The sequence below is a fragment of the Paenibacillus sp. WG02 genome (assembly GCF_055396115.1).
This window is the reverse complement of the sequence record NZ_AP036016.1, coordinates 5,505,573-5,563,243: the sequence shown is the minus strand read 5'-3', so window position 1 is coordinate 5,563,243 and position 57,671 is coordinate 5,505,573. Positions and strand designations below refer to the sequence as shown.

Here is a 57,671-nt window from a genome sequence, read left to right as displayed (position 1 = left end):
GGGTATGGTACTTGGAATTCCGATAACAACCTATCTCGTAGATCAATTCTCATTCGAGGCCGCATTTATATTTTGTGCCGTTGTAAACACCGCTGCTAGTGTGGGGATCGCCATCATGCTTCCGAAATCGTCCAAAGCTGAGAAAGTCTCTTACGGGGAACAGCTCGGTATATTGCGTAAAGTCCCCCTTTGGATCAATATAGGTGCTGCAACATTCATATTTGCCGCTATGTTTTCGGTCTATAGCTATGCTGCCGAATACTTGGAACAAGTGATGGGGTTGAGCGGGAAAATCGTTAGTGTCATGCTTGTCATTTTCGGTGTTGGGGGAGTGGCAGGTAACTTATTGGCAGGGAGACTGATTGGAAAAAATAGGGTCAGAACGACTGTTTTCCATCCGATCGTCTTAGCCATTTCTTTCTTATTTCTTTATATGGGAGAAAAATCCATTGTGCCTATCATTGTCATCATGGTTTTGTGGGGAGCCGCTCATACCAGTGGACTCATCGTAACCCAGATATGGTTAACTTCTGAAGCTCCGGAAGCTCCTGAATTTGCCACGGGGTTGTATATTTCCTTCATCAATCTGGGTGTGTCCATCGGTTCCTTAGTAGGTGGGTGGTTTATTACCACTACAGGAATGAAAGGGACTATATGGAGTGGCTTATTGTTTATTATGTTGGCACTTGTATGTATTGCAATAAAAATAGTTTACTTTAACCGAAAAGGCTTGGAGGTAAATCGGGTTTCAAACGGGGCCTAACTGAACAGCAAGGAATATGAGAATACGGGCGTCGAATAAGAAAAATATGCTATAATTCAGTGAGATTTATTTCCAAATTTATGATAATAAATAAAAAGCTATATTGGATCGGGGAGGAACTGGATCAAGATGAAACGAACATTTATGAAATGGGCACTTGCTAGACTAATGCTCGCAACAGTCGTGTTAGTTTCCAGTGGATACGCGTTATTGGGCAAAGAGAATCATGCTAATGCCAGCGTACCTACACCGTCTATACTAATCTCACCTATACGAACGGTTATAGTGGACACTACACCTGAAGTTATTATGAGAGCTCCAATAGGCTCAACGATCGAGATTTTTGAAGGCATAACGAAGCTTGCTTATAAAGACGGGAATGGAAATTCGAATGTAATTCTTGAATTGCCTCCACTTCGTAAAGGAGTGCACATGCTTACAGCAAAAGTCGTATCGAACAGTGAAACGAATACTTTTTCTTTGCCTCCTATCGTTGTCGATGATAACGAAGCCTTCAATATTGAAGACATCGTACCGATTGCTTCAGACATGGCAGACCACGAGTGGGATATGAATGGAGATGGTGTGTTTGGCCTCAAAGGGGAGATTGAATATTTACTTTCTCGAATTGAACCAATCACGATAGCATATCCAATCGATGATTTCACCGTTGTACCAACTGCTACGTCAGCCACATACGCGACCTTTACTTTTAGCAAGCCATTTGGGGCGACAAGTGTGAAGTTGTTAAAGAAGACTGCTGCGGAATCAACATTTATGGACGCAGGGACTCTCAGCGTCAGCGAAGCAACCTATACCGTAACCGGACTTATACCGAACACATCCTATGAATTTAAATTGATGGTAACAGGAGGACCCAAGGCAGGGGAATCGAATAGAGTCTCTATTATGACCCCACCTATTCTAGTTGTCGTCCAACCGTATCAAGCTTTGGATTTCAACGGTGCCGGCGATTATGTAGAAATCGCGAATGACATGGTCTATAATTCATCGTCATTCACGATCGAAGCATGGGTTAAACCGAAGGATTTCAAATGGAAGACAGGAATTGTGTCCAAATATCAGGCGCACGGTGAAGATTCCTTCACACTTCGTTTGAGTGACGGTCCGCCGACTTATCCTGACTACAATAAGATAAACTTCCAGATAGGGGATGGAATGGAGGTTAATTCAGTTACCAACCTTGAATTAAATAAATGGTATCATTTAGCAGCTTTATACGACGGTACGACTCAAACTATGAAACTATACCTTAATGGAGTACTCGATTCCATGAGTTCGGGAGTCACTTACAAGATCAATTCGTCCCCGATTACGATTGGCGCCGATTTTTTGGAGGATCCTCGATATTTCAATGGTCAGATCGGAGAGATTAGATTCTGGACGACGGTAAGAACAGAAGCTGAAATCCATGAGGATATGAACAACCATGCTGAATCCGAAAACCATACGGGCCTTGCAGGCTATTGGACGTTCAACATAGGGGCCCAGGATCAGTCCGGCAACAGCCGAAACGGAACGATTCATGGCAGTCCCGCAAAGATTAAGTGAAGACTGGTGGAGAATAAAGACGTACCAATAAAGCAGGCGCTGAGCGCGACCTGCTTTTTCCTTTGGAGAGGACAGGTTAATAGGTAAAGTTTGTTTTCATGGAATTTCACTTTATGTTAGTATTTTTGAGCGGAATGAATTTCTACTAAACCTGGAGGAAACGTTTATGAACCTATTTCAAGAGCCAGCAGGAACATCAACATAGGCTGAGGGGCTATGAGCTCGCGATTAACTATTTGGTAAAGAAATGTATTTATTTATTTATTTATTTATTTATTGTTGCGTCATGACAAAAATGTACTGTTAAGGTCAAATGATGTTATCAAAGATAGTAAATATATGATCTATCGAACTGGAAAAAACAATCGTCGAACCATAAAGGATTCATCTAAAATATGGATCGATAGCTATAAAACAATCATATATAAATTGTCCAATTAGAAAGGATTTATCAAGTTTGTTAAACATCAGATTTCTTTAAGACGGGTGCAGTAAGCTTATACCACAGGAGCATGCCTAGTGAGCTCAGACCTACCAGTAATAAAAGGCCATAAACATGTTTGAAGGAATGGGTTATTGGCGTAGTCTTTTGAATTTCGAGTAGTATTCCACAAATCGCAACCGAGATTGAACCGCCAAAGAATTGAATGAGCTGCATAAGTCCCATACCGGATCCTATTAATGATTTTGGAAGAATACGTGAGGTCTCATTGTTCAAAGAAGCAATCGTTGCTGAAAAAGCAGGCGAAAAACAAAGATATCCAAGTAATATAACAAGCGGCGAAGCTCCCAGAGTTACATAAAACATAATCATCACCAAAGCTAACATACAATGCCCGATAAACATAAAGCGTAGATTACCGTAACGATCTATCCATCTTCCAACGAAGCGGGTCAAGAAGGCCGACAAAAGCGCCCCCGGCGCAATAGTTAACCCAATCATCATAGGCGATTGATCGAACACCTTAGCTAACACCAATGGCATTAGAAATAAATTACCCAAGTTTAATACTAAGATGCAAAACCCGATTGTAACCAGTTTACGATAAGCTGGATTGCTTAGCAGTTCAGGGTTAATGAACGTATTGTTCGCTCGTTTCAAATGCCAAGCATGTATAAGGAACGAAAGACAACTGGCGACAAGCCAGCCGACAGAAAGTTGTGTCACAGCCAACAGCAGCGTAGTTGCATTGACGATCGTTAAGAGAGCACCTAAAATGTCGAATCGGAAGGCTACCACGTTTTCTTTGGGGAGTAAGCGTACAAGAATAGGAAGTATGACCAGAACCAGACAAGTAATGGCGAACAATCCATTCCAACCAAAGTATTCGCTAATCAAACCGCCAACGATCGGACCGAGCCCGAAAGCCATCGCACTTCCTGCGGATATCATGGCGATCGCTGACCCTCGTCTTTCAATTGGAATATATCGGCTTGCCAGAACCAAACCAAGGCCTGCCATCACCCCTGCGCCAGCGGACTGAAGAATACGAGCTATGAGCAACGCAGTGAATTCACGGGCAAATAATCCGAAAATCGATGAAAGCCCAAGCACTAAGAGCCCCACGATCAGCAGTTTACGAATCGGTAATACATCAGAGAGCCTGCTGTAAATGACTGTCGATAAGGCATATCCGATGGAGTAGCTTGAGATTACCCATGATCCGAGATCAGCAGTAATCCCAAGATCTTGAATAATACTAGGGATAGACACATTAAACATCGTCGTATTCATAACAACGATGAACAAGCCAATTGTCCATACCGGCATTACAATTTTATCGTTCATCCATTACCATCCTGTCTAACTAGAGATGTATTATATATATCCCCTATTATACAAATGTCACTCCAACATAAAAAGGGCTGCCCGCGGCAGCTCTTTTATGTTTTTTTTTAGGTTCGCTGGCTATTCCTCTTATGAATAATAGATTGTTCTTTTATCCACACTAAAGGTCAGGAAGAAAGCAAATTAAGGGGGAAATAACGGTATGGAGAAGATATTATTGCGGATTTTATTTGTCTCATCATTAGCAGCAGCCCCATTCGTATTGAAACGTAATAACCTGCTCATGAATCTGACCATATTTTTCGCGAAATGCGTTTTATCAAGTACCATAGATTCTTACTTTATTAAAAAAGGAAACATCTCGTACCCTGTTCGTCCTTTCGCCAAAGTATTTGATACCAATATTTTGTACGATTTGTTACTTTATCCGCTTTTAAGTGTAGTTTGGGTAAGATGGTCTTATCAAAGCAAACCACTTGAGCTCCTCACGAGAAGTCTATTTTTTACTGTACCGATGACTTTGCTTCAATGGTTTCTAGAGAGGAAAACCGATTTGTTTAGATGGAAATCCTGGTCTGTTTTTCATACATTTGCATCCCTTAACTTTACTTTGTTTGCGATTAGAGGGTTTGTGGGCTTATTAAAAAGGATCACACCTGATATAAATGTAAGAGGAGGAAATTTTGTAGAAGAGCGATCCCATAGCAAGAAGTCGACACCTGAGTTCATAGCAAGTTCAGTAAATCACCGACTGCCGAATGACAACTATGCACAAATCCAATAAAATTGAGAAATTATTATGGTCCATCGCACTCCCTGGGTTTGGTCAGTTTTTAAACGGGAAATATGTTAAAGCAATCACATTGATTATTTTGGAATTTATCGTGAATTACATGTCTGATCTCAATCAAATTATTATCGACAGCTTCAAAGGAAACATTCAAGAGGCTATCCAGCAAACCGATTATCATTGGCTAATGTTTTACCCTTGTCTCTACATGTTTAGTATTTGGGATGCTTATAAAGATGGGGGAGATACGGCAGAGTACGCGTATTTTCCTTTTGTATTAGGCGCTTTTCTCGGGACGGTAGGTATCATCTATTCGGATGAGTTTCAACCTTTCGGTATTCTATTGGGCCCCGTATGGCTGCCTATGCTGTTTTCATTCGTTGGAATTGCAATTGGCGTTGTTAGCTTTCTTTTTTTAAAACGACGTCAATCGATATTATAAAGGGTATCCCTGTCGGATATATAAGACAGTTGGAGATCCCTTTTTCTTTTTTTTACCTATTGTTTGAGCGCATATGGTTTCTTCAACTAATAGGATTTATATCATGTGTGTTGGTATATACCCAATCGTCATTTCTCTCATAAGCATAAGATAAAGTACGGGGGAATATGGGGGTGAATGTAATGGCGATAATTGTAGCAGCGAAAAAAGAGCCAGCGAAGAATGCGCCAGTGAAGAAAGAGCCGGCGAAGAATGCGCCAGTGAAGAAAGAAGCAGCGAAGAAAGAGCCAGTGAAGAAAGAAGCAGCGAAGAAAGAGCCAGTGAAGAAAGAAGCAGTGAAGAATGCGCCAGTGAAGAAAGAAGCAGTGAAGAATGCGCCAGTGAAAAAAGAAGCAGCGAAGAATGCGCCAGTGAAAAAAGAAAAAGTGATTAAAGAAACGACGAAAAGAGAAGTCGTGAACCCAAGGAATTTATTTGAAATGCAGGAAACAGAAACTGAGAATAGATATACAATGAGAAGCCCCAGTTCAAGGGAGGGAAGAAATGGTGTGACGCGAGTCTCAAGAGAAGAAATTAATGACAAAATTAATGAGGCGATAGATGTACTGGGCACATCGAAGCGAAATGTCTCTTCAGACAAATTGAGACGGGCAGATGAAGAAATTGATCGAGCCTTACGTATTCTTATCAAAGCGCAACGAGAGATAAATTCAAGAAGAAATTGGTATATATCAGAATAAAAACATAGTTGATTGGTGCGAAGCAAAGGTGAAAATCCTTGCTTTTTTTATTTATCGGTGTTAATATCACACAAACGAAAATAAGATTTGAACCTTCGGGGCAGGGTGAAATTCCCTACCGGCGGTGAGGATACATACGTGTATGTATCTAAGCCCGCGACTCCCAGTCTGTACAGTCTGGGACTGACTTGGTGAAATTCCAAGGCCGACGGTATAGTCCGGATGAGAGAAGGTGAAGGACAACTTGTTAAAAATTCCATTTTTAATAGGTCTGTTTGTCGATGCCCCTGTTGCTTGTAAACAGGGGCATTGTCTCTTTCAGGAGGTTCAATTCAAAACATCATCTAGGGATCTTTGAGCGTATCTCTCAAAGTCTCTCCTATTGGGAGGTTTTTGAATTGGAAAATGTATTTAAGCTGGGAAGTAAGCGCGCAAGTTTGTACTCATCAAGCAGCAGGGGCATCAATGGGATCTGGTATGTGGCACTCGGTGCTACTCTTTGGGGGTTGGACCCTCTCTTTCGAATCTTATTGTTGAAGAGTTTTACCTCTGCACAAATTGTGTTTATTGAACATCTGCTGCTGGCTTGCTATGCGCTTCCGGTGCTGATAACGTACCGCAAGTCCTTAGCCGGCAAACTAACTCTAGCAGTTATTGGCGCTCTACTATTTATTTCATGGGGCGGATCGGCTATAGCCACCATACTCTTCACTTCCGCTTTCGCTCACGGCAGTGCAAACTCCGTCTTGCTTTTGCAGAAGCTGCAGCCCTTATTCGCCATTGTATTGGCTCGTGCATTGCTTAAAGAGGAATTGCCTTCTAAATTTTTTGTTTATATCGTAATGGCGTTGCTAGGTACGTATTTGCTGACGTTTGGTTTTGATTCTCCGAAGTTGGGCTTGAAGGATTTAGGCACGTTAAGCTGCTTATTTTCAATTCTGGCTGCTGTTTTATGGGGTGGATCAACCGTGATGGGGAAGTTCCTGCTTCAAAAAAACTTGGATTTCCCTGTTGTCACATCACTGCGCTTCCTGATGGCGATCCCGCTGCTAACGCTTGTCCTTCTGGCAAGTGGTGATGCGTGGCACTTAGGGGGTTCTAGCGGTGATCTAACGCTTATCGCAGTCAATCTGCTGTTCCAGGCCTTTTTCCCAGGGTTGATCAGCATGCTCCTTTATTATAAGGGTTTGTCATCGACAAAGGCATTGTTTGCAACGCTTGCCGAGCTTGCCTTCCCAGCTGTTGGTGTAGGCATAAACTGGGTTGTGTTTGGTCAAAAGCTGACCTTAGGACAACTAGCTGGTTTTGTATTTATTTGGTTAACCCTATGGTTAATGAGCCGCAGTAAAGGAAATGTTTAAGTCATCTCAAACAAGAATTTTCGATTATATATGGCAACCAGATTTGCTAAGAGAACGTCGATGCGCTATTTTGATGAAAAGCACCAGATTTCATGAGGAAGAGGAACGACGATGCGCTATTTTGCTGTTTTTGCCTCCAGATCGTTCATTTTGATCAAATAACGCCCTCTCGTTCCTCTCATTTGATTATTAGTGCAAATTTCCCGAAATAACGAATCGACGTTCCGCGAACTTGAGGTCAGTTGACTTTGACCTCGGCAATCGACAGAAAACAAAAAATGAGATGGCAAGGATAATCCTTGCCATCTCATTTTTTTTGTTTTCTGTGCCCCTAAGTGAGTATTTACCCTTATGGGACAACCCTTGCAATTTTTTTAGAAACGAGCTGCAACTTCTTTTGCTTGTGCAATTGCTTTTTCTTTGATGGATTGCGCTTGATCCGGCGCTAAAGCCATGCCTTCAACAAAAATGCCTTCGAAAGATGGGATACCGTAGAATTGCGAGATTTTTTTCAGGTAGCTGAAGCCACTTTCAAATGCTGCAGCAGGGCCTTCGGAATAAATGCCGCCGCTCGCTTGAATATGTAGCCCTTTTTTGTTTGTCAACAAACCAACTGGACCATTTTCTGTATATTTGAAAGTTTTACCTGCAACGGAAACTGCATCAATGTAAGCTTTCAATACTGGAGGGAATGAGAAGTTCCACATTGGAGAAACGAAAACATATTTATCTGCAGCTACGAATTGGTCAACAAGAGCGCCTAAACGTGCAACTTTTGCTTTTTCTGCATCAGACAACTGGTCAAAAGCTGTTCCGGATTGAAGTTTTCCCCAACCGCTGAATACATCAGCATCAATTTGAGGAATATCTTGTTTGAACAAATCCACAGAAATAACCTCATCGGATGGATTCGCTTCACGGTATGCTTCGATGAATTCTTTACCTACCGCTAGGCTGAAAGATGTTTGGTGATCGTGCGGGTGTGCCGTGATATAAAGTACTGTTGCCATAATTAATAACTTCCCTTCTATACTTAAAATAATTACAGTTGTTATTATAACTTATTTTGAGTAAATTTCAAACAATAAATTAGTAACTTATAATATGTGCAAAAAAAGGATCGCTCAGGGAGCATGTTTAGCTCGCATTGAGGCGGTCTTTTTTTATGAAAAGCAGCATAAGAAAGTAATCAAGGTATTTGATTGTTTTGAGGTTTACAAATTATTATCTTGCGGTTAACACAGGAAAAACAAAAATACGTTATTTTTGATATGTGGGAACGGTCTCACAAGAAGAAATGGGGTTGCAGCATGGAGCTTACGATTAAGGAAATTGCCCAACGTGCCGGTGTATCCAAATCAACCGTGTCGCGGGTGATATCTGGCAAGGGCTATACCAGCATGGAGGTACGCGATAAGGTGCTCCAGCTGATTGAAGAATTACAATATAAGCCCAATGCCGTGGCAAGGGCTATGGTTTCACAGAGAACGCATAACATTGGTGTTCTGATTTATCGCCAGCACCATCCCATTGCGTCTCATCCGTTTTACGGCAAAATTCTTGATGCTATTTTGATGACAGCCGCAAGCTTGAATTATTCCGTTTTCGTTACAACCGACCATGATATGTCGCTGCGTTCTGCTGATTTTATGATGGAAAAAAGGGTGGACGGACTGATCCTGATCAGTCGCTTGCAACAGAACGTCATTGATTACATCACGAACTTCGGAGTTCCCTATGTGATGGTCAATGGCTCCACGGATGTCGACGGGGTCATGCATATTGTCAATCAAGATGAAGAAGGCGGCCGGATGGTCGCTGAGTATCTTACCGATTTAGGGCATCGTCAGATTTTTGTTATTGCAGGGCCGCAGACGCACCGCAGCCACAATTTGAGGCTGAAAGGATTTAAAAATTACTTAGCAGGAATCGGGGTTCCGATCCCATCCTCATCGATCTTACAGGCATCGACTTCCACCTTCGGGGAAGGGTATGAGCTCATGCGCAGCCATTGGGAGCAGTTTGGTGCAGGCGGATTTACATCGCTTTTTGCTACCAACGATATGATCGCGCTGGGGGCCATGAAGTTTATGTTGGAGAAATCCATACGCATTCCTGAACAGGTTGCAGTAGTAGGCTTTGATGATATTGATTTTGCCGCTATGTTCTCACCCTCTTTAACAACGATCAGGGTCAATACAGAGGAGATGGGGATTCAAGCCTTTAGCCTGCTAGACAAGCTTATCCGTCAAGAAAAGAATATCGAGAATCCGAAGCAGCTAGTACCCAAATTGATAGTCCGGCAATCAACCCAATAATTGACATACGAGAGGAGTGGTTAGTCCGCATGCGTTGGTATTTAAAAGCGATAGGTCCACGGAAAATCGTTGAATTTCTCATACTTGTTGTGTTCGTCATCTTTTTCTTGGGCCCGCTGCTCAACCTAGCCATATTGGCTTTTACCGGAAAATGGACCTACCCAGATATCTTGCCGCACGAATGGTCACTGAAATGGTGGACGTTTGTGCTACAGCAGGAGGATATCGCGAAATCGATCAGTTTGTCGTTTTTAATCGCAACGATCGTGACCGCGCTGTCTATTGTGCTTTGTATTCCAGCAGCCTATGCGTTTGCTCGCATTCGTTTTCCGCTTAGCCGTTTTTTCTTGTTTTCGTTTCTACTGACACACGCTTTTCCGAAAATGGGGCTTTATGTTTCGATCGCTGTGCTCTTTTACAAACTTGGACTGATGAACACGTTGATAGGCGTTGTTTTGATCCATATGATCAATGTGCTCATGTTCATGACCTGGATTCCAACGGCTGCTTTCCGCAATGTGCATACAGCTCAGGAGGAGTCAGCTAGGGATGTGGGGGCGAGCCCGTTCCGCGTATTCCGCAGTATTACACTGCCGATGGCGATGCCAGGTATTATCGTGGCTTCGATCTTTACGTTCCTAAACTCGCTTGATGAAGCGCAGGGTACTTTTCTGGTGGGCATCCCTAATTACAAAACGATGCCGATCGTCATGTACTCTATCATCAGTGATTATCCAGCCTACGCTGGCGCTGTGTTTTCTATCATTCTGACGGCGCCTACGATCATCTTGCTGCTGGCCGCGCAGCGCTTTGTGAGTGCAGATATTATGTCCAGCGGCTTCCAACTCAAATAACGATAAACCAATTAGCTAAGGCGTATGCTTCCGATGCGAGTTTTGTTTCGAAGTATCACTTAGAGGCAACGCTCAACAAAACTTTTAGGAGGCACCTATGGATATTCAGCTTTCCGTTCAACAACTGACGAAGCGCTATAAAACAGGAGAAGGTGTAACAGGAATCTCCCTCGATGTTCGCAAAGGCGAGCTAATCACACTGCTTGGCCCTTCAGGCTGCGGTAAGACTACGGTGCTTCGCAGCATCGGCGGGTTTCTCGACGCAGATTCAGGCGATATTCTCATTGAGGGTAAAAGTGTTCTCAAATTACCACCGGAAAAACGTCCGACTTCCATGGTGTTTCAAGGTTACAATCTATGGCCGCATATGACGGTGTTTGACAACCTGGCATTCGGTCTCAAAATACGCAAGATGAAAAAGGCTGACATCGATAAGGCTGTAAACGAAGTGCTTCAGCTGGTTCGTTTACCTGGTGCAGAGCTCAAATATCCGGGTGAACTTTCCGGTGGTCAGCAGCAGCGGATAGCGGTTGCCAGATCACTGCTCCTTAACCCTGCTGTTCTTTTGCTGGATGAACCTTTCTCCGCACTTGATGCGAAGCTTCGTCACGAGATGAGAGAAGAGCTGCGAGAAATTCAATCCAAGACAGGTCTTACGATGGTATTCGTCACTCATGATCAAGAAGAAGCGCTGTCGATTTCTGATCGCATTGTCGTTATGAACCAAGGCAATATTGAGCAAATTGCTACTCCGCAAGAAATTTACGATGAACCGAGTACATTGTTTGTTTCCCAATTTATCGGCAAAATGAACTTTTTGAAAGGGGTGATCACAGCCGGCGGGTTGACCGTAGGACATCTAAGTTTTCCAAATACAAAAAATCTGTCCGGGCAAGTAAATCTGGCAGTTCGACCTGAAGATGTGATTATACAAGGTGAAGAGGGACAAGGCCTTTCCGGAGTGATCAAACAGGTTATGGTACTTGGGCATTATGCCGAAGTGTCCATTGATTTGCCAGAGTACGGCACAATTCGGGCGTTTCAACCACGGGATTTCGTTAAGGATCTTCATACAGGGCAACAAGTCAAAGCAAACTTTGCGAAAGTTTTAGCCTATCCAGAAAATTAGACCCATATCCCAAGGAGGAATTATCTATGTTTCGCAAGAAATCCGCTGTTATGTTAGTGACATTAATGACTGCTACCGCTGCTTTTGTATCCGGGTGCGGCAGCTCTTCAACGAATGCAGGTTCCGCAGCTCAAAGCACTAGTCCGGCCAAAGAAACGGCTGGCGCTAAACAGCCTGTCGAGTTTAACTTCTATTTTACCGGCTCACAAAATGTAAAAGATCTGTGGGATACGCTGATTCCTATGTTCGAGAAACAAAATGCGGATGTTAAAGTGAAACCCGTTTACATTCCTTCAGGAACAGGCGCACAACCGACTTATGACCGCATTACGGCTGCAAAGCAAGCTAACAAAGGCTCAGGCGATATCGATTTATATGAAGATGGCTTGTCTTATGTAACTCGTGGGCAAAAAGATGGCCTGTGGGACACTTTACCAAATGACAAAATTAAAAACTTGGCAAATGTCGATGAGAAAACGTTAAAAGATATTTCCAATCTTGCTATTCCTTATCGTTCCTCTGCTGTCGTATTGGCTTATAATAGTGATAAAGTTAAAACACCTCCAACGAATTTAGACGAGCTGTATGATTGGATCAAGAAAAATCCAGCCAAATTCGCTTACAATGATCCATCCACAGGAGGTTCCGGTAATTCTTTTGTAGCGACAACGCTATATAAATTCTTGCCAGAAGAAGCTATCCATAATTCCGATCCAAGTGTTGAAAAAGGGTGGGATCCAGGCTTTGCGCTGCTCAAGGAACTTGGCAAATCCGTATATGGCAAAGGTATTTATCCAAAGAAAAACCAAGGTACTTTAGATTTATTGACAAGCGGTGAAGTGGATATGATTCCGGCATGGTCGGATATGGTTCTTGAGCAATTGGCGAAAGGTCAGCTTCCAAAAACAACAAAAATGGCGCAAATCAAGCCAGGATTTAACGGCGGACCAACCTACTTAATGGTACCTAAGCTGTCGGAAAAGAAAGATGCAGTCTACAAATTCCTGAACTTCGTTCTTTCATCTGAGGCTCAAGCCGTGGTTGTTGACAAAATGCATGGTTTCCCAGGGATCAAGCTGACAAATATGTCTAAAGAAATTCAAGATTCATTCAAAGGTGCATCCGAAGGATTCCGCTCCTTCAATATCGGCGAACTGGACAAAGATATGACCAAACGCTGGCAAAGTGATGTTGCTGCCCAATGAGTAAACAAATGAAAATGGGGATACTGGGATTGATTCTGGTCATCCCCTCTTTTTTATTGCTCTTCGTCACTGTCGTCATTCCGATCATCATTTCTTTTAAAGAAAGCTTTACCAATAAGTCTGGCGGGTACGATTTGTCCAATTATACGTATTTATTTACGGATAAGCTGATGCGTTCCAACATCATTTTCACGCTGGAAGTGACGATTATTTCGGTCATTCTCGTGCTAATTATTAGCTACGCCCTGGCCGCGTATATGAGGTTCAATAATGGTACGATGGTGAAATGGATTCGTAACATGTACATGATTCCAATCTTCATCCCATCCGTAATCGCTACGTATGGATTAATTCAATTGCTTGGCAACCACGGTTGGGTATCCCGCATGCTGCTTCTGGTCAACGGAGGGGAAATGCCGCGTATTATTTTCGACATGAAGGGGATTATTATCGCTAATTTGTGGTTTAACATTCCGTTTACGACGATGCTGCTTGGGTCTGCCTTATCCGCCGTCCCTAATTCTGTCATTGAAAGCGCGAAGGATGTTGGAGCACGCAGATTGCAAATCTTCGTCCGTTTCATTTTGCCGCTCACGTATAAAACTTTACTCGTTGCCGTTACATTTGTTTTCATGGGTGTGATCGGTTCATTTACGGCACCATTTCTGATTGGACCCAATGCGCCACAAATGCTAGGGGTATCCATGGAACAAGTATTTGGGGTTTTCCAAGAAAAACAGCTTGCAGCGGCGATCGCATTCTTTACGTTCCTGCTATGTTCAGTAATGGGATACTTTTATATCCGCAGTATGATCACGGAAGAGAGCGCGAGGTCACGATGAATCAACTTATTCTGGATGTACAAGGAATTGTACATCCCAATTCTTCCAAAACGCATATTACGTACAAGTTTCACATAGGAACGCAGGGTGGTAAGCTAAGGATCCATTTTGCTTATGAACCCAAAAATCTAGAAGATCAGGAACAATCGAAAACGATGATTTTCGAGAGCATAAACAAGTATACGGAACCCAATCAGCGAGAGCGAATTCAGGCGAAATGGGAATCCTTCCTGCCGCTGAAAAACTTAATAACCGTATCCGTCGACGACCCTGAAAGACACCGCGGTGCGGGACATCGACATGATCCTGAGCAGCTGTTGGTTATTGGTGAGCGCGAAGCTTCCCCAGGCTTTGTCAACGGTAAAATGCTAGCAGGCATGTGGCATGTTACGTTAAGTTTGCATGCGATTGTTACCGAATGCTGCCGTTACACTTTGCAAATTCATCATGAGGAGGAATAGCGGCATGCCCTGGATTGCTTGCGAATTACACAGCCATACTTTCCACAGCGATGGAAGACAAACACTCATGGAGCTGGCGAGTGGCGCAAAGACGCTTGGTTTCGAGTGTATTGCGTTGACCGACCACAATACCATGACGGGTTTACATGATAAAGCTGCCGTGGAGCAAGAAACCGGAATTTCGATCATTTCCGGGATGGAATGGACGACCTTTTATGGTCATATGGTGACGATAGGACTGACCAATTTTGTTGACTGGCGTCCGGCGGGCCCGGGCGATATTCATAAAGGAATTGCCGATGTTCATAGGAGCGGGGGGATTGTCGGAATGGCACATCCTTATCGCATAGGAAGTCCAATTTGTACGGGCTGCTTCTGGGAATTCAACATCGAGGATTGGCATGATATTGACTATATTGAGGTTTGGTCGGGCACGTTCCCTTCGATTAAAACGGACAATGATCGCGCCTACCGATTATGGACCGACAAGCTGAATGAGGGCTTCCGGATTGCGGCCACTTCAGGGCGAGATTGGCACGCTCAAGAGCAAACAGATGAACCGGTATCGGTGACGTATCTCGACATCGATGACGGGGAAGGGACTGTAACGAACCGAGCAGTGCGTGCACTCGCGGTTGGCAAAGCTTCGATAACCATGGGACCGTTAGTAACGCTAGAAATTAGGACAAATACAGCGGCCTACGGCATTGGCGCCGTCGTCCCTAAGCAGGATCACAGCCACAGTTATAAGGTCCATGTAAACATTGATTTTCATGTGCGGAAAGAGATTTGGGATTTTCAGGAACCTCATTATACGCTAAACTTGATAGGGAATACAGGTGTTCTAAGCGAGCAATTCGTTGCTATGGATCAGCCGAATTACGAGATCGAAATTCCTGGCGATGAACTTCTATGGATACGGGCTGAGCTAAAAGGTATCGTTCGTGGAGTTCGCACTTTGATCGCCTTTACGAATGCTATATATGTGGATCGATGAAAGGGAGTGTTGGTAGCATGGGTTATCGATTTCCGCTCATAACTGCTCACTGCGGCAGCATGGACACGATTGATCATACGCTCGATTCCGTGCAAACGGGGATTAGTCTCGGTGCAGACGTGGTCGAGGAAGACATTAGAGTGACGAAGGACGGCATCCCGGTTTTGGCTCATGATGATGAATGGGTCACCGTTGATGGCTTGAAATTGTCCATTTCACAAATGACCTTTGAAGAGTTAAAAGAACTTCAGTTCGAGGTCACTCGTGGGGAACAACGTGAAACGATTCGAATCTGCCGATTGGAAGACATACTGCCGCTTATCCAAGATTCGGGTAAAGTCGTGAATTTGGATCTGAAAGTGGACGAGAGTATCGAACCTGTTGCTGTTTTGGTGAAGCAATATGGGATGTTGGAGCAAGCTTTTCTATCCGGCTGTGGAATGGATCGTGCGATGTTAGCAGAGCGATTATACCCAGAAATGCGCAAACTGTTGAATACCGACCACAACCTTTTTAAAACACTTCCATATCGAGATGCTATGGTAAAAACCTGCGAGGATGCACTTGCAGCCTCCTGTTTTGGCGTCAATATCCATTACAGTGTTGTGAGCCAAGAGTTAATGGATTATGCAACATCCTTAGGTCTGCCGGTTTATGTATGGACTGTAAATGAAGAAGACTTAATGATGCAGATTGCCGATTTGGGCGTTGCATCCATAACCACGCGAAATGTAACTGCCTTGGTGCATTTGAAGCAAAAGATGCGGGGTGAGCGTTAGTGATTGAAATTTACGCGCACGAATTCAAGCTTGCAAGTGAGACACTTGCGGCCAAAATGCTGAGCGGCGATGTAAAAGCGGGAAGCGCCTATTTCCAGGCGGTCCTTCCTATACTAGACCTGCTTCAGGAGGCTTGCCCTGAGCAATCCGAATTCTCCGCCTGGCGAGCGGAATATTTCCATCTCGATGGAAATTTACGGCGCGCGGGCGAGCAGTACAAGCGAACGCTGGAGCTGGCTCCGCCGCAGCCGCTGGAAGAGAGTGAAATTCGCTTTATTCGCAAATTTTGCCCGATGCTGCTTACAACGCCGCTAGAGTGTTTCCCACTAAAGGATGTAGTGGCAGTTCATCATCCGACACTTCCGCTGATTGGCTACCATTTGTTTTGGGAAGACGATTACGATTTCCCGGACGATTATGAGCCATGCGATCATGAAGAGATTTGGGTAGAGTATGATCCACACACGGAAGCCGTGACGAATGTGCTGACCTTTTTTCACAGTAGTGTTATCGAATCACAGGCAGCTGTACAGGAGGCGCATGAAAATGACGGGCGTCCTATTATTCGGATCGAGTGGGGCAAACATGGTTCTCTTCTCAAGGGATGGGAAGATTTAGTGATCCCGATGAAGGAAGTCACGGCCATGGAGTGGCTGCAAGAGACTTTTGAGCAGCTGAAAGCTGGCGGGCGTGTTCCTGATCATCCATTGAAGCGGCATTGGCCGAAAGGATTCGAAGGTGACTTTGAAGATTTTACGAACTACTCGGTTCCGGTCGATCCGCTGCAATTCCTCGATCAAAAGCCTCTTCTTTTCAAATCTCTATGGGTAAATGCTATTATATATACAGAGGGGCTGCTGTACAATTTCCATCCGAAAATGGAATGGCCGCAGCGCTTTCAACGCATTTAAATCAGATCTCTATGGGGGATACGATGAGAATTCAACTTGAAACAGACCTTTGTACAATGTTTAATATTCGTTATCCGATTTTCCTCGCTGGAATGGCGGGGGGTCCTGGAACCGTGGAATTGGTGGCAGCTGTCTCTAACGCAGGCGGACTTGGGACGCTGGGAGCTGCCTATATGACGCCTAGTGCCATCCGTAAGGCAATTCGTGGAATCCGTCAGCTAACGGATGCGCCATTCGGGGTGAATTTATTTTCAATTCAAATGACGGACAACAATGAAAGAACGAACGAAGTTCAGCGAGAGCTTAACCAGGTAAGAGACCAACTTGGAATAACGCATGCAGATGAGGAACCCGTTGTAACTCCGGACCATTTTGAGGAACAATTTGCCGTCGTGTTGGAAGAGAAAGTCCCTGTCATTAGTACGGCATTTGGTGTCCTTCCTGAACCCATGATGAGACAAGCTAAAACGGCCGGCATGCGAATTGTCACCATGGTGACCACAGTTGATGAAGCTATCTTGGCTGAGCAATCCGGTTGTGATGCCATAGTTGCACAAGGAAGCGAAGCGGGCGGGCATCGGGGAACATTCGACATTTCGAATCACCCTATGGGTGCAAACATCGGAACGTTTGCGCTAGTACCGCAAATTGTTGATTGTGTTCGGATTCCAGTAGTTGCCGCTGGAGGCATAATGGATGGTCGTGGGCTTGTTGCCGCCCTTGCTCTTGGAGCGCAGGGTGTACAGATGGGGACGCGTTTTTTGACTTCTCATGAATCTGGGGCACATGCCGCATATCAGAATGCGTTATTGAATAGCACCGAAGAGAGCACAGTTATTACCAAGGTGTTCTCAGGTCGATCAGCTAGAGGGGTACGCAACCTATTCATCAGACAGTGGGATGCGAGCGGCGTAGAGCCACTTCCATTTCCGACGCAAAATACCGCTACACGGGATATTAGGAATGCTGCTGCTAGTCAAAGCAATGCCGACTATATGTCCTTGTGGGCAGGACAAGGTACAAGAATGCTTACGTCCGGACAAAGTGCAGGGCAGATTGTTGAGGAAACGATCCAGCAGGCCAAGTCCATATTGTCGATGGAAAGTATAGGGAATTCCAAATAAAAGGGGCTCTCCCAAGAGGTTAATGAACAGTGACCCGAAAGATGGACACTTTGAAAAAAGTGACCTCTCTCGGGTCTTTTTACGTTAATAATCAATGAATAAGAAAGGTTGAGGATTATACGGGGGAAATAAGGTTTGAATATATGAATCCGTCTTCTCGGTTAGCTTACAAAATAGCCTTTTGGCATATGAATTGTTGCAGAATTTACAACATTAGTAACCTCTATAGCCGATCTACCTTCACAAAGCTGCTGAACGACTCTAAAATCGAATTTCGGAGTTGCAAATTACCGGTTATAAACGTTTTCCATATTTTCTAAGATAGTCTTCCACGTCATTATAGATGCCGCTTTGGTTCGCATAACGAACATAGTTTTTGGCCGTTCTGAGCCACTCTAACGTGGAGGGGCTTATAGAGTCCATTGCTTTCTCCATGTCCTTCATGCATACAGGTCTCTCCACATTTGAATCTAGAATTTCTTCAAGAACAATTTCAACAGCGTGCTCGCAGACTTGTTCAATGTCAGCTCCTGAGAAGAATTCGCTTCTTTTTGCGAGCGTTTGGAAGTCAATGCCATCCACGAATCTCCCTTGTAACTTCAGTCGGAAAATGTTCTCTCTGGCTTCTTCGTCAGGTGGAGTAACAAAAATTAAGCGGTCAAAACGTCCAGGTCTTTTTAGCGCATTATCTACATCCCATGGCATATTCGTTGCACCGAGTATAAGTACTTGCTCAGTCGAAGTATCAATTCCTTCCATTTCGGTGAGGAAAGTATCAACCAACCCTCGGAAATTGGAAGAGGATTTAGCACGATCATGCCCGATTGCGTCAAGTTCATCAATGAATACGATGCTTGGTTTTTGTGATCTCGCCTTGCTGAAAAGATCGCGAAGATTTCTTTCGCTTACGCCAATATAAGGGTCAAGGATATCCGTAATATGGATTGGGAAAAACTTGGCATGACATTCTCCAGCCGTAGCTTTTGCCATAAAGGTTTTTCCGCAACCAGGAGGACCGTATAATAAAACACCGCCGCCAGCTTTTTTGCGAAATTTAGAAAATAGTCCTTGATTATAAAAGGGACTGATAATTTTCATTTGAATGGCTTTCTTCAGATCAGACAGACCAGCGACATCCTTGAAGGAAATAATTTCTGGATCTGCTGCTTGCGAATCGTCTTTTTTTCCGGTAATGACTTGGAAAGGGAAGTGTTTGCTGCTGCTATGATTTGTACTCACAGGTATAGGAACTTGTTGTTGTACTGGTATCTCATCAATAGGTTTTTCTGGTTGAGCGGCAGCTAAAGTCAGCTTTTGCAAAAACAAAGGCTTCTCATTGTCGGATGCTAGTTTTAATCCTTCTGTAAAAGCTACGATCGCTTGCATAGGTTCGTTCTGTTCCAAGTACTCGACCCCAACCCAATACCACGCTTCAGCGAGTTCGGGGTGCCATTCTGTTATTTGTTTTAACCATTGTAATTTGTTCATAGATCTATGCTGCTCCCTTTTTATCAACGTAATTTGCAATCAGTCTGCTTCCAATTATCGTTACGATTGGAACGCCAGGAATATGGAAAATAAACAAAGCCGAAACAGCTACTATAATGCCTATCATTCGAATGAAAATGGGGGATTTAATAAAAGCCCACGCGTAAGTATCGTTCGAATCCAATGCGTCCTGGTGAAGATGGACGATGATACGAGCCAAGTAAATGTAGGCGCTAAGGACGATAACTCCTATGATTCCATAATTCATTGAGCTTTTTTGAAATGGATATACGGATAGCAGGAGGATTACTATCCAGAACCAAAGAAACGGCATTCCACCTATTTTGTCTGAAAGTGTGATTGGAAAAAGTAGAGGATTCGCTTTGTATTCTAGTAATCTTACATTGTTAAGAAGGCTTTTATCCGTTGGATTTTTTATGTATGCCTCGCGAAAGTGATCTTTAGCCGACTTGTAATTCCCTTTGTAATAATCGTTGATACCTAATTGCAGAAGAGTGCTGACTTGATCGTTGGCGCGGTCTATGTATTTCTCCAGATGCATGATTCTGCTGTTGTTGTGATTTCGTGCAATGTCATAGTAAATATGGTGTCTTAGTACTTCGGGATCATTCGGACTTAAACGCTGCGCCTCATTCATAACTTCCCTGCCGTGCTTCCATTGGCCAACTTTCATAAGGAGTGCACCGTACGAAGCCATGACTCTTGCATTATTAGGGCTCACATGCAAAGCAGAAATGTAAGCTCTCTCAGACAATTGCCAATTCTCCTGATCGGAATAGATATGACCTAATAAATAGTGGATTTCAACAGGAGAATAGCCGAATTTAAAGGCTGAATGCAGATGTTCTTCTGCTTGTCTGTATTCGTCGAGATGATAGAAAGCACGGGCAGCTTGATAATGGAGATATGAATTTTCCGGTTGTTCAGCCAAGCCTTCATAAATGAGGTCCAGCGCTTGTTGGTAACGTTTAATATCTAAATAATGATCGATCATGGGGATTATTTGATGTTGTGTAAGTTCCATTTAGGGTTATCCTTTCATTTATAGAGCGACATATTCGTGAGTAAGTCTAAAATAATACTGAATAAACAAACGAAAACTGCCATACCCCTGTATGACATATGGCGATATTCGGCATGGTAAATCATGTGTAAACGGTACGGCACCTTTAAAGTGTGGTAATACACAAGAAAGAGAAGCAGATCAGTTAACTTAAAAAGGCTGAATCTGAGCTCTCTGTGGATTTGAAACACGTAATGCATATCTAGTAGACCGAAAGAAATCTTTGCTATCATAAACAGTAGAGAGATTAGTGCGAGTCCCCAGAATTTGATTCCCTTGATTTGCAACATTCGACTGTTAATTAGCCCGAGTATAATAAGAGCATAAATACCGCCAAAAAGGGCTATATAAAACAAACTTGCAATTTGAAAGGTCTTCGTTTTTTGCGATTTCTCATTAAGAATGGGAGTATATGTATTCATTTGGTCTCCTTTATACGAATATTCTTTCAACTACTAGAATCTACCAATTATCTATAGTCTAATGTACAGCAATTCTGGAAAAATTGTCTAATCATTTTTTGTCGTAAATTGTTGTGGAGGAATAGAAAAATGGAGCCACGCATCATTGCGGGCTCCGTTTTCTATTTATCCTTACTTATGAATCCAAACTAATCCAGCAGAATTATCTTTCGCTTCACCGACAACTCGGAATTTCAATCCATAATTCGGCACAAGGCGTCCGGCGTCAGGAATTAATGCGTTCATGTAGCTTTTGGAATCGGAGAATTCCTCTACACCTTGCAATGATTTATAATTGTACTCGCCTCTGGTTGGGTTGTTGATGTACCATGAAGGCGTCTTGTCTAGTGAGAAGGCTGCATCTGCGACTTGATAACGAGTCGTTTGCGCGACGGAATCCTGTCCATCTTTTTTGAATATTAAAGCATCGGAATGAGAATCTACGACACCTAGGAAGCCTTGTCCTGGATGGATACCGACCCAGTTGTCGAGATAACTGTCATCTGCATACCAAACGACAAGTCCGGTATTATATTTGACACCACGGCTGTAGGCAAGAGCTTTGTCGGCACCAGCGTAGTTTCTCCATTCCAGATAATAATAGTGCTTCTTAAGTTCCATACCATTCGAAACTACAAAGCCGTCCAAGTTAAATTTAGGAGCGCCTTCAGCATCGTCTGAGAATACGACTTGACCATTTACGGTTAACTTTGCTTTATCCATGGCAAAACCATTCAATGCGAGTCCACCATCTGTGACGTAGTCAAAGTGGAGGGTAACCTTTTTGCCGGCAAAATGGCTTAAATCATAGGACTTATCAACCCAAGCTCCGTTTGTCGTTTCCGCACGCGCGTCGCCATTCGTATCATTGTCACCAATAATATCGAGGGTAACTTGTTCATTATATGTTGATGCTGTAACCGTTAAGTAATCATACTCAAACTCGACATCGTATAAGGTTTTAAAGTCAAATGTAGCGGTTTGTGCTTGTGTTAAATCAAACTCAGGAGTTGAGAGAGAGGTATGAAGATTATCGCCTTTTGTACTGTAATAATAGTGTGCACCGAATGCGGGTTGAATACCTGGAACCGCTTTATCCGGCAAATTAACTTTAACAATACCTGGGTTTTTCGACTTCGTTACGCTCTGATCAATAATCGCAGCCGTACCTAATTTTGTAATGTCATCTGCATCTATTTCACTTACATTTGCCCAGTTTCCGCCCATGGTCTTCTGGAAAAACTCTTTGTTTTGAGGTGAAAAAGAGCTAGGTGTTGTGCCGGCAATTTTACCGTTCCAACTACCGCCGCTCATGATGGACCAAGAAGCAACGGGCTCGCCTTGTCCGCTATACTGAGTATCGTACTCATCTGGCAGCCCTAAGTCATGACCGAATTCATGAGCAAAAACGCCTACGGCACCGTCTTCAGGTTGAATGGTATAGTCATAAGCAGCCATACGGCCCCCCCAATAGTCGACCCCCGCAGTTGTGCCCGCAATCGGATACACACCATTTAAAGTCCAGCGGTGAGACCAAATCGCATTATCGCCTAATTGACCGCCGCCAGCTTCTTGACCTGTTCCTGCATGAATAATCATCAGATGGTCAATGATCCCGTCGGGTTCGTTTTGGTTGCCATCCCCATCTAAATCGTATTGGTCAAATTGGTCATAATCAGCCAGATTAATGCCGGATGCAACTGCTGCTTTCAGAGCATCTTTCACAAGATCACGAGGACCCAGAGGATTCAAATTATCATGACCGCCAGCAGGGTTATCATCGCCGTATTGAGCAGCTTGACCAGGAACGGTTAACCAATCGGATACGTATCCATTTACGGTATAACTGCCACCGGATTGCTCTTCATAATACTGTTTAAAGGTTTGAATTTTGGAACCATCGAATAAGGTGAAATCATTATTTCCAAACATCAGCTTCTGATAATGATCACGATTGAAATCGTTTGCAAACATGTAACCAGGCTCTTGTTTGACATTGTTATGTTTAAAATCCGAGAATTCAGTCAAAAGAACAAGTACTTTATCTTCACGAACAGGACCGTTGTATGTATCTTGTTTTGCCGAGGGTACGGGTATGCCATTTGGATTTCCTTTTTTAAAGTTCTCCTGGCCTTTGTTCAATTGCGATAACAGCTTGGTTTTCTGCTTCGCTATAAAATCCTTTGATTTTTTGTCTATTTCATCATGCTGCGTGTCTTCTTTTGATTTAACACTTTTATTGTTTTTAGTGGATACGTATGATTTGACGGCTTTGGCGATTTGTTCAGGTGTTGCACTTTTGCTTAGCAGCCCTCTGTCCATCAACCCTTTGGCCAAACGTTCATCGTCTACAATATTAAAATCTACCGGCGGTGCTTCAAGTGCCTCTTCGTAGTTGGATCCTGCTGCGAATACAGATGATGTTGTGAAAAGTCCTGCTGTTAAACTCGTTGCTAGTAAAAAACTAGTGATTTTCAAGGTGCTTTTTTTCAAAATGAAACCTCCTACAGAATAGAGTATGAAACTTATCCATATTTAACCAATGGTATATTAAAATTAAATAATAGTTTGACTATTCTAGTAAGTGCTTTTAGTCCTGCGTAGTTTGACCCACATTTCCATAGATTCCATAATATGCTAGACTTTCCTCCTACATATGCGATACTATCTTCCTATCATGTCTATCATTTATGGATGAAAGTATGAAGGGGGAAGAAACGTTGGAACACGTGAAAATAGGTACTGGAAGTCGCAGATCTTTAATGGCAATCCTAGACCGTATTTGGAAGTACAAGCTGCATTATATAATTGTCATACCCGCTCTTCTTTTGATTGCCTTATTTAAGATTTTTCCAATAATCACAAACATAGTGATGTCCTTTAAGAATTACGTTGTTTTTCGAGGACTATGGGGGAGTCCATGGGTCGGCTTTGATAATTTCTTTCAATTGTTCAGGAATGCTGAGTTCCAAAACGCATTTACAAATACCCTGATTATCAAATTGGCGTATATAACGATATGCGGAATGATTGCACTCGTGGTTGCTTTAGCGGTGAGTGGTGTAAGGTCCAGCAAGTTGAGGAATCTTACTACAACAATAGTTCTTATGCCATTATTTATTCCATCGGTTGTTGTGGCCTATGTGATATCCCATATGTTGGCACCTACCCAGCTAGAAAAGCTTAATCTTCATTTATTTATACTAGGAGATCCCAAGTTTTTTCTACCGATGCTAGTCATAGTTGAGGCACTGAAAACTTGCGGTATACCGATTTTGATAGCTTTGGCTGCAATTGAATCTAAGCGTACTTTGCTGCTTACTCAAAACATAGCTAGTGAAAGCTATAAAAGATCACATGTTATCCCAGCAATCCGGTCGATTCTTGTGTTTGCGGTGTTTCAACTATCAACCATTCTTTCCACGGACTTCGAGCTTGTCTCGAGTTTATATAATCCGTTAGTTTACGAAGTTGCAGATACCATAGATACATTTTCGTATCGATCCGGACTAATTAGCGGTAAATATAACATAGCAAGTACTATTGGGACGATTCAATTCGTTGTGCAGTTGTTAGGAACGTTTGCTGCTTACTTGTTAGTAAGAAGATTTTTTTCACATGATCTTTTCAACAATTCAAAAGGTACTGAGGCTATTCAATTGCATAGTAAACTTAGACATACAATAGGTATTATTGTTTCAACTTTATATGCTGTTGGGATCATGGGGCTGATTTATTATATATGTATTCAACCTTTCACTGTCCGCGGTACTTCCGGTTTAAATCTGTGGCAAGTATTACCTGTTAGTCGATATGTAGGTTATTTTGTGATTAACTTTGCTGCGGTAATTGTGAATCTATTCATCACTGCAACGTTAGCTTATCCGTTAACAGTCAAAGATTTGCCAGGAAGAAACATCTACAAACTAGTATTACTTTTTGTCTTAGCAGCCGGCTCAGGAACGATCTCTGAATACTTTGTTATCAAAAGCTTTGGAATGATTAATACGGTATATCCACAGATGGTTCTTGGATTTTTTGCAATTTTGAATGTGTTTGTAGTAAAGAGTATGTTTAACAGTAAATATGCAAGTCTTAAAGAACAAAACGCTGAACAGGGGTGTGGGGGACTATATACCTTTTTCGCTTTATTTATTCCAAAAGTTTGGAAAATCCTAATCGCACTTGGTGTCCTGCAGTTTGTAACTTTGTGTAATTCGTACTTCGTTTCGTCCTTGTATATGTCGAATTCGAATACTTTTTCACCGATTATGGTCTTTAGAACTATGACAAATGGTGTAAATAAGATGGGAATCGAGCCTGGAGACCCGATTGTTATGCAGATAGCGGCAATAATAACTTTACCTTCACTTGTGCTGCTGCTTGTGTTTCGTAAATGGTTAACTTCTGAAGTTCTGATTAGTCAAGTCAGGAAGATGTAGCATGAAATTGACTATAAAAAAAGGGGTTTATGATTATGAAAATAAAACGAGATTAGGGGATTGAGAAATCGGAGGTTACGGTTATCCCGAAAGTCATGTTTTGACGTAATCTTTGTAGAAATGCCTGCCCATAGACGAAGCTAAAATCCTCATCCTCGCGCACCCAGCGGGCATGGGGTTTATTTTTTAACAGGATAAGAAAAGCATAAAAATCAACTTCTTTGCAAAACATAAAGCGAAATGAAGGTAAAATATGTTAGTTGTTTCTTATTGAGGTGATTCTCATTCATGAACCGAACTCTGAAGTTATTGTGGAAAGATCTCAAAAAGATGAACAAAGTGAAGCCTGCTCAAGAGAATAAAGTAAAAACGGAATTTAACAGTTTTGAACAATTAATGCAAGTCGCAGCTCTATCCAGTGATTTTATAGAGAGTTTTATAGAGCTCCCTCTTCAAAAATTAAGTATTTCCTATTACAAGACGTTGATTGATGAACATTTACTGCAGCATAATTTGATTCATACTTTGCAGCTTCGTGCATGTGAGCATGAAATCACGGCAATAGAAGAGATTTCGGCATGGGTTCCTATCGACCAAATTATGATTACTGAGGATATTAAAGTCATACAAAGCAATCTGTTAAAAGGGTATGCGATTGTTCAAATACATAAGAAGGATCGCAAGTGTGCTTTAATCAAGTTCTCATCCAGTGAGGGTTCGAGAGATCATAACACAACGGAAAATGAATTTAGTGTTGTTGGTCCTAAAGTAGGATTTGTAGAGAAGATGGAGATTAATATTCATCTATTGCGTACTCAAATCAATATCCCCAATTTAATTGTTAAGGAATTAACGTTAGGCACCGTTTCAAAAACCAAAGTTGCGATTGTTTATCTGGACGGCGTAACGAATAAAGATAATCTGCAGATTGTCGAGCAGCGTTTACAAGATTTTGATTTCGATGTTATTTTTGATTCTTCGCAATTGGAGCAGATCATCTCGGATAATTCCTGGACGCCATTTCCACTTTTTGTGTCAACGGAACGGTTGGATCGAGTTGTGTATGGTCTTATTTACGGCCAAGTTGCCATCGTTAGTGACGGCTCGCCTTATTTTATTACAGGACCCTCGACGTTATTTGATTTCTTCTTATCTCCGGAAGATTACTATCTGCCATGGGTATTGGGATCCTTTTTTCGGCTCTTCCGCATTTCGGGCGTCATTTTCTCCGTATTTGCTTCATCGATTTATGTCGCTTTAACGACGTTTCATTATGAAATGATTCCAATAGGTTTATTAGGGCCGCTGATTTTTTCTAGGCAAAATGTTCCCTTTCCTCCGGTACTTGAAGTACTCTTTCTGGAGGCTACGATTGAGTTTCTTCGAGAAGCAGGAGCAAGGCTGCCAACAAAGATTGGTCAAACGTTAGGTATAGTCGGAGGGATCGTTATCGGGCAAGCGGCCGTTGAAGCGGCATTAACAAGTAATATTCTGCTTATTATTGTGGCTTTATCCGCATTAGCCTCGTTCACGACCCCCATCTATAAGATGTCGAATACGATTCGTTTTCTGCGCTTCCCTATTATCTTATTGGCTGCCTGTTGGGGCAATTTGGGGATTGTCATCGGGATCTGCCTCTTGCTCATTCATGTTACGCGTTTAAAATCGCTGGGTACCCCATACACAGTGCCCATCTATCCATTAAGAATGAAAGATCTCAAAGACAGCTTTATTCGGCCTTCCTATGAGGAAACTACGTTAAGACCAAGTTATTTGAAAACTAAATCGTCTTTACGCTATAAACCTAAATCGAATAAGAAAAAAGATTTTGATGAAGAATGAGTCGACAATGTGCGGGGTAAAAGATGCATCTCCTAAAAGTTTGTCTAAGTCTTATTTGTATGACCTTGATATCCGCTTGTGCGAATCAGAAGCTGGTAGATGAAATTAAAATTATCCAATCGATCGGTTTCGATTTAACGGAAAGCGGCGTTAAAAGTGTTGTTCTATATCCTATTTTTGAAAAGAAAAATGAAGCTCAATTAGAGATTTTGGACACAAGTTCGAATTCCTACTACGATATCATTCCAAGGCTAAATACGAAAACAAATGATCCCATTGAGTATGGTCAATTGAGGATGGTTTTGTTCGGGAAATCCTACACACAAAAAGGAATTGATACTGTCGTACATAGTTTATGTCGAGATGCCAAAGTTGGGACTCGCATTCATCTTGGGGTTGCAGAAAAGGAGGCTTCCGAATTATTAACGGCCTCGAAAAAATACAAGGATCCCTACTATATATCTGGGATGATTAAACAGAACATAAACCATGGAAATTTACCTATGACGAATCTGCATGATTTTTTATTTAATCATTATGGTGTGGGTCGGGATCCCTTTTTACCTTATATCATTCTCGAACGTGGAAATTTAAAAATAGATGGGATAGCTTTATTCTCATTCGACAAGCTAGTAGCCACGATTAACATGAAACAAGCATTTATTTTGAAAATGTTAATTGATAATTCAAAAAATGGCAGCTATATGTATCCATTGAACGGCTCCAAGTCGGATAAGGATGAATTTATTTTATTGCAAAGTATCGGATCTAAAGTAAAGTTTACCGTCGATCAAATTTCGCCTAACCCTAAGATTTCAATCAAAGTGATTTTGAAACTACAAGTCAAAGATGTACCTACTTTAATTGATTTGCTACAAGAGAAACAATTAAGAGGGCTTGAGCAAAAAGTCGGAAGCTATTTTGAAAAAGAAATTCAAAGCTTTATTTCTTTTTGTCAAAAAAATAAGGTAGATCCTGTAGGATTCGGTGATTTGGTAAGAAGTAAATCAACTAGCTGGGAAGAGAAGGACTTTTATGCAGTTACGTATGAGCAAATGAAGACGAATGTAAAAGTGGACGTTCACATTATTCAGACGGGAGTTGGCGAGTAGATTGGAAAAGGAATCCCATACCATACCTCCCTATCTCGTTTTTTTTCTTATTCATAGCAGTATGATTGGGGTCGGCATCATGAATTTCCAGAGAGAGCTTATTAATCACGGGGGCTATAATTCGTGGATTTCTGTTCTCTTGGCTGGGATCTCTATTCATCTCCTTGTATGGATCTTTTATCGATTGCTGTCCACAGATCCGCTGAATTCAGATCTAATATCACTAAATAGAGCTTGTTTTGGCCGAATGGTTGGAAGTCTGCTGAATGGCTGTGTCGTGTTATATTTTTTCTTGGTAGCATTTAGCGTTTTTAGAGTTTTTGTTGAAATTGTTCAAGTTTGGCTCTTTCCCTCTATGAGCATCTATCCGGTAAGCTTCGTTTTCGTTTTGGTCATTTATTATACGATATCTGGCGGGTTTCGTACGGTTGCCGGGATGAGTTTTTGGGGCATCTTACTTCCATACATCGTAGTTGTGCCCCTATTATTTTTTGTTTTAAATTACATACATCCGCGGAACTTGCTCCCCCTCCATGTAAGTTCAGTTAAAGAAATGTTACTTTCCATCAAAACCATGGTGTTCCAATTTTCTGGTTTTGAAGCCATATTAGTCATTTATCCGTTGGTTCAAACACCCAAACAGTCTTACAAATGGGCACAGCGAGCTGTTCTCTATACGACTTTCATTTACTTAGTGATTACTCTCATTACTTTTATGTATTTCAGTCAAGGACAGATGACACATGTCATTTGGCCAACGTTAACGATGCTCAAGATCATCGAAATACCACTTATACAACGATTAGAGTACATCGTGATTTCAATCTGGTTTCTTAAAATACTAGCGACTGTCTCCATTTTTCTATGGGTCGCCTGCAGAGGATTGAAAACCGCGGCACACATCAAGCACCGAACAAGCTTACTTATTTTTCTAGCTGGTTTTATGATCATACTCATGTTGTTCTTTAAAGATCGAACTAGTATTAGTCAATTATCCAGTTTTAGCTCCAGCGTGGGTTTTTATTTTATTTATGTGTACATTCCTATTTTATTTATTATTGTTCTTTTAAGGAGCAAATGGATGTCGAATAAACTCAAAATAGCACCTCTTAGAAACGAATAACTCGGATATTGAAAGTGAAATGATGGCAAGAAATGACAAAGCGTATTACAATTTATCAGGAACGTTAATCGGAATGCGGTCCATAGGGCTGCATTTTTTTTGTGTAAATTAAAGGGTCATTTCTGTATTATGACCACTATTTCTTGAAATCGTCTGCTAGTTTCGCTAGTTGGGCGGACCTATAATGAAGTCAAGTAAACGCCATCATTTAGCTTTTACAAGGGGTAAATGTTTACAGACCGTATATAAACAGGAGGGTGTTAATCAAATGAAAAAACTGGTAGTGCTAGGACTTGCTGCAATGTTTGCGCTTACAGCATGCTCAGACAACAAAACAACGACAGAAACGCCAAAGGCAACAGGAAACGCTAAGCCAGCCAAACTGTCGCTTAACTGGTCGGTTATGAGTGGACTTATGGGGAATGTGACACTGCCTTCCGCAGACAAAGATTTCGTCAAAAAAGCGATTGAAGAGAAATTTAACGTTGATTTGAAAATCGATTATATGGTGACAGGCAAAGAATATCATGACAAATTGAATGCTACCTTGGCGGGCGGAAGCGCTCCTGATCTGTTCATCGCCGGTGGTGCCGAGTCCCAGAAGTATATTAACGACGGTATAACGGCTAACCTGAGCACATTCATCACGAAAGAAACGATGCCTAATTACTTCAAATGGGTATCGAAAGAAGAAGTAGATGCGTTCCAACTCAAACAAGGTGAGTTTACTCGCGCTATGGTGCCTTTCTCACGAAATACCTATGCTTCCTGGTATATTCGCCAAGACTGGCTCGATAAGCTGGGGTTGAAGTCTCCCAAAAATTTCGAGGAACTGACCAACGTATTAACCCAGTTCACGAAAGCAGATCCAGACGGCAACGGTAAACAAGATACTTACGGGTTTACGGCAGCAGGGAGCGGGCAAAATCTTCCTTTCGACTTCCCGCAATGGTTGAACAACGGTTTTGTAGCCGATTTCATGATCGTTGACAATAGTTATGTAGACAATCGTACGGATCTTAAAGTACAAGGTGTTATCGATCAAGTTGTGGATTGGAACAAAGCGGGAATCGTAGATCCGGACTGGTTCTTGAACAAACCGCCAGCTCATTTTGATAAAGCTGCCCAAGGTAGAGTCGGCATGTTCTTCACCGCTGGCGACAAAACAGTGGCGCTGGACAGTGTGGCTACAAGCGTACAAAATCGTACGAAAGCTCTTGATCCAAAAGCCAATTGGCAGCCGATCTATCCGCTCGACAAGCCGATCATGTGGAAATACAACGTTCCTACAGATACGTTCTTGATAAGCAAAGCTACAGCCGATAAGAGTCCAGATAAAGTGAAGCGTTCCTTGGAAATCGTTAACTGGCTTGAAAGTGAAGAAGGCTTCTTATTGACCCATTTCGGGCAAGAAGGTAAGCACTACACGAAATCTGGCAACAAGATAACATTAAATGTTGCAGCTTTCGAAGCTGATATCGCCAAAGCAGGCAACTGGCTGAATGTGTATGCAGCATTTACACCGGAAGATCCTAATGTACTTGGATTTGAACTCATTGATTCCCGTGTTTCCGAGCATGACCGTGCGATTCTGAAAACGGTTGAAGGCTTCCCGAAACATAACGCATTGCCTCCAGTAAGCTTAGTTCCTCCTGCAGGCATTAACATCGGGGATTTCCGCAAAGAAATGAGCAAATTCCATGCCAAAGCTGTTCTCGAAGACAAAAGCGGTAAAAATTGGCCGCAATACCGTGAAGAACTGATGACCAAGTTCAAAGGAAGAGAAATTTTCACCGAGTATACCAAACAATTGAACTCCGTTATGAAAGATAAGAAACTGAACGATTTTAAATAAACGTGTCGAGGCATCGAGGGGAACCCTGGGTTGTTCATGGGTTCCTTCTGCCTTCCAACAGAGATACGGCTAGGAGGATATGGCGATGGCAGAAACCACAACTGCATTGAAAGAGAAACCTACAGCTACACGCCCTGTAAGGCAAGGCAAACTAAGAAACATTTACCACAGCAGATGGTTCTACCTCATGATGATACCCGGACTGGTCTATTATATTCTGTTTCATTATGCTCCTATGGCGGGAACCTTGATTGCTTTTCAGAACTACAACTTGATGAAGGGCATCTGGGGAAGTCCTTTTGTCGGCTTCGATAATTTCCGAGTCATTTTCGATAATCCTGAATTTTTGCAAATTATGAGAAACACACTGTTAATCAGTGTTTACAAAATTGTGGGCAACATGGTGCCTGATGTTATCCTTGCGCTTATGCTGAATGAAGTCAGGGTACTTTGGTTCAAAAAAGCCGTACAAACCATTACTTACGGACCTTATTTTCTATCCTGGGTCATCGTGTATGGATTAGCTTTTTCTTTCCTTGCTCCAGGTTCTGGTTTGATCAGTACGTTTGTACGCGATATGGGTTGGGGACAAATCGATTTATTGACGAACAAGGATTTCTTTAGACCGATGCTAGTGCTTTCGGAAATTTGGAAAAATACAGGATTCGGAGCCATCATTTATTTGGCGGCTTTGGCATCCATCAACCAGGAACTTTATGAAGCTGCCGTCGTGGATGGTGCAGGACGTTGGCGTCAGCTCTGGCATATAACGCTGCCTGGTATCCGTGATGTATTCGTGCTCATGTTGATTATTAGAATCGGCGGCATACTGGATGCAGGCTTCGATCAGGTTTTCATCTTCTTGAATGCCCGGGTGTATGATGTCGGGGACATAGTGGATACATGGGTTTATCGATATGGCTTCGAACGTCTGGAGTTTGGCGTTGCAGCAGCTATGGGGGTTTTCAAATCCTTGGTAGGGCTCATTTTGGTTATAGGTGCAAATAAACTGGCTAAGAAAGTCGGGGGATCCGGCATATGGTAGATTGCATGTTGGAAAAGGAGGGGGATTACGATGTCATTCGTACTCCAAAAATCAAAAGGGGATAAGGTTGCCGATGCGGCTATAAATACCGTTCTGACCCTATTTGCCCTCGTCACATTGTTTCCGTTGTACTATGTCGTTGTCGTTTCGTTAACTCCTTATATCGAGGTCATGAAGAATGGCGGTTTCGTTATTTGGCCCGAACATCTAACTTTTCAAGCATATAAAGAAATATTCGGAAGCGCGCGTATTCCACAAGCGTTGAAAATTACCGTCTTCATCACGGTTGTAGGCACGACTTTGAATCTGCTGGTCACCACACTGCTGGCGTATCCGCTATCCAAGAAGTCTGTTCCAGGCCGCAATATGATCCTGATGGCGATCGTGTTCACGATGATTTTTAGTGGCGGTATTATACCACTTTACATTATGGTTCGCAGTCTCGGATTGTACGATTCGGTTTGGGCGCTCGTTATTCCAGGCATGGTCTCCACGTTTAACTTATTGATCGTCAAAACGTACTTTGAAAACCTTCCGGCGGAAGTAGAGGAGGCAGCTAAAGTGGACGGTTGCGGAGATATACAGACCCTATTTCGCATTGTCCTACCGTTATCGGCACCTATTATGGCTACCATTGGTTTATTTTACGGAGTTACACATTGGAATGAGTATTTCAAAGGTATCTTTTATATTTCCGATAAAACGCTTATGCCTATGCAGGTTGTGCTTAGAAGCATGATTCAAGCGCCGAATGTCAGCTCGGAGCTGTCGATTAATTCATTAGCTCTCGATGCACTGCCTCCGGAAACGATCAAAATGGCCGTAGTTGTTGTAGCGACGTTACCGCTCCTAATCATCTATCCGTTCTTGCAAAAATATTTTGTCAAAGGTGCATTGCTAGGTTCCGTTAAGGGGTAATGGTGAGCGCATATGAGTAAAAAGGAAAGATTTAGGTACAAAGAAGTATTGACCATGCTATAATGTTTGAAAAGTTACAAGCCCTCGATATCGGGGGCTTTGCTGTATCCTCAAAGGATAGGGGAGCGATTCTAAATGATTCGTCGGATAACAGGGAAAAGCTTCACTTCCAGCGTCAGCACCAAGCTGTTTATCCTTACTTTTTTGTCCGTCATTGTACTTTTTCTGGTGATCGGCATTTTCGGATACCAGCGGCTTTTCGAGCCGATCAGGCAAAACAATGAAGAAGTGCTGCAGGGCTCCGTCGTGCAGGTTGAAAATTACATCAAAACATTGATGAACTCTATACAAAGTCAACTGATCTTTCTCTCCAATCCGGTTCTCTACAATAAAATGGACGAAGCCGACTACACGGAGCTGATCGATAATATCATGACCTACCATCAAGATCAGATCCATAGTATTTATCTGATCGAATTTGACAAAGTGAAAATTAGCTCTCCCTATGGATATCGATTTTACATCACTCCCGAGCGGATCGAAGAAATTAAAACGCAGACAAGTAAAACAGGATTCTGGTGGAGTCCTCCCCGCTCAATCAATGAGCGCTCAGTTATTACAGTTTCTAAACAAATCGACAGTAACCGCGTCGTTGCGCTGGATTTGAATTTGAATGCGCTAACCGGTCCGCAGATCATTCAAGGCGAGCAGCGCCGAATTTATCTGTTTACGGGCCAAGGCGATTATTTGTCGACGAACACGTACCTCGCCTATCCGAAGACGTTTAAGGATCATTTGGAAATGAAGGAGGCTTTGCAAGCCTTAACCCAGACGAGCGGGACGGCTTACAATACCGTTCACACTTCTTTTGGAGATTATAAGGTGCTTAGTAGCAATCAAAATCGCTGGGACTGGTTTGTTTTCTCCGTCATCGAGGAATCGCAGGCGTTTCCTTTGCTGGATTCGCTTAAGAAACAGCTGGTGCTAGTGCTGTTAATCGCCATTATTCTGGCGGTGATCGTTTCCGTATGGATTACGAACTATATCCGCAAGCCAGTTACTGCTATAACCCGGCAATTCAAGGCAGCTGCGCGCGGCGAATTGGGAGCTCGGATTAAACTGAAGCGCAACGACGAATTTACACATATTGCTGACGGTTTCAACAGCATGATGGGCAACATCAAGTCGTTGTTTGATGATTTGCGGGTAGCGGAGGAGAAGAAGCGGCATCATGAGCTGAAGGTGCTGCAATCGCAGATTCACCCCCATTTTCTAAATAATACACTGAATGCGATTTACTGCTTGGGTGAAACCGGACGAACGGATGAAATGTGTGAGATGATTCGCTCGTTGATGGGGCTGCTGCAGTATTCAACGGACAAGGTCGGCGATATTGTGACGGTTGAGGATGAACTTCGGCAATTGGAAAACTATGTTCAGATTATGAACCTCAGGTACGGGGATGTATTCGAGATGGACATTGCTGTCCCGGAGATCATCTTTAACACGGCAATCCCGAAGCTAACGTTGATTACTTTGGTGGAGAACAGTATTTTCTATGGGCTCACTAAAAAAGAGGTTAACCATATCATTGTCTCGGGGAAAAAAACGGAGGCTGACTGTGTCCTGCTTGAGGTTTCGGATACAGGACCAGGGATTGTTCCGGAGAAGCTTGCCATGCTGACGGAAGATACGGGGACGCCTAATCCTTATAAAGGTTTAAACAATCTGGGGCTTCGTAATGTGCAAGAACGGCTTATTATGACATTCGGTTATCCGTATGGTCTGCATTTTCAAAATGAGCCGGATGAAGGGTTAACGGTGACGATTCGTCTCCCGATAGGAGATCTTCGAGAGAAATAAATGTTGCGGAAGGGGAAAGTGCCATGCTGAAGCTGCTGATGGTGGATGATGAACAATGGGTACGTGAACGCTTTTCCGAACGGATTCCTTGGTCGGATGCGGGGTTTACGTTTATGGGAGCCGCATCGGGAGCCGAAGAAGCGATCCGAATGATCGAAAGGGATATGCCGCATCTGCTGCTGACGGATATTACGATGCCGAATATGAGCGGATTAGAACTAGCTGCCTATGTGCGCAAGAGGTGGCCGCGAATCCGGATTGTTATTCTGACAGCTTATGGGGAGTTCGAATACGCGCGCCAAGCGATTGAGTTGGGTGTGGATAACTATTTAATCAAGCTGGCGCAGACGCCGGAGCAAATTCTGGACGCATGCCGCAAGGTAGCTGAAGAGATTGAGCAAGAGATGGATGTAGATCAAAAGCTGGAAATGCGCCGTAAGTTGGAATGGGAAAAGGAATGGACCAGGAAGCGCCAGTGGACGGAGCGATTGGTGGACGATGATGGAAGCACCCATGCCCGTACGATTCCAGAAGAGTGGTTCGAAGGGGTGGCCCAGGCCAGTTATTTGGCGGGATTGACCATAGGCTGGAGCATCCCTACGGGTTCCGAGCAATTTGAGTTAGCGGAGGAAGAGCTAGTTCAACTCCAAAGGCAAGTAGGCGAAGTACTGGAGCTGAAACTGGACCAGCGGATGCTTGGTGAATGCAACCGGATGGTGATGCTGCCGATTCGGCAAAGCCGGTTGTGCCTGCTGATCGGATCCAGACAGCTGCTGGAAAGCTTTAAGATGAACCAGCTGGCGTTGGCAGCACTGGAGGCTTTAAGGAATTTTGCTCCCGTTAAGAGCTTTATTCATGTTGGCCCGGTAAGGGAAATAGGCAAACAACCTTTGACTGTAAAACAGATTACCGACGGGTTACGAGAAGGATTGGATGGACTAGCGGCTTACTTCTATAAGTCGGATTCGTCTATTGTAGGAAAACAGGCGTCGACATTCCGGCGATTCGATGAGGAGCAGATCCGCGAGTGGATTGCTGCTGTGGTAAAGGCGATGCTGCGGGAGGATGCCGAAGCGTTCCAGGAAAGCGTTGCTGTCATAACGAAGCTTCATAATCCCCCGATTCATCCGGCGGATCTTTTGCGTATGACACGACAAATGTTTCACCCAGGGTTTGTTAAGCTTCCAGCCTCAGTTGTCGAACGTTTAAGTGGAATCGATCGATTGGAAACGTGGACGGATTACTGCGAATGGTGGGAAAAAACGATTCACGTCGTAAACGAATGGATGAACAATCGCTTTCATTTGTCCGCATCGGTGCGCAAGGAAGTTCAACTCATGATTCGCTATATTCGCGAGCATTATAAAGAGGATGTGCAGGTGGCAGAGCTTGCTAAGCTTGTACAACTGCACCCCTCTTACGCGGGTCAGATGTTCAAACAGGAGTTCGGCGAGAACTTCTCGGATTATTTGAACCGAGTTCGCATGGAAAAAGCAAGCGAACTGTTGGGACGGACGACGATGAAAATTTACGAGGTTTCTGGGGCTGTAGGCATTTCCGACTACCGCTATTTCTGCAAATTGTTCAAGAGCCATACAGGATTTACGCCTACGCAATATAAAAATAAACAAGAGTAAAGGTTACGAGCCAAGCCGTCATGTTGAGTTATTCATGACGGTTTTTTTGCATTCGGATATGTGCAGATATTTGGAAAATTAACAGATCTTTAAATAGGCGAGAGATCAGGTAACTTGTCAAAGAATGAGCCATTTCCAAGGACTAATGGACTTGTTAAGATCACATTGTTCAGGCAGCACATAAGAAAGAGGGAATCCTGCATGGCAAATGAATGGCTAACTACAATTTGATTAAAGGTATTTGGTCGAGTGATTGGGTTGGCCTGAAATATTATGCGATGTTTTTTCAAGACCCGAACTCATTTAGATTGATAAAGAACACATTTTTGCTTGGGATTTATTCATTACTGTTTGGTTTTGCACCACCGATCGTTTTGGCGCTGCTGCTTTATGGTCGGTTATTACAGTGTCAACGCATTTATTCGCAAATTCAAAAAGTTTACTGGCGTCCCGCCGGGCGAGTTCCGCAAGGTGAAAATTGATTTTTGAGTGAAATATAAAACACGGGAATAAATGATAACACTTTTCAAAAACTTACCGTCAATGCAACCTCAAAGTTACTGAATATCAACACTAACTTTGAGGTTGAGCCATAACTAGAGCAGGAATTTTACTTTTTGTGGAAGGTGACCAAAGGAGAATAGACATTGTATAACCTGAGTGCTCCGTGTGCTGGAGTCGAACGTTCAACATACTATGATCAAAACTTCAATTAACCTCTGCGATCAAAGGTCCGACAAGCTCTTTCAAGAACAGAAGCTTACCTGGAAGCGTAGGCATGTAAGAGGAGGGAACCCACATGTCAGCGCCGTGACGAAGTGTCATCCATAATGACATTCCCTGCCATTGCATGCCTCTGCCTAATACCCCATCACATCCGCCGATGATCCGATCTGACTGAAGAAACAATCCGGGACCAATCGTGTTTGCCGTACATGGAACAAGTGTCGTACGGCTTTTAAAGCTTGTTATCGCATTTTGCTCAATAGTAAGGGGATGAAGCTTGGCTCCAAGTCGAAAAGCTTGTTTTTTCCATTCCTCTTCCGAGCTGAATTCCGCTGCAAAATGTGGCTCCCAAAAAGCAATGTGGCACATTCGGCCGATACCGAAAAGAGTAACAAGTTTTGCACCTTCGGACTTGAGTTTTTCAATTTTCTCTAGATAGGTTGGTAAATTACTCTTCGTGGCAAAATTACGCTGCGCTACCGGTACAGTTAATTCTTCAAGAGGTCCATAAAAGGCCATCTGCATCGCATATTGAAAAGAACCTGAATGTGTCGGCTCCATCGTGTTGCCTTCTGCGTCGCTCCATTCATCCATATTAAAGCCATATACATGGGCACAGCTAATGTTCCAAGCCTTTAAGAAATAAACAGCCCATTTGTACATGCCCATTGGTCCTGCCGGTAGTATGAGTGCTAATTTCCTGCTCTCTATTGCAGCTTGCTGAATTTCCAAGGCTATTTCATGGCCTAGCATCATGTCAAAATCTTGAACTTGTTCACACATAACAGGTGAAAAATCGGGATGCCAAAAGGCTTGTCGTTCCATAATTGCCACTGCAGGATGGCTGCAGATGTGGTCAATCTTGGCTAGGTCCCAACCTTCTGGGTAGAAGCTATCCATTAAGGTTCCTTGCTTAGTATTGATAAAGTTCATTTCCGTCACTCCGCGTTCCCCCTTTAATTTCATGGCAGCAAACGTTTTGTCGTCATGCGCGGCCAAGCTTGGCAACGCTTAAACCCTTCCGCATATGCAACCCCTGATTGAATTCCGCGAAATCGGGAGCAGCTGCGTACAAACTCAATGAAATCAATATGATCATGTTCCTTCAACCAAGTGACTTGGCTTTGATGGCATTCAATCATGTGTTGCTTAATATCCATCATATCGGTGATATCTACATACTCTTCCGGCATAAAGCCCACGCCACCCAATGTATCCATAAAAAAAATGGGGACTATACATGGATAGACAGGTATTTCCGGAAGCATGTGGGGGACACTGGAGGAAAAACTAGCGTCGAAGACAGCTTTGCTCACCTCTTGATGGTCACGCATATAATCTTCGGGATTATGCGTTATGATAAAATCAGGTCGTACCTCCCTAACAAGACGAATAAGATCTTTGATTAGTTCTTCATTCTCTGATCTAACCTGCAGATCGGGCACCTGCAAATTAATAACTTGTGCACCGATAAGAGCGCCGGCATCCCGTGCTTCTTTGTGACGAATACCGCTTAACTCTAACGGAGGGATAACGGCGTGACCTTTATCCCCACTTGCAACATGGCACATTGTAACATGATGACCTTGCTCGCTAAGCTTAGCCAGCGTCCCGCCGCAACCGATTTCAAGGTCGTCAGGATGGCAGCCTATTGCCAATACATTCATTTCATTCACCCTTCCTATGTTCCGCATCTGGTTTCCACGGGGCAATTGTGCCCCCCTCAAATAGCTCGAATTCCGTTACGCGCAATGAAGGTGCAAGCTCCAGATTTCGATTTTGGATCGTTTCGAGCAGCAGAGTTATCGTTTTCTCCTTTTCCGCAGCGGATACATAAAAGGTTGTCAGCTGCGGGACACTTACCTTCACAAATTCACTTAGTCCAGAACCAATCAAACTGATGCTGTTCGGTACGGATACACCGCTGCTTTGCAGGTATTGAAGGACTCCGAATTGGATGATGGTGTTCACACAGAAGGCAGCGGAATATTCGAGTTGCAGCATTTCGGCTCTCTTACATAATTCATAGCCATTCTCATCATTGCTAATTTGTATCAGGGATTTATCCATTGGAATTCCATTGGCTTCAAGAGCTTGACGGTAACCTTCCAAAGCTAATTGATGGATGTTGTAATCCAGACTGCCCATAAATAGGGCAATACGCTTATGGCCAAGAGAGATTAAATACTCCGTGGCATCATACGCTAGCTTTTTATCATCGAATGCGATATAACTTAAACCTTCATTGTGATCGCGTAAGGGCATACCATACAAGATATAAGGGGTATTGGCACTTCGAAACATGTTAAGTAGATTCTCATCTACATCTCCAGAAACGATAAATCCCTCAATTTCCTGATTGTCCAAGGTTTTTTGCAATTTAGCTAATGATTCTGGAAGATGCGTTATATTCATGAAAACCATGCCATAATCAAAACGACTAGCAGCTGCTTCCATAACCTGCATATCCGCCATATAACGCGGGTCATTTGCATTTCTATCATAAAGCACGAAGCACAGCTTTGGAGAGACTTCAACATCCTTGTAACCAAGCTCTTTTGCTGCCTGTAGTATTTTGTTACGCGTCTCCATTGAAACCGTACTGCTTGGTGTATTGTTTAATACTAATGAGACGGCGGTGCGAGAAATGCCTAAGTGTTCGGCAATCATTTTTTTGGTAACCATTCCAAATCTCCTTCGTAATCAATCATTCATAACGATGGGTATATTATAACGCTGAGAGTGAGAAATAGTCAATTGACCGTATGATTTTGTGTGGTTTTTTGGATTTTAAATCCCTGTTTTATTCAATTAAGAGCAAAATTTAGTCTGAAAACAGGGATTTTCCATGGATAAAATAAGATTGACAATAAAATATAACGAGTGTTATGATCCGTCTTAGATTCACATTCCCAAGTGGTAAGCATAAAAAAGGGGGGGACATTCAACGCTGTGCGTCAACTCACTGCAATACTCGTAGGAGCCGGTGCAAGAGGAAGATTCGTATATGGTGCATATGCGAATAAGTATCCGGAGGAACTAAAAATTGTCGCGGTTGCCGAGCCTGATGAAGAACGAAGAAAGCTCGCAACAAAGGAGCATCTAATCCCATCGGATCAAGTATTCGAGAGCTGGGAGCACATTTTATCCCATGGAAAGCTTGCTGACATTGCTATCATATCCACGCAGGATAGAATGCATTATGCTCCAACCTTGAAAGCGCTTGAGCGAGGATATGATGTGTTGTTGGAGAAGCCAATCTCTCCATTGGCAGACGAAGTCATAGCAATGGCAAACGCTTCTCACAAGTACAATCGGTTATTAACCGTATGTCATGTCCTGAGATATACACCGTTCTGGTCCAAGATTAAAGAGATTGTAAGCGTTTCAATTGGTGATATTGTATCGGTTCAGCTTAGTGAAAATGTAGGTTATTTTCATATGGCACACAGCTTCGTTCGTGGGAATTGGAACAAGTCTGAGGAAACCAGCCCGATGATCCTGCAGAAATCGTGTCACGATATGGATGTTCTTTCCTGGCTTATGAATGAGAGATGTCTGAGAATCAGCTCTTATGGCTCACTGCTGCATTTCCGTCCGGAGAATGCGCCTGTTGGCTCAACACCTCGTTGTACCGGAGGGTGCACAGTGGAACGGACATGTCCTTATTCGGCAATCCGTATTTATGAAGAAGACAGTACGCATGAATGGTCTCGTTTTATTACGCATGATCAATCCTTATCGGGGATTCATGAGGCGCTTGAGTCGGGTTCGTTTGGACGCTGTGTCTATCACTGTGACAATAATGTCGTCGACCACCAGGTGGTCAACATGGAATTCGAAAGCGGTGCAACAGCCTCTTTTACGATGTCAGGCTTTTCCCACGATGTGTCAAGAACGATTCAGATCATGGGGACTCACGGGGAAATTAGAGGATATATGGAGAAAAATGAGATTATTCTTTATCCCTTTGGCAAAGAAGCCATTGAGATCCCCGTGATTTCAGGTGAAGGGAGCCATGGAGGAGGGGATGAAGGTCTGGTTCGGGAATTCCTTAAGCAAGTTCAGAATAAAAGTACGAATGGTCCAGGCCTAACTTCCGTTGAAGCTTCCGTGCAAAGCCACCTCATGGCCTTCGCAGCGGAGCAATCCAGACTGGCGAGCGGAAGCTCAATCACGATTTCTGAATGGAACGAGCAGCTCAGCCGAACTTCGGCAGTTGAGCTGAGTTATTAGAAGCTTCATTTCACATGAACGAATTAGATTGAATGGGGAGGTCACTGCAATGAAAAAGGGAAATGTAATATTAGTGTCGCTAACGATGGTAGGTGCTTTACTGACAGGATGCACAAGTAATTCCAAGGGCGTACCGACGAGTTCAGCTCCGACTAGTGCAACCCCGGTTGCAAGTGCTGCACCTGCAGCCAATGTTTATCCGGAAAATGGTTTGCCTAAGGACGGAAATGTTACGCTGAAGATGGGATTCTGGGAAGCAGGCTCAGGCCGTGCTTGGATGGATGAAGCCGTTAAGAATTTTACGGCTAAATATCCGAACGTGAAATTTGATATCACTTCCTCACCTACCCTGGTGACGATTCTTGAACCGAAAATTGCTGCAGGTGACGACAATGATATGTTCGACTTGTTCATCCCGAATTTCACAGCGAATAATCAATTTGAGCGATTGGCTGCTGCCGAAAAGTTCGAACCGCAGGATGATCTATGGGAACGGGATGTGCCTGGAGAGAAAGGCAAGAAGCTGAAATCGGTCATCTCCAAGGATGCCTATGACTCCGCGACTAGTATCGGCTTTACGGGGCGAATGCCTGTCGGAGGTTACACAGCAGGCTTGTTCTTTGATCAGAAGCTGTTCGACGAAAAGGGCTGGAATAAGAATCCTGGAACATGGGATGAGTTCACAGCCTTGCTTGATAAAATTAAAGCGGACGGTGTTATTCCGATTACGTTCCCGGGTGTCTATGCCGGTTACTTAACAGATTATGTCTTTAATGTTCTGCAGTTTGATTTGGCTAGAGCTAGTGGCAGCTACGATACATACTTGAAAAATTTCCGCAATTTCGACGGACCGCTGCTCACAACGGCTGAAAACAAAGAGGCTTGGAATCGATTGTATGAATTTGGTAAAAAGGGGTATTTCCCTGCCGGAGTCGCAGCTCTGAACCATACACAATCCCAAATGCAGGTTCTGCAGCATAAGGCTGCGCTTGTCTCCACGGGTGACTGGGTTGGAAATGAAATGAAAAAAAGTACACCGGATGGCTTTAAATGGGGCTTCATGGCTATTCCTGCTGGGAACGATGCGAAGCAATCGATATTCGTTAATGCCGGAGTAGCTGATATTGGTTTTGCTATCTGGAAGAACAAGCCAGACTTGAATAAGAAATGGGCGAAGGAATTTATTCTCAGCTTGTACGATTTTAAAATTCAGGAGACGATTGCTGCGGAAGCAGGAACTTATCCGGGAAGACTGGATTTTGGTGATGATCCAGCCCGTATTGCCAAGCTGCAGCCAACGCAAGCAGCCGTCATGGAATATGCAACCAAGCACAAGGTGGAATATATCTCTTATCGTCACAATTTCAATTTGGTAAGCCCAGAGAGTGGGCAAGCCGAGAAGATTTTAAGCGAGTTAATTACAGCGGTCGCAACAGGAAAGAAAGATCCAGCACCTGTGTTGGAAGCAGCTGAGAAGCTTAAGCAAGCAGCGATCGAGAAGGATCGTCCGAAGAAGTAATAGGCTGATGTCGGGAGGAATCGTATTCCTCCCGATTATTATTCAAGTAAGGAGGAGAGGCTTTGGACGCTGGAATCTTTGAGAATGAAGCGGGCAGGCGAAAACGGCGAGGATCTAATAAAGCGAGTAGACAGCGTCGCACTTTCTTATTCTTAGCGGTTGTGCCATCGCTGTTGGGGTATATCCTGTTCACTTTGTATCCGAATGCATTGTCCATTTATTACTCATTATTGGAGTGGGATGGTTTAACGGATGCCAAGTATGTTGGATTTACTAATTTCGTGAACATGGTCAAGGATCAATTCGTTTGGCGCGCTTTATCCCACAATCTACTATATATGATTATCGTGCCTGGGCTTATTGTTCTTATCTCCTTAGTGCTGGCTTATTTATTGAACAATAAGTCATATAAGGAAAATGCGTTATATAAAGTCATTTATTTTTTTACGAATGTCTTGTCCAGCGTTGTCATTGCTTTGCTCTGGTCATTTATTTTTGATGGCAGCTTCGGGATGCTGAATGGGGTATTGCATTTAGTTGGTATTCAGATGAATGATATGTATTGGCTTGGAGACACGAAAACGGCTTTTTGGGCGGTGATCTTGCCCATGGTTTGGGGCGGGGTTGGCCTCTATGTGGTCATATTCATCAATGCCATCAGCAGCATTCCGAAATCGCTGTATGAAGCAGCTCATCTCGAGGGTGCACGCCCAATGACCATCCTGTTTCTAATTACAATTCCACTTATACGCGGGGTCATTCGGGTTTGTGTCGTATTTGCTATACTGGGTTCCTTGAAGGGGTTCGAAATCATCATGATCTTGACAAATGGCGGGCCGGAAGGTTCAACCGATGTTATTGGTTTATATATGTTTAACCTTGCATTTGGCAAAGAATATCACAACTATGGATACGCTTCAGCCATAGGCATGCTCCTGTTTGCCGTGTTAGTGGGAGCAAAGCTGATTATTGATAAATTCTACCCAGATGAAGCCGTCGAGTATTAACACGGGTAATTAAGGAGGTAACCAAGTATGAAAGAACGGCGAACTTTAATGGATTGGTTCTGGAGAATACTGCTGCTTCTATGGGCAATTTCGATCGTTTTTCCAGTTATATGGATTTTGTATCAATCCTTGAGAACCAACGCTGAATTCTTCCAAGATATATGGGCACTGCCGACAGAGCTGCAATGGAGCAATTATTCCAAGGCATGGACGGAGTATAACATTGGTAAATCTTTATTAAATACGTTGTATTATGTTGGCGTAAGCTTGGTGCTGGGTACTTTCTTAACGACGCTGAATGCTTATGCGTTAACGCGCATGCAATTCCGTGGGAGAAAGCTGATTTGGGGCTTGATTATGCTTTCGCTTTTTTTGCCGGGAATTAACGCAATGATCCCCCAGTATATCCTGATGAAGACTTTGCATTTAACGAACAGTTTAACGGGTTTAATTATCTTGGATAGCTTCGGTGAAAATGTATTCTTTTTAATGCTGCTTGGCGGTTTTATGGCATCACTTCCGAAAGAGCTGGAGGAAAGCGCGCTTATTGACGGCGCATCCATTTATCAGATGTTCTGGCGTATTATCGTGCCCTTATCTACTCCGGGAATCGTCACCGTAGCGATTTTCAAGTTTCTTGGTTTATACAATAACTTCCTTGGACCTTTCATTTATTTAGGGGACCCGGATAAATATACAATTGGCGTCAACATGTATCAAGCGAATATGAAGATGCAGTATACCTCGGATTGGGTCACGATGTTTGCCGGCGTCATGATCGTCTTAATTCCTTCAATTATATTTTATATCATTTTCCAAAAAAGAATTATGGAAGGTGCCACGATGGGAGCGATGAAAGGGTGAAAATAGGGCTGTTGGAATTTTCATTTTACGGTGAGCTTAACGAAGTGAATACGGGGATCGATAGGATTTGTGGCATGCTGGGGGTAAAACGCACGATCAGTGGAGGTTGGCCCGTCCTACTTGAGCGAACAGAAAAAGCTGAACTCGCTGTCATATTCGAAGAAGCGGGAGCGAGGATTCGTTATGCTAGCAGCCATCATCTGTTTCGGGCTTTGGGGTTATTGGTCGAATCCATAAGGGCAAACCGACTTCAAGGGATTCGAGAGGAGCCGCAATTCGATACCATCGGGATGATGCTCGATTGCTCTCGCAATGCAGTTCCCAACGTTGAGAGTGTGAAGGAACTGCTGCGTTATATGGCTCTGATCGGCATGAACACCCTTATGCTGTATACCGAGGATACGTATACCATTGAAGAGGAGCCGTATTTCGGATATATGCGAGGCAGATACACAGAAGGGGAGTTGCTGGAGTGCGATGCCTATGCGGCGGAGCTTGGGATCGAGATGATTCCATGCATCCAAACGCTTGCCCATTTGGAGTCTTTCTTAAAATGGGAGGCTTCGGCTCATTATAGAGATACGCAGGATGTTCTATTGTTGGGGCAGGATCCAACCTATCAATTGATCGATCGAATGATTGGCAGTGTGTCTCGCAGCTTTCGCAGCCGCCGCATACATATCGGGATGGACGAGGCTCAAGGATTGGGGCGAGGTCGCGCGCTGGATTTATATGGGCACAAAGACCGTTTCGAGCTCATGAATGACCATTTGTCCAAAGTGAAGGAGATAACAACGAAATACGGTCTTGAGCCAATGATTTGGAGTGACATGTACTTTCGGATAGGCTCTGCAACCCATGATTATTATGATCTTACGACTGTTATTGATGAAGCTCATGTGAATCGTATTCCACAGGGGACACAGCTCGTTTATTGGGACTATTACCATTATGACCAGGAATTTTACACGGCTATGCTAAGAAAACACCAAGAGCTAGGCTCCATTCCAATATTTGCAGGTGGCATATGGACTTGGCTGGGCATGATCACGCATTACACCCGAACGTTCAGGTGCTCCAATGCCGCTTTGCAAGCATGTAAGCAGGAAGGTGTAAGGGAAGTATTCGTAACCGCATGGGGAGATAATGGCGCTGAGAATACGATAGATTCCATGCTTCCAGGGATGCAGTTTTATGCTGAGCATGCCTATGCTCCAGTATTTGATGAACAGAAGCTGAAGCAAAGAACTAGCTTCTGCACGGGAATTCCTTTTGAACATTTCATGAGCATTGAACGGCTGGATGATGTACCGGGCATGCAAACGCCGTATGAGGATTTCTCTAATCCATCCAAATATTTGCTGTGGCAGGATGTGTTAGTAGGTCTTTTTGATAAGCATATTGAGAATATAGAACTTGCTGGACATTATGGGCAGCTTGCTGAGCTATATCGAGAGCAAGGCAGAACTGGCGATAAGGCTAAATTACTATTCGGTTTTCTTGCAGGCTTAAGCGATGTGCTTACTTTAAAGGCTGAATTAGGGTTACGCGTTAGGAATGCCTATATGGATCGTGATCATAGTACTTTGGCGCTGCTCTCTAAAGAAGTACTGCCAAACTTACTGGTAAAGGTGGAAGCTTTAAGGATTTTGCATCGTGAACAATGGTTTAGGACGAATAAGCCTCAAGGGTGGGAGGTACTGGATATCCGTTACGGAGGTCTATCAGCAAGATTAAAGTCGGCACAAGACAGGATAACCGATTTCTTGAATGGCACTATTGAACGAATCGAGGAGTTGGAAGAAAGCAGGCAATATTTTGACAATAGATTGGGTCATGGAGGTTCGCAAACGGACTATTACGTGATCTATCACCTAATTGCAAGTGCGAATAAGTTTACCTGAATCAGTAATAAATCCGTAAGGCAGCTCTGAAACCCGGAATTGGGGAGGTGATGTTCCTTGAGCCTGTAATCGTGTCGGTGCAAATAAACAGTCAAACAGGTGGTGTTCGCGTAATTTCAATCTGAAACACAAATTGGAAACAAAGTGAGGCGGTTGAAAATGATGATGAATCGCAATAAACATGGACGAATGGTTCTTCTAGCTCTATTCCTATCATTGGTTATTGTAATTTTGCCTAATTACTCTTATCAACAAGCAGACGCAGCATCACTACTGGGAGACGATATGGAGGATATCAGCGATTGGACGCTGGTGAATCCTTCTAATGGAATGATGACGCGTTATGCAGGAGCATCGCAGGTGTTTCAAGGCTCCTACAGTATGAATTTCAGAGTGACAGATAACAACAATGGGGTGAATGACGCTACCTACGTCTATAAAGCATTTTCTCCGAATTTGAATCTCAGCAGTCAGGATGTGATGTCCTTATGGATTCAGACGGATACGCTCAGTCCCTATTTGGAGCTCCAACTGACCGATTCAGACGGAACAATGAGTAAAATTGTGCTTACCAACGCAGTCCGAGGACCCAACATTCCTTCTGATATTAAACCGGATAAATGGCATCAAGTATTCTGGCACTTCAAAGAAAACATCGGAGTGGTTAGTGGCGGAGACGGGGTCATGAACTATGCGGCCATTCAGAAGGTAACGTTTGCCTCAACGGATGGTCGCCCGAATTATATGAAAACAGCGGTTACTAATTTCTACTTCGATGATTTGAATTTCTATTCGGACAGCGACCTGTACAGTAGTAGGCAAATCGATGCGATGGATACTACGACAGCATGGTTGACAACGTCCCCAGCAACTCTGGCGGCCTCATCTACAGAGGTGAAGCAAGGTTCATCCAGTATGAAGTTTACGGCAGCGAACAACAACAATGGGGCTGCGGAGTACCCTTCGTTATATAGGCCTAATGTCAATTATGATTTATCGGACTCCTATGAGCTCACTTATTGGATTAAACCTACACAAAATCTGACTTTTTTCAATGTACGGATAACGGATACCGATTCTACGTCGGAGGAATTTACGCTTGCTCGGATGTTTCCTGCTGAAGGAGGCACTTTGCTGGCTAACAGATGGTATAAGGCGCGGATTCCGTTCAGGGAGGATCCGGGAACGATTGTTGGCGGCAATGGCATCATGAATTTTGATGCACTGAAAGAAATTGTATTTGTAACACGCGATTCTGAACTGCCAGTCGGAGTGAATACAGATATGTACATCGATGATTTACAGGCAGTCAAATATAATGACCGGGTGATGTTGGATGCCTTGGACAACACGACGGGGTGGACGACAACAACTGGTTCTAATATCTCATTGAATGCAAGCAATTATCGAGATGCCTCGAGAGCTTCTGTTGTCTTCACGGTACCAAATAATAATGACGGAGTGGCGAATATCTATTCTGCTGTGAAAAGTTTGTCGGTCAATCTCTCGTCATATGATGTGTTATCCTTCTGGATTCTCGTATCTAAAGATACGGATAAAATGCTATTTTCTATCACAGATGCAGATGGAACTAACAATTATATTAATATCGAGTCCATTCTTTGGGGATCTCAGCTAGAGCCTGGTAAATGGGTGCATATCGAATGGCCTTTCAAAACGGTTACAGATGAAATTAGTGGTGGTGATGCTGTAATGAACTACACGAATATCACTAAATTTCAAGTACTTGTTAATGACAATACGATGGTCAAAGGAATTACAAGCAACTCGTATTCGATGGATAAACTGGAGGCCATGACTACGAAAGAGTGGATTCGAAGCAAGGAGGATGTTCCGATGCTGGCCCCGACAGCGTATGATTACGCTGCCGATCGTTTTCAAATCGGGATGTATCAGGCTAGCAATGTGCAACCAGAGAAAGCATTTCAGGATATGGTGAAGCACGGTGTGGATTCATTGGTCACACATACCGGGCAACGAAACGACATAAGCACCAAAAATGCCGGATTAGCGCGAAAGCTTGGCCTCAAGATCGTACGTTCGAGCTTTCCGGTAGCCAGTAATAACTCATTGGCTCATCCGGGCTTAGATGCAATGGCTGCTAGCGATTCTGCGCAAACGAACCTGTATGATCCCAATAACAATACGTTAAGTTATTTAAATGCCAATGAGCTGGAGGTTTACTGGCCAAATAGCTTGCAAAGCGCTGCAGCGGCTGATTACACCTATTTAGCTATGAAGACTCGGGCCAACGACGCTCTTGTTGGCGTGAATAGGCTTACCAGTACCCACCATATCAATTATCTATGGTACGATACCGGCGAAGACCTGCCCTGGTTTATGGACTGGTCAACGCTGGGCAACTATGGCGGATTCCAGTGGACGGATCGCTTGAAGGAAACGGCGCAGCGCATGGGTAAAACCAATGTGATCAACACGAATTCCTGGTCTCCGAGCAATCTATTGACGGTGATGAGTGACAGGAACTATCAGCATGTAGGTTTGGCGCCACTCAATCTTGATGCGATGGCTGACTTTAAGGATTCTTTGTGGACGAACTTTGAAGGCGGAGTAAACGGAATAGCCTTTTATATTTATGATGGATCTGATGATTTTAATAAATGGAATTTTGTAGACGATGATGGCAATCCGATGAACGACCGGAGATGGGCGGCAGTGGCTGACATGTCCAAACAAGTCAGAGCAACCGAAGGGAAGCCATATGTGGAATTAACGTATCCACGAAACTTTGAGGTTATCGAGAAAGGCAGTGTTTCGCTAAGTGCGAAGGCTGCTCCAAGCGGAGCATCGATTGCTTCTGTTGCCTATGAATATAACGATGGAACAAACGATAGCTGGACGACGATTGGCACTAGCACGATAAGTCCATATACCGTTGCCTGGAATACAAGCGGGTTGGATTTGGCGAAAAAGTATATGGTACGGGCAAGATCCTATGATGGAACGAATTATTCCAGCTACGATACGAGCTCCTTTATTTCACTGGTAGCTGCGGGTGGACCTGTTATTTCTAATGCAGCGTTATCCTCCAATCCAACGAATGGGGCAACCTCACTAGTGTTAACGTCAACAGCAACAGATAGCGCTCAAGCGATATCCGAAGTACAGTATTATGTGGATACCGTGCAGAAGCCTGGTCAAGGTGCTGCGATGACAGCCTCGGACGGTGCATTTAATACGTTAAGTGAGGGTGCGGCGGCAACAATTGCCATCCCGGCGCTCGCGGCAACCGAACCCATTTTGATTGATGATATGAAAGACATTTCCGATTGGAGCGGGACGGCTACGCGCAATATAGAAGCGGAACTCCTACGTTTGGATGTCAGTAATAATAACAATGGGGCATCTAATATTTTGACGGCTATCAAGGATTACGGTGCGAGCATACAGAATTTAAGCAATCTGGATACGTTGTCGTTTTGGTTAAAGGATGTGACGGCGATCCTTACCCAGCTGCAGGTGAAGCTGATCGACAGCGACGGCACGATCGTGCAAGCCTCACTTCCAACGTATTATGGCTCGAACAGCTTTCCGGCGGATATCTGGAAAAACATAAGATGGAACTTTAGAGAAAACTACGATTCCATTTCTGGGGGGAACGGCGTTTTTGATTACAGCAAGGTGAAAGCGATCGAATTTGATGTGGATGACAGCGCACTTCCTGTATCCGGTGCTCCGCAAAAAATTTATATAGACCAAATTCGTGTGTCCGCAGAAACCCGCTGGCAGGAAGAAACGACGCCAATTGTTTATGTACGGGCGAAAAACAGCGCAGGAAACTGGGGGCCAACCCAGTCTATCAAAGTAAATGTAACCAAAAGCTCTACGGGTGATACGCAAGGGCCTGTAACAGTAGTAGCTGGAACGAATCCTCATGGCATTACCGATGGATTATCTTCTTTCTTGCTAACGGCTAATGTGGATGATGGGGTAGACAACCATGGGGGATCACAAGTCATCGCGGCTGAATATTTTATAGATGCAACGGGAGCGAATGGGACGGGAACGGCAATGGGAGCTATAGATGGGAGCTTTGATGCAATGAGTGAATCTGTGATTGCTTCTGTGTCATCAGCCGCTTGGGCAGAGAACAGCAAACATACTTTCTATATTCACGGTAAGGATGCTGCGGGGAATTGGGGGCCTTTTTATACGGAAACCATCATCAAATCAGCCGCTCAGGGACCACGGATCCAGAATGCTGCAGCTAATCCTAGCCCAACTCAGGGAAGCACAACCGTCACGCTAAGAGTCATTGCCGATGAAACGGAAACAGGCTGGGGCAATATTGCAGCAGGGGAATATTTTGTAGATACGATCGGTTTTGAGGGAACCGGAACACCGATGATATCTTATGACGGAGCTTTTAGTGCGAAAATGGAGCAGGTAACGGCACAAATCAACATTTCAGGATGGTCCAATGGTTACCATACAGTCTACGTGCATGCTAAAGATTCAAGAGGGAAATGGGGAGCTTTGAAGCCTGTTACGGTATTGAAAAATTAAAAGAGGAAGACATGTTTCAGGCTTGAGATGAGAAAAACCACTTAGCGTCAGAAACGATTTAGTGTTTTGCTGAATAATCAGAGGATGCCAATTTCGAGTAATGAGATCCCCCGCAGCTTGTTGGGGGATCTCATTATTTTATAGAAATGAGTTCTTTAATGATGACTAGAAAACAAGACAACAATAGATATTCAAGCGGGACTTTTTCTTCATGGATTCGTATGTATTTCCAACTCATATAAGGACTTTTTAAAGACTTGTCTTTAATGTGACTACTCTTTAAAATTAACGAATAGACATGTAAGTTGAGAGGAGTATACCATGAATACAGTAGATGAATTGGAAATCTTTCATTTGCTTGAAAAAGATGTTCATCGCAATAAATTAAGTTTTAATCAGGATTGGCGTTTTTTTCGGGGGGATACACAAGGTTCAGAAGCGGCTGATTTTGATGACTCCGCTTGGGAGATTGTTCACCTGCCTCACACAGTGAGGGTAGAACCTGCCCACTGTAGTGGAGGCTTGAACTATCTAGGTATCGCCTGGTACCGGAGACATTTTTATGTGGATAAAGCCTTCAAGGACCAAAAAATATTTGTAGAATTCGAAGGTGCGAAGCATACGGCAGATGTATGGATTAACGGGAAACACCTTTCAACACATTACGGCGGTTACCTGCCTTTTACTTTAGATATTTCGGATCATGTTACGGCTGATGGAGAAACGGATCATGTGATTGTGGTGAAGCTAGACAACTCCGATATGCCGGATGTTCCGCCAGGTAAACCTCAGGGAGAATTGGATTTTTGCTACTATGGAGGATTATACCGGAATGTATGGCTGCATACGACGGATAAATTGCATATAACAGATGCGATTTACGCGAATCAACAAGCTGGTGGCGGCCTATTCATCACTTATTCGGATGTAAGTTCGCTTGAAGTTCAAGTAAATATACAAACGCATATTAGTAACGAATATGATATCCCTAAGTCTTGTTCAGTGACCCATTATATTGTAAATGACAATAAGGAAGTTGTTAGTAAGGTATTATCTGATTTACACAAGATAGATTCAATGAAGGATCATACGTTTACTCAGCATGTTAGGGTATCAGAACCCAAGCTTTGGCACCCGGATCATCCCTATTTATATACGGTATACACAGTTGTATATGATAGCGATGTCGTCGTAGATGCCTATGAATCAAAAATAGGGATTCGGCACATCCGATTTGATGGTGAAGGCTATCATATCAATGGGACATTAATGAAATTAATTGGCGCCAACCGACATCAGGAATATGTCTATGTGGGAGATGCCCTATCTGATTCCTTGCATAGAAGAGATGCGATCAAGCTTAGAGAAGGCGGATTTACGATCATACGTACCGGACACTATCCGCAATCTGCTGCTTTCATGGACGCCTGTGATGAATTAGGCCTAATGTGCATTGTGCCGACACCTGGATGGCAGTGGTTCAGGGATAACGATACGTTTAAAGAAAGATCCTATCAAGATATTCGCGAGATGATTCGTTATCATAGGAATCGCCCCAGTGTCGTATTGTGGGAGCCTATCTTGAATGAAACTGATTATAGTGAACAATATACACGTATGGCCCTAGAGGTCACACATGCCGAATATCCAGGTGATCAATGCTTTGCAGCCTGTGACAATTATAGAATTGCTGCCATCGATTATGATGTCGTTTATGGAGCAGCGCTTCGTGAAAATCAAGGATCTTTCATCAGGGAGTGGGGGGACCATTATCTGGAGCAGGCGGGTCCAAGGCATACGCATCTCAGATGTTCCAGAGGGACAAGAGATTTCTATCCAGGCGGAGAGTCTGGCATGCTGCAGTCTTCGAAAGAGCGCACCGACATTTTAAATAATATCCTAGCTACAAAAGGACTTAGCGGCGGAGCGCTGTGGACCGGTATAGATACGAATAGAGGGTACTACGATAATATAGCTGCCTGTGGCGCACTGGATTTATATCGTTTACCCAAATATAGCTATTATTTATTTCAAAGCCAAAGTGAACCTGATTTACAAATATCGGGTATTCGTACAACACCAATGGTATTCATTGCTAATGATTGGACATCGGCTTCAACTAGGGATATTACGATTTATTGCAACTGTGAACGAATCAGGCTCTATCTGAACGGAAAGCTTCTTGGTGTTAAGAAACCAGACGCAAGCTATGGAAATATGCCGCATGCACCTTTCCTATTTGAAGGGGTTGAATGGGAGCCGGGAGAATTAATGGCTGAAGCTATTGTTGACGATGTTATCGTAGCAACGCACACAGTCATGACCCCTGGGCACTCCGGATCATTTAACATTATCTGTAGATGATTGCGGAGTTGATCTTATAGCGGATGGATCTGATTTAATGATGGTCCATGTCTATATTAGAGATGCCAATGGAACCGTTGTTCCGGATGCCTACAATCAGATAACATTCCAGCTGACTGGGCCGGCAGAAATTGTAGGTGATAGAGATAGCAGAGTGGGGGCTAACCCCGTAGAAGCAGAAGCGGGAGCCATCGGGGTTCTCATTCGTGCGACGAAGGAACCTGGCCTAATCACACTGCTTGCGGATTCAGATGGATTGAAACCGGCGACCGTAGAAATCATTTCGAAGCCCGTCACTGATGCATTTGTACCAGGAAAATCACAAGTGCCACCCGATCGAAAACCGGAATATGAGGTAGATCAGATTGCTTTCTTTTAGCCTCCATCATCTAGATATTGGGAACACTGGACGGATGTTGCGATCAATAAACCGGCGAAAGCCAGATCTGAGCTTCCTGGATGCAGCGCTAGTCAAGCAACAAGCAATATCATGGCTGATCGGTGGAGCGAGCGTTGGAGTGCTGGGAATAATGAACTGCCGCAGTGGTGGAAGGTAGATCTTGAAGGGGTCTACGAGTTGGATGGCTGTAAGATCTATTGGGAAAGTGATAATACGGAGTATGAATATCAAGTTGAAGTTTCATCTGATGATATCCATTGGAAAGCAGTGGCTTCTCAAAGACAAACGGGACAAGAAATGGGCATGGATGAATTTCATGATACAGGAATCAGGTATGTACGCATAGTTGTGACCGATGTATCCAAAGGGCTACCCAGCTTTTATGTAGTGAAAGTTTTCGGGAAAGAGATGTAATCTGCCTAACTCAAAAGGCAAAGTTTCCTGGCTTGAAGGCAGAGGCCTATCTGCGTTATATTTAAGTTGAGTTTGCGCAGTATTCTGAAAAATTACTGTAATGTGGATCCGCTCATGCCTAGGCAATCCGATCCAGATCATCCTTCGGCCTTGCGCACAGAGCTTTCGCGCAGGGTTGTTTTGGGTTAAACGTGTTGGACTTCAGAGACGGTCGATCGTTCATCCAAGCTTTTTCAACATGGAAGTGTCTTAAATCGGAATCCTCGATATCAATGTACACTTAAGGTTGCCGGATGAATGAATCTACATTCTCGGCCGAATGATGTTGTAAGAAGTACAACAATTGCGGCCTAAATCCCGCCTCTCACCCTTCATTGTTGCATTATGTACAACAATTGAGCCCAATAAAGGCGATTTCTCAGCAAATGGGCAATGTTGTACGAAATGCAACTTCAAGTTGGAAAATAGCCTTTTGGCGTCTGAATTGTTGTAGTAAATACAACATTGGCATCACTATAGCCCAATCTGCCCTCACAAAGCTGCAGAAAGACTCTAGAATCTAATTTTGGAGTCATGCCTCCCCGTGGTTAGAGGGCGTAATGTAGGAATCGACAGTCTCCTTCAAACTATGTTGGAACAATTGAAAATAAAGCGAGGGATTTCCCATTGATACTTTAGGAAAAATAATAGGTCAGAGCAGTGCGAGTGCTGGAGTTAAGATTGGCATCGTCGGACCCAAGGATATGGTGTCTAGGATCGTCAAAGTCATCAAGAATTTCCCCACGTTTGAACCCGTTGTCAGATATTCAAAGAATGAATTGGAAACTCCAAATTTATCAGATGAGATAAAGAATGAAGTAGAAGTTTTGTTGTTATGCGGTCCTGTCCCTTACCGAAAAGTTCTGGAGAAAGTGAAATCGGTCGTACCTGTTCATTACGTGCGATATAACGAAACCGGATTATATAAGGCTTTTTACAACATCCAAAAAAAGCTTGCAAAGGTAAATGGTATGTTGAACGTTGGACATGCAATAAGTGTAGATACGGTAACTCCGATCATGGTAAAACGATTTTTGGAAGAAATCGATGAACAAGATTTGAAAATCATTTGCTATGATGAGGTAAGCAATCCCACAAGGGAACAACTGTTGGAATTCCATAAAGATTGTTTTAACAAGGGTCTGATCTCGGGAGTTCTCACTGGCATCCATTCAATTTCAGCAGAATTAAATGATTTAGGTATCCCGAATGAATGGATGGTCCCAACCACGCAGGACATCGTTGTTGCTCTGGAGAGAGCGCTGCTATCGACCGACGCGAGGAAGAGTAAAGAATCCCAAATCGTAGTCGGTCTGATTAATGTGGATGGTTTTGGCAAAATCGTCGATCGCCATAACTCGGAGCATGAAATCCAGAAGCTGAAGCTCAATATTCACCGAATTTTGCTGGATTATGTGGATTCTTTACGAGGTCATCTTACTCACCTGGGAGGAGATGAATATTTATTTTTTACAACTAGGGGGATATTTGAACAAGAAACGGCTGGATACAAAAGAGTTCCTCTGGCATCTGAAATCTATAGATCCTATCAGTTAACGTTAAGTATCGGTGTTGGATTCGGCAGAACGGCCAATGAAGCGGGTTCGAATGCGAGATCGGCCCTGCGGAAATCAAAGGAAGCCCAGCGGCAACTCATGCTTTATTGTTCGAGAGGACAGAGGCATACTCGGACCTTTGGAGATGGTGGATGCCCAGGTGAAAGATTTGGAATTGGTGAATCCTGACTTTATCAAAAAAGCAGAGAACGCCAATATGACCTCTCCCTACTTAAGTAGGTTACTTGTCACCTATGCCCGTACCGGCAAGAAGGAGTATAACGTTCAAGAATTAGCTTTGCTGCTCAATATAACGGTTAGAAGTACCCATCGATTACTGCTCGAATGGTCGGATACAGGTTTGGTCCGGACAAGCGGTATGGAGAAAATGCCGAAAGGCCGTCCACGGCAAATTTTCGAGTTTGCGTTCCTGGATGAAAGCATGAAGAGCTAAGGTAAGATAGAAGGGATTTCATCCTTTCCCTCTGTTTATATATAGACATTTTAAAGACTTGTCTTTTAATGTGTCGGCTCATTAGAATAGGGATGTAGACTTGAAAATCGAGAGGAGAACGACATGAAAACAATCCAAGAATTAGAAACAAAGCTAGCTCAGCCTTCGTCCGCTTTAATCAATGATATTGCTGCACTCGATGGGGACATTCTGTTACTTGGTATTGGCGGTAAGATGGGACCTAGTTTGGCTAGGTTAGCTATGAACGCTATCAAAGAAGCCGGTGTAAATAAAAAAGTGATTGGCGCTTCGCGGTTCTCTTCCGAAGGATTAAAACAAGAGCTGGAAGCAGACGGTGTTGAAACGATCTCCGTTGATTTATTGAACGATCAACAGCTTCAGCAGCTGCCTGATGTGAAGAATGTGATTTATATGGCGGGAAATAAATTTGGCACGATGGGGAATGAACATTTTACATGGGCAATGAATGCTTACCTCCCTGGACGTGTTGCGGAAAAATATAAAGACTCTCGTATTGTCGCTTTTTCTACAGGGAATGTGTACCCATTCACACCGGTTGCTCATGGAGGAGCTACAGAAGATACGGCGACTGGTCCGATCGGAGAATATGGCCAATCTTGTTTAGGGCGCGAGCGGATTTTTGAGCATTTCTCTCGTAAGTATGAGACACCA

Annotated in this window: 46 protein-coding genes and 1 riboswitch (2 of these 47 cut by a window edge); of the genes, 38 read left to right on the top strand and 8 right to left on the bottom strand. The window is 43.4% G+C overall.

Annotation, left to right across the window (positions count from 1 at the left end; genetic code table 11):
• Window positions 1-763, top strand: partial view of an MFS transporter gene (locus ACBP55_RS25400; protein WP_464645666.1) — the 3' portion only. 425 nt of this gene lie to the left of the window's left edge; the window shows 763 of its 1,188 coding nt (coding positions 426-1,188); its start codon lies off the left edge, out of view; it ends in the stop codon at window positions 761-763.
• 129 nt (window positions 764-892) lie between these two features.
• Window positions 893-2,335, top strand: a complete 1,443-nt coding sequence (locus ACBP55_RS25395) for a LamG-like jellyroll fold domain-containing protein (protein ID WP_464645665.1) — start codon at window positions 893-895, stop codon at window positions 2,333-2,335.
• A 460-nt stretch (window positions 2,336-2,795) separates the two neighbouring features.
• On the opposite strand, the gene ACBP55_RS25390 is transcribed toward ACBP55_RS25395, so the two are convergent.
• The gene (locus tag ACBP55_RS25390; RefSeq protein WP_464645664.1) at window positions 2,796-4,124 is read right to left on the bottom strand and encodes an MFS transporter; all 1,329 of its coding nucleotides are present in this window, start codon (window positions 4,122-4,124) and stop codon (window positions 2,796-2,798) included.
• Window positions 4,125-4,326: 202 nt separating this feature from the next.
• Between ACBP55_RS25390 and ACBP55_RS25385 the strand changes: the two genes are divergently transcribed.
• From ACBP55_RS25385 to ACBP55_RS25370, 4 genes are all read left to right on the top strand, one after another.
• Complete coding sequence (locus ACBP55_RS25385) at window positions 4,327-4,908, top strand: CBO0543 family protein (RefSeq protein WP_464645663.1); 582 nt, start codon at window positions 4,327-4,329, stop codon at window positions 4,906-4,908.
• Window positions 4,892-5,356, top strand: coding sequence for a membrane protein (locus ACBP55_RS25380; RefSeq protein WP_029199102.1), 465 nt, complete (start codon window positions 4,892-4,894; stop codon window positions 5,354-5,356). Before ACBP55_RS25385 ends, ACBP55_RS25380 begins: the two co-directional genes overlap by 17 nt.
• 182 nt (window positions 5,357-5,538) lie before the next feature.
• Complete coding sequence (locus ACBP55_RS25375) at window positions 5,539-6,096, top strand: hypothetical protein (RefSeq protein WP_464645662.1); 558 nt, start codon at window positions 5,539-5,541, stop codon at window positions 6,094-6,096.
• A gap of 87 nt (window positions 6,097-6,183) precedes the next feature.
• Window positions 6,184-6,334, top strand: a riboswitch (FMN riboswitch).
• A 160-nt stretch (window positions 6,335-6,494) separates the two neighbouring features.
• Entirely contained in the window at window positions 6,495-7,457 is a 963-nt protein-coding gene (locus ACBP55_RS25370) for a DMT family transporter (protein WP_464645661.1), read from the top strand.
• A gap of 374 nt (window positions 7,458-7,831) precedes the next feature.
• Here the strand turns inward: ACBP55_RS25370 and ACBP55_RS25365 are convergent, their stop codons facing one another.
• Window positions 7,832-8,467: an FMN-dependent NADH-azoreductase gene (locus ACBP55_RS25365; protein WP_464645660.1), complete on the bottom strand. Its 636-nt coding sequence runs from the start codon at window positions 8,465-8,467 to the stop codon at window positions 7,832-7,834.
• A 300-nt stretch (window positions 8,468-8,767) separates the two neighbouring features.
• Here ACBP55_RS25365 and ACBP55_RS25360 point away from each other — a divergent pair, with 300 nt between their 5' ends.
• From ACBP55_RS25360 to ACBP55_RS25315, 10 genes are all read left to right on the top strand, one after another.
• Entirely contained in the window at window positions 8,768-9,775 is a 1,008-nt protein-coding gene (locus tag ACBP55_RS25360; protein ID WP_464645659.1) for a LacI family DNA-binding transcriptional regulator, read from the top strand.
• A gap of 29 nt (window positions 9,776-9,804) precedes the next feature.
• Window positions 9,805-10,629, top strand: coding sequence for an ABC transporter permease (locus tag ACBP55_RS25355; RefSeq protein ID WP_464645658.1), 825 nt, complete (start codon window positions 9,805-9,807; stop codon window positions 10,627-10,629).
• Between the two features lie 97 nt (window positions 10,630-10,726).
• Window positions 10,727-11,758, top strand: a complete 1,032-nt coding sequence (locus ACBP55_RS25350; RefSeq protein WP_029199107.1) for an ABC transporter ATP-binding protein — start codon at window positions 10,727-10,729, stop codon at window positions 11,756-11,758.
• A 26-nt stretch (window positions 11,759-11,784) separates the two neighbouring features.
• Window positions 11,785-12,963, top strand: a complete 1,179-nt coding sequence (locus tag ACBP55_RS25345) for an extracellular solute-binding protein (RefSeq protein WP_029199108.1) — start codon at window positions 11,785-11,787, stop codon at window positions 12,961-12,963.
• Window positions 12,960-13,805: an ABC transporter permease gene (locus tag ACBP55_RS25340; protein ID WP_464645657.1), complete on the top strand. Its 846-nt coding sequence runs from the start codon at window positions 12,960-12,962 to the stop codon at window positions 13,803-13,805. Before ACBP55_RS25345 ends, ACBP55_RS25340 begins: the two co-directional genes overlap by 4 nt.
• Window positions 13,802-14,266 (top strand): hypothetical protein, encoded by a 465-nt coding sequence (locus tag ACBP55_RS25335; protein WP_464645656.1) that lies wholly within the window; start codon window positions 13,802-13,804, stop codon window positions 14,264-14,266. The genes ACBP55_RS25340 and ACBP55_RS25335 overlap by 4 nt, the downstream gene beginning before the upstream one ends.
• Before the next feature lie 4 nt (window positions 14,267-14,270).
• Complete coding sequence (locus ACBP55_RS25330) at window positions 14,271-15,263, top strand: CehA/McbA family metallohydrolase (RefSeq protein WP_464645655.1); 993 nt, start codon at window positions 14,271-14,273, stop codon at window positions 15,261-15,263.
• A 17-nt stretch (window positions 15,264-15,280) separates the two neighbouring features.
• Window positions 15,281-16,042, top strand: a complete 762-nt coding sequence (locus ACBP55_RS25325) for a glycerophosphodiester phosphodiesterase (RefSeq protein ID WP_464645654.1) — start codon at window positions 15,281-15,283, stop codon at window positions 16,040-16,042.
• Window positions 16,042-16,953 (top strand): hypothetical protein, encoded by a 912-nt coding sequence (locus ACBP55_RS25320; RefSeq protein ID WP_464645653.1) that lies wholly within the window; start codon window positions 16,042-16,044, stop codon window positions 16,951-16,953. Before ACBP55_RS25325 ends, ACBP55_RS25320 begins: the two co-directional genes overlap by 1 nt.
• Before the next feature lie 23 nt (window positions 16,954-16,976).
• On the top strand, window positions 16,977-18,077 hold the full coding sequence (locus ACBP55_RS25315) for an NAD(P)H-dependent flavin oxidoreductase (protein ID WP_464645652.1): 1,101 nt from the start codon (window positions 16,977-16,979) through the stop codon (window positions 18,075-18,077).
• 294 nt (window positions 18,078-18,371) lie between these two features.
• On the opposite strand, the gene ACBP55_RS25310 is transcribed toward ACBP55_RS25315, so the two are convergent.
• The 3 genes from ACBP55_RS25310 to ACBP55_RS25300 form a co-directional block, all read right to left on the bottom strand.
• A complete protein-coding gene (locus tag ACBP55_RS25310) occupies window positions 18,372-19,565 on the bottom strand; it encodes an AAA family ATPase (RefSeq protein WP_464645651.1) in 1,194 nt (397 codons plus the stop codon).
• A 4-nt stretch (window positions 19,566-19,569) separates the two neighbouring features.
• Window positions 19,570-20,610 carry a tetratricopeptide repeat protein gene (locus ACBP55_RS25305; protein WP_464645650.1) on the bottom strand — a complete coding sequence of 347 codons (1,041 nt, stop codon included), beginning with the start codon at window positions 20,608-20,610 and terminating at the stop codon, window positions 19,570-19,572.
• Between the two features lie 632 nt (window positions 20,611-21,242).
• Complete coding sequence (locus ACBP55_RS25300) at window positions 21,243-23,603, bottom strand: immune inhibitor A domain-containing protein (RefSeq protein ID WP_464645649.1); 2,361 nt, start codon at window positions 23,601-23,603, stop codon at window positions 21,243-21,245.
• 227 nt (window positions 23,604-23,830) lie between these two features.
• Between ACBP55_RS25300 and ACBP55_RS25295 the strand changes: the two genes are divergently transcribed.
• The 10 genes from ACBP55_RS25295 (at window position 23,831) to ACBP55_RS25250 (ending at window position 37,429) form a co-directional block, all read left to right on the top strand.
• The gene (locus ACBP55_RS25295) at window positions 23,831-25,552 is read left to right on the top strand and encodes a hypothetical protein (protein ID WP_464645648.1); all 1,722 of its coding nucleotides are present in this window, start codon (window positions 23,831-23,833) and stop codon (window positions 25,550-25,552) included.
• A gap of 330 nt (window positions 25,553-25,882) precedes the next feature.
• Window positions 25,883-27,394 carry a spore germination protein gene (locus ACBP55_RS25290; RefSeq protein ID WP_464653408.1) on the top strand — a complete coding sequence of 504 codons (1,512 nt, stop codon included), beginning with the start codon at window positions 25,883-25,885 and terminating at the stop codon, window positions 27,392-27,394.
• A 23-nt stretch (window positions 27,395-27,417) separates the two neighbouring features.
• Complete coding sequence (locus ACBP55_RS25285) at window positions 27,418-28,506, top strand: Ger(x)C family spore germination protein (protein WP_464645647.1); 1,089 nt, start codon at window positions 27,418-27,420, stop codon at window positions 28,504-28,506.
• Complete coding sequence (locus ACBP55_RS25280; protein ID WP_464645646.1) at window positions 28,496-29,629, top strand: GerAB/ArcD/ProY family transporter; 1,134 nt, start codon at window positions 28,496-28,498, stop codon at window positions 29,627-29,629. Before ACBP55_RS25285 ends, ACBP55_RS25280 begins: the two co-directional genes overlap by 11 nt.
• Before the next feature lie 268 nt (window positions 29,630-29,897).
• Complete coding sequence (locus ACBP55_RS25275) at window positions 29,898-31,484, top strand: hypothetical protein (protein ID WP_464645645.1); 1,587 nt, start codon at window positions 29,898-29,900, stop codon at window positions 31,482-31,484.
• Between the two features lie 85 nt (window positions 31,485-31,569).
• Window positions 31,570-32,529, top strand: coding sequence for an ABC transporter permease (locus ACBP55_RS25270; RefSeq protein WP_464645644.1), 960 nt, complete (start codon window positions 31,570-31,572; stop codon window positions 32,527-32,529).
• 30 nt (window positions 32,530-32,559) lie between these two features.
• The gene (locus tag ACBP55_RS25265; RefSeq protein ID WP_464645643.1) at window positions 32,560-33,447 is read left to right on the top strand and encodes a carbohydrate ABC transporter permease; all 888 of its coding nucleotides are present in this window, start codon (window positions 32,560-32,562) and stop codon (window positions 33,445-33,447) included.
• Window positions 33,448-33,582: 135 nt separating this feature from the next.
• Complete coding sequence (locus ACBP55_RS25260; protein WP_464645642.1) at window positions 33,583-35,310, top strand: cache domain-containing sensor histidine kinase; 1,728 nt, start codon at window positions 33,583-33,585, stop codon at window positions 35,308-35,310.
• Between the two features lie 23 nt (window positions 35,311-35,333).
• Complete coding sequence (locus ACBP55_RS25255) at window positions 35,334-36,947, top strand: response regulator transcription factor (protein WP_464645641.1); 1,614 nt, start codon at window positions 35,334-35,336, stop codon at window positions 36,945-36,947.
• A gap of 212 nt (window positions 36,948-37,159) precedes the next feature.
• Window positions 37,160-37,429 (top strand): hypothetical protein, encoded by a 270-nt coding sequence (locus ACBP55_RS25250; protein WP_464645640.1) that lies wholly within the window; start codon window positions 37,160-37,162, stop codon window positions 37,427-37,429.
• Between the two features lie 226 nt (window positions 37,430-37,655).
• On the opposite strand, the gene ACBP55_RS25245 is transcribed toward ACBP55_RS25250, so the two are convergent.
• The 3 genes from ACBP55_RS25245 to ACBP55_RS25235 are packed head-to-tail and all read right to left on the bottom strand — an operon-like array spanning window position 37,656 to window position 40,358.
• A complete protein-coding gene (locus ACBP55_RS25245) occupies window positions 37,656-38,606 on the bottom strand; it encodes a 6-phosphogluconolactonase (protein ID WP_464653407.1) in 951 nt (316 codons plus the stop codon).
• A 29-nt stretch (window positions 38,607-38,635) separates the two neighbouring features.
• A complete protein-coding gene (locus ACBP55_RS25240; protein WP_464645639.1) occupies window positions 38,636-39,340 on the bottom strand; it encodes a PIG-L deacetylase family protein in 705 nt (234 codons plus the stop codon).
• Window position 39,341: 1 nt separating this feature from the next.
• Window positions 39,342-40,358 carry a LacI family DNA-binding transcriptional regulator gene (locus ACBP55_RS25235; RefSeq protein ID WP_464645638.1) on the bottom strand — a complete coding sequence of 339 codons (1,017 nt, stop codon included), beginning with the start codon at window positions 40,356-40,358 and terminating at the stop codon, window positions 39,342-39,344.
• Between the two features lie 267 nt (window positions 40,359-40,625).
• Here ACBP55_RS25235 and ACBP55_RS25230 point away from each other — a divergent pair, with 267 nt between their 5' ends.
• The 12 genes from ACBP55_RS25230 to ACBP55_RS25175 all read left to right on the top strand — a co-directional run.
• Window positions 40,626-41,909, top strand: coding sequence for a Gfo/Idh/MocA family oxidoreductase (locus ACBP55_RS25230; protein WP_464645637.1), 1,284 nt, complete (start codon window positions 40,626-40,628; stop codon window positions 41,907-41,909).
• A 49-nt stretch (window positions 41,910-41,958) separates the two neighbouring features.
• Entirely contained in the window at window positions 41,959-43,428 is a 1,470-nt protein-coding gene (locus tag ACBP55_RS25225; protein ID WP_464645636.1) for an ABC transporter substrate-binding protein, read from the top strand.
• Window positions 43,429-43,490: 62 nt separating this feature from the next.
• Window positions 43,491-44,435: a carbohydrate ABC transporter permease gene (locus ACBP55_RS25220; protein ID WP_464645635.1), complete on the top strand. Its 945-nt coding sequence runs from the start codon at window positions 43,491-43,493 to the stop codon at window positions 44,433-44,435.
• A 27-nt stretch (window positions 44,436-44,462) separates the two neighbouring features.
• Window positions 44,463-45,299: a carbohydrate ABC transporter permease gene (locus ACBP55_RS25215; RefSeq protein ID WP_464645634.1), complete on the top strand. Its 837-nt coding sequence runs from the start codon at window positions 44,463-44,465 to the stop codon at window positions 45,297-45,299.
• Window positions 45,296-47,203: a family 20 glycosylhydrolase gene (locus ACBP55_RS25210; protein ID WP_464645633.1), complete on the top strand. Its 1,908-nt coding sequence runs from the start codon at window positions 45,296-45,298 to the stop codon at window positions 47,201-47,203. Before ACBP55_RS25215 ends, ACBP55_RS25210 begins: the two co-directional genes overlap by 4 nt.
• 159 nt (window positions 47,204-47,362) lie before the next feature.
• The gene (locus tag ACBP55_RS25205; RefSeq protein ID WP_464645632.1) at window positions 47,363-51,751 is read left to right on the top strand and encodes an Ig-like domain-containing protein; all 4,389 of its coding nucleotides are present in this window, start codon (window positions 47,363-47,365) and stop codon (window positions 51,749-51,751) included.
• Between the two features lie 321 nt (window positions 51,752-52,072).
• Window positions 52,073-54,115: a glycoside hydrolase family 2 protein gene (locus ACBP55_RS25200; protein WP_464645631.1), complete on the top strand. Its 2,043-nt coding sequence runs from the start codon at window positions 52,073-52,075 to the stop codon at window positions 54,113-54,115.
• Window positions 54,078-54,494 (top strand): hypothetical protein, encoded by a 417-nt coding sequence (locus tag ACBP55_RS25195; protein WP_464653406.1) that lies wholly within the window; start codon window positions 54,078-54,080, stop codon window positions 54,492-54,494. Before ACBP55_RS25200 ends, ACBP55_RS25195 begins: the two co-directional genes overlap by 38 nt.
• A gap of 111 nt (window positions 54,495-54,605) precedes the next feature.
• Window positions 54,606-54,929, top strand: a complete 324-nt coding sequence (locus tag ACBP55_RS25190; RefSeq protein WP_464645630.1) for a discoidin domain-containing protein — start codon at window positions 54,606-54,608, stop codon at window positions 54,927-54,929.
• Window positions 54,930-55,672: 743 nt separating this feature from the next.
• Window positions 55,673-56,713 carry a GTP cyclohydrolase IIa gene (locus ACBP55_RS25185; RefSeq protein ID WP_464645629.1) on the top strand — a complete coding sequence of 347 codons (1,041 nt, stop codon included), beginning with the start codon at window positions 55,673-55,675 and terminating at the stop codon, window positions 56,711-56,713.
• On the top strand, window positions 56,685-56,978 hold the full coding sequence (locus tag ACBP55_RS25180; RefSeq protein WP_464645628.1) for a hypothetical protein: 294 nt from the start codon (window positions 56,685-56,687) through the stop codon (window positions 56,976-56,978). The genes ACBP55_RS25185 and ACBP55_RS25180 overlap by 29 nt, the downstream gene beginning before the upstream one ends.
• 123 nt (window positions 56,979-57,101) lie before the next feature.
• On the top strand, window positions 57,102-57,671 hold the 5' portion of the coding sequence (locus ACBP55_RS25175; protein ID WP_464645627.1) for an NAD-dependent epimerase/dehydratase family protein. The gene runs 447 nt beyond the window's last position; the window shows 570 of its 1,017 coding nt (coding positions 1-570); its start codon is at window positions 57,102-57,104; its stop codon lies off the right edge, out of view.

Coding starts and splice junctions, on each gene's coding strand:
- ACBP55_RS25290 (WP_464653408.1), top strand. CDS start 25,883: ATGAACAAAGTGAAGCCTGCTCAAGAGAATAAAGTAAAAACGGAATTT.
- ACBP55_RS25245 (WP_464653407.1), bottom strand. CDS start 38,606: ATGAACTTTATCAATACTAAGCAAGGAACCTTAATGGATAGCTTCTAC.
- ACBP55_RS25250 (WP_464645640.1), top strand. CDS start 37,160: ATGGCTAACTACAATTTGATTAAAGGTATTTGGTCGAGTGATTGGGTT.
- ACBP55_RS25285 (WP_464645647.1), top strand. CDS start 27,418: ATGCATCTCCTAAAAGTTTGTCTAAGTCTTATTTGTATGACCTTGATA.
- ACBP55_RS25380 (WP_029199102.1), top strand. CDS start 4,892: ATGCACAAATCCAATAAAATTGAGAAATTATTATGGTCCATCGCACTC.
- ACBP55_RS25270 (WP_464645644.1), top strand. CDS start 31,570: ATGGCAGAAACCACAACTGCATTGAAAGAGAAACCTACAGCTACACGC.
- ACBP55_RS25310 (WP_464645651.1), bottom strand. CDS start 19,565: ATGAACAAATTACAATGGTTAAAACAAATAACAGAATGGCACCCCGAA.
- ACBP55_RS25350 (WP_029199107.1), top strand. CDS start 10,727: ATGGATATTCAGCTTTCCGTTCAACAACTGACGAAGCGCTATAAAACA.
- ACBP55_RS25335 (WP_464645656.1), top strand. CDS start 13,802: ATGAATCAACTTATTCTGGATGTACAAGGAATTGTACATCCCAATTCT.
- ACBP55_RS25375 (WP_464645662.1), top strand. CDS start 5,539: ATGGCGATAATTGTAGCAGCGAAAAAAGAGCCAGCGAAGAATGCGCCA.
- ACBP55_RS25260 (WP_464645642.1), top strand. CDS start 33,583: ATGATTCGTCGGATAACAGGGAAAAGCTTCACTTCCAGCGTCAGCACC.
- ACBP55_RS25355 (WP_464645658.1), top strand. CDS start 9,805: ATGCGTTGGTATTTAAAAGCGATAGGTCCACGGAAAATCGTTGAATTT.
- ACBP55_RS25315 (WP_464645652.1), top strand. CDS start 16,977: ATGAGAATTCAACTTGAAACAGACCTTTGTACAATGTTTAATATTCGT.
- ACBP55_RS25240 (WP_464645639.1), bottom strand. CDS start 39,340: ATGAATGTATTGGCAATAGGCTGCCATCCTGACGACCTTGAAATCGGT.
- ACBP55_RS25225 (WP_464645636.1), top strand. CDS start 41,959: ATGAAAAAGGGAAATGTAATATTAGTGTCGCTAACGATGGTAGGTGCT.
- ACBP55_RS25325 (WP_464645654.1), top strand. CDS start 15,281: ATGGGTTATCGATTTCCGCTCATAACTGCTCACTGCGGCAGCATGGAC.
- ACBP55_RS25265 (WP_464645643.1), top strand. CDS start 32,560: ATGTCATTCGTACTCCAAAAATCAAAAGGGGATAAGGTTGCCGATGCG.
- ACBP55_RS25395 (WP_464645665.1), top strand. CDS start 893: ATGAAACGAACATTTATGAAATGGGCACTTGCTAGACTAATGCTCGCA.
- ACBP55_RS25235 (WP_464645638.1), bottom strand. CDS start 40,358: ATGGTTACCAAAAAAATGATTGCCGAACACTTAGGCATTTCTCGCACC.
- ACBP55_RS25275 (WP_464645645.1), top strand. CDS start 29,898: ATGAAAAAACTGGTAGTGCTAGGACTTGCTGCAATGTTTGCGCTTACA.
- ACBP55_RS25200 (WP_464645631.1), top strand. CDS start 52,073: ATGAATACAGTAGATGAATTGGAAATCTTTCATTTGCTTGAAAAAGAT.
- ACBP55_RS25340 (WP_464645657.1), top strand. CDS start 12,960: ATGAGTAAACAAATGAAAATGGGGATACTGGGATTGATTCTGGTCATC.
- ACBP55_RS25365 (WP_464645660.1), bottom strand. CDS start 8,467: ATGGCAACAGTACTTTATATCACGGCACACCCGCACGATCACCAAACA.
- ACBP55_RS25185 (WP_464645629.1), top strand. CDS start 55,673: ATGGTGTCTAGGATCGTCAAAGTCATCAAGAATTTCCCCACGTTTGAA.
- ACBP55_RS25215 (WP_464645634.1), top strand. CDS start 44,463: ATGAAAGAACGGCGAACTTTAATGGATTGGTTCTGGAGAATACTGCTG.
- ACBP55_RS25255 (WP_464645641.1), top strand. CDS start 35,334: ATGCTGAAGCTGCTGATGGTGGATGATGAACAATGGGTACGTGAACGC.
- ACBP55_RS25385 (WP_464645663.1), top strand. CDS start 4,327: ATGGAGAAGATATTATTGCGGATTTTATTTGTCTCATCATTAGCAGCA.
- ACBP55_RS25360 (WP_464645659.1), top strand. CDS start 8,768: ATGGAGCTTACGATTAAGGAAATTGCCCAACGTGCCGGTGTATCCAAA.
- ACBP55_RS25345 (WP_029199108.1), top strand. CDS start 11,785: ATGTTTCGCAAGAAATCCGCTGTTATGTTAGTGACATTAATGACTGCT.
- ACBP55_RS25205 (WP_464645632.1), top strand. CDS start 47,363: ATGATGATGAATCGCAATAAACATGGACGAATGGTTCTTCTAGCTCTA.
- ACBP55_RS25330 (WP_464645655.1), top strand. CDS start 14,271: ATGCCCTGGATTGCTTGCGAATTACACAGCCATACTTTCCACAGCGAT.
- ACBP55_RS25390 (WP_464645664.1), bottom strand. CDS start 4,124: ATGAACGATAAAATTGTAATGCCGGTATGGACAATTGGCTTGTTCATC.
- ACBP55_RS25305 (WP_464645650.1), bottom strand. CDS start 20,610: ATGGAACTTACACAACATCAAATAATCCCCATGATCGATCATTATTTA.
- ACBP55_RS25190 (WP_464645630.1), top strand. CDS start 54,606: ATGGCTGATCGGTGGAGCGAGCGTTGGAGTGCTGGGAATAATGAACTG.